Annotated in this window: 46 protein-coding genes and 1 pseudogene (1 of these 47 only partly in view); 39 read left to right on the top strand and 8 right to left on the bottom strand. The window is 42.3% G+C overall.

Annotated features, from left to right (window positions below):
• Positions 1-77: 77 nt before the first annotated feature.
• Positions 78-1175 (top strand): phosphotransferase, encoded by a 1098-nt coding sequence (locus tag ACWNM1_RS04370; RefSeq protein ID WP_449600048.1) that lies wholly within the window; start codon positions 78-80, stop codon positions 1173-1175.
• A 56-nt stretch (positions 1176-1231) separates the two neighbouring features.
• On the opposite strand, the gene ACWNM1_RS04365 is transcribed toward ACWNM1_RS04370, so the two are convergent.
• Positions 1232-2899, bottom strand: coding sequence for a ribonuclease J (locus ACWNM1_RS04365; RefSeq protein ID WP_449600047.1), 1668 nt, complete (start codon positions 2897-2899; stop codon positions 1232-1234).
• Positions 2900-3024: 125 nt separating this feature from the next.
• On the opposite strand from ACWNM1_RS04365, the gene ACWNM1_RS04360 reads away from it, so the two are divergent.
• The 10 genes from ACWNM1_RS04360 to ACWNM1_RS04315 all read left to right on the top strand — a co-directional run bounded on the left by ACWNM1_RS04360 (position 3025) and on the right by ACWNM1_RS04315 (position 12858).
• Entirely contained in the window at positions 3025-3501 is a 477-nt protein-coding gene (locus ACWNM1_RS04360) for a GNAT family N-acetyltransferase (RefSeq protein ID WP_449600046.1), read from the top strand.
• A gap of 90 nt (positions 3502-3591) precedes the next feature.
• Entirely contained in the window at positions 3592-4125 is a 534-nt protein-coding gene (locus tag ACWNM1_RS04355) for a TetR/AcrR family transcriptional regulator (RefSeq protein WP_449600045.1), read from the top strand.
• A 13-nt stretch (positions 4126-4138) separates the two neighbouring features.
• Positions 4139-4465, top strand: a complete 327-nt coding sequence (locus ACWNM1_RS04350; protein WP_449600044.1) for a DMT family transporter — start codon at positions 4139-4141, stop codon at positions 4463-4465.
• Between the two features lie 17 nt (positions 4466-4482).
• Positions 4483-4833 carry a DMT family transporter gene (locus tag ACWNM1_RS04345; protein ID WP_449600043.1) on the top strand — a complete coding sequence of 117 codons (351 nt, stop codon included), beginning with the start codon at positions 4483-4485 and terminating at the stop codon, positions 4831-4833.
• A gap of 275 nt (positions 4834-5108) precedes the next feature.
• Positions 5109-9020: a discoidin domain-containing protein gene (locus tag ACWNM1_RS04340; protein ID WP_449600042.1), complete on the top strand. Its 3912-nt coding sequence runs from the start codon at positions 5109-5111 to the stop codon at positions 9018-9020.
• A 235-nt stretch (positions 9021-9255) separates the two neighbouring features.
• The gene (locus tag ACWNM1_RS04335) at positions 9256-10065 is read left to right on the top strand and encodes an alpha/beta fold hydrolase (RefSeq protein ID WP_449600041.1); all 810 of its coding nucleotides are present in this window, start codon (positions 9256-9258) and stop codon (positions 10063-10065) included.
• Positions 10066-10084: 19 nt separating this feature from the next.
• Positions 10085-10519: a YciI family protein gene (locus ACWNM1_RS04330; protein WP_339271179.1), complete on the top strand. Its 435-nt coding sequence runs from the start codon at positions 10085-10087 to the stop codon at positions 10517-10519.
• Positions 10516-11778, top strand: a complete 1263-nt coding sequence (locus tag ACWNM1_RS04325) for an RNA polymerase sigma factor (protein WP_449600040.1) — start codon at positions 10516-10518, stop codon at positions 11776-11778. The genes ACWNM1_RS04330 and ACWNM1_RS04325 overlap by 4 nt, the downstream gene beginning before the upstream one ends.
• A 50-nt stretch (positions 11779-11828) precedes the next feature.
• Positions 11829-12170: a DUF1801 domain-containing protein gene (locus ACWNM1_RS04320; protein ID WP_076285765.1), complete on the top strand. Its 342-nt coding sequence runs from the start codon at positions 11829-11831 to the stop codon at positions 12168-12170.
• A gap of 151 nt (positions 12171-12321) precedes the next feature.
• A complete protein-coding gene (locus ACWNM1_RS04315) occupies positions 12322-12858 on the top strand; it encodes a hypothetical protein (RefSeq protein ID WP_339248051.1) in 537 nt (178 codons plus the stop codon).
• A 213-nt stretch (positions 12859-13071) separates the two neighbouring features.
• On the opposite strand, the gene ACWNM1_RS04310 is transcribed toward ACWNM1_RS04315, so the two are convergent.
• Together ACWNM1_RS04310 and ACWNM1_RS04305 are read right to left on the bottom strand one after the other, a co-directional pair.
• On the bottom strand, positions 13072-13743 hold the full coding sequence (locus tag ACWNM1_RS04310; protein WP_449600039.1) for a helix-turn-helix transcriptional regulator: 672 nt from the start codon (positions 13741-13743) through the stop codon (positions 13072-13074).
• Positions 13740-14156: a hypothetical protein gene (locus ACWNM1_RS04305; RefSeq protein ID WP_449600038.1), complete on the bottom strand. Its 417-nt coding sequence runs from the start codon at positions 14154-14156 to the stop codon at positions 13740-13742. Before ACWNM1_RS04305 ends, ACWNM1_RS04310 begins: the two co-directional genes overlap by 4 nt.
• Before the next feature lie 129 nt (positions 14157-14285).
• On the opposite strand from ACWNM1_RS04305, the gene ACWNM1_RS04300 reads away from it, so the two are divergent.
• The 5 genes from ACWNM1_RS04300 to ACWNM1_RS04280 all read left to right on the top strand — a co-directional run bounded on the left by ACWNM1_RS04300 (position 14286) and on the right by ACWNM1_RS04280 (position 20671).
• Positions 14286-15380 (top strand): saccharopine dehydrogenase family protein, encoded by a 1095-nt coding sequence (locus tag ACWNM1_RS04300; RefSeq protein ID WP_449600037.1) that lies wholly within the window; start codon positions 14286-14288, stop codon positions 15378-15380.
• A 176-nt stretch (positions 15381-15556) separates the two neighbouring features.
• Positions 15557-17941, top strand: coding sequence for a polyprenyl synthetase family protein (locus tag ACWNM1_RS04295; RefSeq protein WP_449600036.1), 2385 nt, complete (start codon positions 15557-15559; stop codon positions 17939-17941).
• Between the two features lie 147 nt (positions 17942-18088).
• Positions 18089-18904 carry a sugar phosphate isomerase/epimerase family protein gene (locus ACWNM1_RS04290; RefSeq protein ID WP_449600035.1) on the top strand — a complete coding sequence of 272 codons (816 nt, stop codon included), beginning with the start codon at positions 18089-18091 and terminating at the stop codon, positions 18902-18904.
• A 17-nt stretch (positions 18905-18921) separates the two neighbouring features.
• Entirely contained in the window at positions 18922-19995 is a 1074-nt protein-coding gene (locus tag ACWNM1_RS04285; RefSeq protein WP_449600034.1) for a Gfo/Idh/MocA family protein, read from the top strand.
• Positions 19996-20215: 220 nt separating this feature from the next.
• A complete protein-coding gene (locus ACWNM1_RS04280) occupies positions 20216-20671 on the top strand; it encodes an alpha/beta fold hydrolase (protein WP_449600033.1) in 456 nt (151 codons plus the stop codon).
• Between the two features lie 61 nt (positions 20672-20732).
• Here ACWNM1_RS04280 and ACWNM1_RS04275 read toward each other — a convergent pair whose 3' ends face one another.
• Entirely contained in the window at positions 20733-21488 is a 756-nt protein-coding gene (locus tag ACWNM1_RS04275; RefSeq protein WP_449600032.1) for a DeoR/GlpR family DNA-binding transcription regulator, read from the bottom strand.
• Between the two features lie 184 nt (positions 21489-21672).
• On the opposite strand from ACWNM1_RS04275, the gene ACWNM1_RS04270 reads away from it, so the two are divergent.
• The 8 genes and pseudogenes from ACWNM1_RS04270 to ACWNM1_RS04235 all read left to right on the top strand — a co-directional run bounded on the left by ACWNM1_RS04270 (position 21673) and on the right by ACWNM1_RS04235 (position 31676).
• Positions 21673-22167, top strand: a complete 495-nt coding sequence (locus ACWNM1_RS04270; RefSeq protein WP_449600081.1) for an RNA polymerase sigma factor — start codon at positions 21673-21675, stop codon at positions 22165-22167.
• 20 nt (positions 22168-22187) lie between these two features.
• Entirely contained in the window at positions 22188-23675 is a 1488-nt protein-coding gene (locus tag ACWNM1_RS04265; RefSeq protein WP_449600031.1) for a DUF4179 domain-containing protein, read from the top strand.
• A gap of 205 nt (positions 23676-23880) precedes the next feature.
• Positions 23881-24291, top strand: a pseudogene (locus ACWNM1_RS04260) (carbohydrate ABC transporter permease); the annotation flags it as partial.
• A gap of 119 nt (positions 24292-24410) precedes the next feature.
• On the top strand, positions 24411-25760 hold the full coding sequence (locus ACWNM1_RS04255; RefSeq protein ID WP_449600030.1) for an ABC transporter substrate-binding protein: 1350 nt from the start codon (positions 24411-24413) through the stop codon (positions 25758-25760).
• A 20-nt stretch (positions 25761-25780) separates the two neighbouring features.
• Positions 25781-28297: a hypothetical protein gene (locus ACWNM1_RS04250; RefSeq protein ID WP_449600029.1), complete on the top strand. Its 2517-nt coding sequence runs from the start codon at positions 25781-25783 to the stop codon at positions 28295-28297.
• Between the two features lie 232 nt (positions 28298-28529).
• Positions 28530-29903 carry a Na+/H+ antiporter NhaC gene (nhaC, locus tag ACWNM1_RS04245; RefSeq protein WP_449600028.1) on the top strand — a complete coding sequence of 458 codons (1374 nt, stop codon included), beginning with the start codon at positions 28530-28532 and terminating at the stop codon, positions 29901-29903.
• Positions 29904-30031: 128 nt separating this feature from the next.
• Complete coding sequence (locus tag ACWNM1_RS04240) at positions 30032-31252, top strand: GNAT family N-acetyltransferase (RefSeq protein WP_449600027.1); 1221 nt, start codon at positions 30032-30034, stop codon at positions 31250-31252.
• 100 nt (positions 31253-31352) lie between these two features.
• Positions 31353-31676, top strand: coding sequence for a hypothetical protein (locus ACWNM1_RS04235; RefSeq protein WP_449600026.1), 324 nt, complete (start codon positions 31353-31355; stop codon positions 31674-31676).
• A gap of 57 nt (positions 31677-31733) precedes the next feature.
• On the opposite strand, the gene ACWNM1_RS04230 is transcribed toward ACWNM1_RS04235, so the two are convergent.
• Both ACWNM1_RS04230 and ACWNM1_RS04225 read right to left on the bottom strand, forming a co-directional pair.
• Positions 31734-32612 (bottom strand): deoxyribonuclease IV, encoded by an 879-nt coding sequence (locus ACWNM1_RS04230; RefSeq protein WP_449600080.1) that lies wholly within the window; start codon positions 32610-32612, stop codon positions 31734-31736.
• Positions 32613-32776: 164 nt separating this feature from the next.
• Positions 32777-33694 (bottom strand): M23 family metallopeptidase, encoded by a 918-nt coding sequence (locus tag ACWNM1_RS04225; protein WP_449600025.1) that lies wholly within the window; start codon positions 33692-33694, stop codon positions 32777-32779.
• 308 nt (positions 33695-34002) lie between these two features.
• Between ACWNM1_RS04225 and ACWNM1_RS04220 the strand changes: the two genes are divergently transcribed.
• From ACWNM1_RS04220 to spoVB, 8 genes are all read left to right on the top strand, one after another.
• A complete protein-coding gene (locus ACWNM1_RS04220) occupies positions 34003-34758 on the top strand; it encodes a response regulator transcription factor (protein ID WP_449600024.1) in 756 nt (251 codons plus the stop codon).
• Positions 34755-36506: a sensor histidine kinase gene (locus tag ACWNM1_RS04215; protein ID WP_449600023.1), complete on the top strand. Its 1752-nt coding sequence runs from the start codon at positions 34755-34757 to the stop codon at positions 36504-36506. The genes ACWNM1_RS04220 and ACWNM1_RS04215 overlap by 4 nt, the downstream gene beginning before the upstream one ends.
• A 184-nt stretch (positions 36507-36690) precedes the next feature.
• Positions 36691-37557 carry an SDR family oxidoreductase gene (locus ACWNM1_RS04210; protein ID WP_449600022.1) on the top strand — a complete coding sequence of 289 codons (867 nt, stop codon included), beginning with the start codon at positions 36691-36693 and terminating at the stop codon, positions 37555-37557.
• A gap of 179 nt (positions 37558-37736) precedes the next feature.
• Positions 37737-38285 carry a CueP family metal-binding protein gene (locus tag ACWNM1_RS04205; RefSeq protein ID WP_449600021.1) on the top strand — a complete coding sequence of 183 codons (549 nt, stop codon included), beginning with the start codon at positions 37737-37739 and terminating at the stop codon, positions 38283-38285.
• 288 nt (positions 38286-38573) lie between these two features.
• On the top strand, positions 38574-39074 hold the full coding sequence (locus tag ACWNM1_RS04200; RefSeq protein ID WP_449600020.1) for a DinB family protein: 501 nt from the start codon (positions 38574-38576) through the stop codon (positions 39072-39074).
• Positions 39075-39391: 317 nt separating this feature from the next.
• Complete coding sequence (locus ACWNM1_RS04195) at positions 39392-40873, top strand: Lsa family ABC-F type ribosomal protection protein (RefSeq protein ID WP_449600019.1); 1482 nt, start codon at positions 39392-39394, stop codon at positions 40871-40873.
• Positions 40874-41061: 188 nt separating this feature from the next.
• Complete coding sequence (locus ACWNM1_RS04190) at positions 41062-43851, top strand: glycoside hydrolase family 3 C-terminal domain-containing protein (protein WP_449600018.1); 2790 nt, start codon at positions 41062-41064, stop codon at positions 43849-43851.
• 285 nt (positions 43852-44136) lie between these two features.
• Positions 44137-45693 (top strand): stage V sporulation protein B, encoded by a 1557-nt coding sequence (spoVB, locus tag ACWNM1_RS04185; RefSeq protein ID WP_449600017.1) that lies wholly within the window; start codon positions 44137-44139, stop codon positions 45691-45693.
• Positions 45694-46013: 320 nt separating this feature from the next.
• Here spoVB and shc read toward each other — a convergent pair whose 3' ends face one another.
• Positions 46014-47906, bottom strand: a complete 1893-nt coding sequence (gene shc, locus ACWNM1_RS04180) for a squalene--hopene cyclase (RefSeq protein ID WP_449600016.1) — start codon at positions 47904-47906, stop codon at positions 46014-46016.
• A gap of 129 nt (positions 47907-48035) precedes the next feature.
• Entirely contained in the window at positions 48036-48482 is a 447-nt protein-coding gene (locus ACWNM1_RS04175) for an OsmC family protein (protein ID WP_042188137.1), read from the bottom strand.
• A 231-nt stretch (positions 48483-48713) separates the two neighbouring features.
• On the opposite strand from ACWNM1_RS04175, the gene ACWNM1_RS04170 reads away from it, so the two are divergent.
• From ACWNM1_RS04170 to ACWNM1_RS04140, 7 genes are all read left to right on the top strand, one after another.
• Positions 48714-49358 (top strand): formylglycine-generating enzyme family protein, encoded by a 645-nt coding sequence (locus tag ACWNM1_RS04170; protein WP_449600079.1) that lies wholly within the window; start codon positions 48714-48716, stop codon positions 49356-49358.
• A 561-nt stretch (positions 49359-49919) separates the two neighbouring features.
• Entirely contained in the window at positions 49920-50303 is a 384-nt protein-coding gene (locus ACWNM1_RS04165) for a hypothetical protein (RefSeq protein ID WP_449600015.1), read from the top strand.
• Positions 50290-50775 carry a nitroreductase family protein gene (locus ACWNM1_RS04160; RefSeq protein ID WP_234535974.1) on the top strand — a complete coding sequence of 162 codons (486 nt, stop codon included), beginning with the start codon at positions 50290-50292 and terminating at the stop codon, positions 50773-50775. The genes ACWNM1_RS04165 and ACWNM1_RS04160 overlap by 14 nt, the downstream gene beginning before the upstream one ends.
• An 11-nt stretch (positions 50776-50786) precedes the next feature.
• The gene (locus ACWNM1_RS04155) at positions 50787-52526 is read left to right on the top strand and encodes an ABC transporter ATP-binding protein (RefSeq protein WP_449600014.1); all 1740 of its coding nucleotides are present in this window, start codon (positions 50787-50789) and stop codon (positions 52524-52526) included.
• Entirely contained in the window at positions 52513-54366 is a 1854-nt protein-coding gene (locus ACWNM1_RS04150) for an ABC transporter ATP-binding protein (RefSeq protein ID WP_449600013.1), read from the top strand. The genes ACWNM1_RS04155 and ACWNM1_RS04150 overlap by 14 nt, the downstream gene beginning before the upstream one ends.
• 143 nt (positions 54367-54509) lie before the next feature.
• The gene (locus tag ACWNM1_RS04145) at positions 54510-57041 is read left to right on the top strand and encodes a GH39 family glycosyl hydrolase (protein WP_449600012.1); all 2532 of its coding nucleotides are present in this window, start codon (positions 54510-54512) and stop codon (positions 57039-57041) included.
• 167 nt (positions 57042-57208) lie between these two features.
• Positions 57209-57671: the 5' end (the start) of an MFS transporter gene (locus ACWNM1_RS04140; RefSeq protein ID WP_449600011.1), read on the top strand. The gene runs 851 nt beyond the window's last position; the window shows 463 of its 1314 coding nt (coding positions 1-463); the start codon lies at positions 57209-57211; its stop codon lies beyond the right edge, outside the window.

The following is a 57671-nucleotide window of genomic DNA, read 5'->3' as shown; positions in this document are numbered from 1 at the left end:
TATTGAACAAGCCTATGAGGTGTTAACGAATCAGTTACGCTTTATAGGCTTTTTTATGGATAGTGGGGAGGGTCTATGTGTTAGAGAATAAAATGGATCAGCTTAACATCAGTGTTCAACGAATTTTTGGAGAACAAGAAATAGAAATAGTCCATTTCACATGCGAGGATTTAGATTATAAAACACCTAACTTTACAACAGCGGGTATCTTTCATCTTCAGGGCATCGCACTAATTAATAACGAGCAGCTTCCATGGTCAATCATATTAAAAATCATCAAGTCTGATAGTGCAGAAAAAGAGGATCCAGCACATCACAATTACTGGCGACGAGAAGCCCTAGTCTTTGAATCTAAGATTCTGGATGAGCTTCCGGGCTCAATCCAAGCTCCTAAGTGTTATCTTGTTGAGGAGCAAGAAGATGGTACTGTATGGTTATGGATGGAACGTATTAAGGGAGAATTTGCACATACGAAGGAGCAGTTTGATTTTATCGCCGAGCAGTTGGGAAGATTCAACGGGGCTTATCTTATAGGGAAGAACATTCCTGATGCTAAATGGATATGCAGAAGCTGGCTTAAATCATGGACTACCGCAAGTAAAATGTATGCACCTAACCCTGAGGAATATATTCATCAATTACATAGAGACATTGAAAAAAATCTTTGGACATGGTTCAAAGACTTTACTAATCAAATTGACAGTAACTTGAATGCTCTCCATCGTTTGCCGCGAGTATTAGCCCATCAGGACCTCAGTCAAATGAATATGCTGTTAACTCAAATCGGAGAGTTAGTCTTGATAGACTGGCAATTTATGAGCATATCAGGTTTAGGTGAGGATCTTGGTAAAATGTTGGGCGTAAATATGAGTCTTGGTGTGATTCCTATCGATCGTTACGAGGAATTCAAAGAGTCTTTATTCCATTCGTATATCAAAGGATTAAAGGCTAGCGGATGGCAGGGGGACGAATCCCTTGCAAGATATGGTTATTGTTTAAGCACTGCTTTACGTAGTGTCTGGGAAGTGCCACAATACTTTTCTCTGAATGCTCAGCTACAATCTGACCTGTTAAACGCTACTCTTCAGGAGCGGGTTAATCGGCTAGAGCAAATCATTATTATTCATCAAAAAATGACGCTAGAAGCAGAGACATTGAAATTATGGATAACATAGTTCTTAATTTTCATTAGATATGAAAAAGGAGCCCCTATTACAGGAGCTCCTTTTTGCTACACCTCAATGATGATTGGAAGAATCATCGGACGTCGTTTCGTTTTTTCGTACAGGAATCTACTCAGAGTCTCCTTGATGGTCTGCTTGATGATATTCCATTGGCCAAGATCAGGCTCACTCATCTTTTGAAGGGTGGAGGTTACAAGCTGGTTGATTTCCTCCATTAGAGTTTCTGAATTACGGACATAGATGAATCCTCTGGATATAGTATCCGGTTCATTTAATAGACGTCCATCTGTTTGGCTTAGTGTAATCACGGTAATAAGAATGCCGTCTGCCGACAGCTGGCGACGATCGCGAAGCACGACATTCCCAATATCCCCAATCCCAAGGCCATCCACTAGGATCTGTCCAGCAGTCACTTTGCCCGATTGGCGGACAACACCTGACGAAGACTCGACGATGTCCCCGTTTTTTAGAATAAAGATATTATTGGGATTAACACCAACCGCCTCCGCCAACAAGCTGTGATGATGAAGCATCCGGTATTCACCATGAATCGGTATGAAATATTCGGGTTTCATCAAGGTTAACATTAACTTGAGCTCTTCTTGGCTTGCATGCCCAGACACATGAAGCTCGCTGCGTGACCCATAGATGACTTTAGCACCAAGTACATATAAATTATCGACAATTCTAGATACATTACGTTCATTCCCGGGGATAGGGTTAGCTGCAATCAGGACGGTGTCTCCAGCCTGGATTTCCATCTGCCTATGACTTGCATTAGCCAGTCGCGATAGCGCAGCCATGGGCTCACCTTGACTGCCTGTACATAATACAGTTACTTGCTCTGGGGGCAGTTTGGCAGCTTCTGTAGGCTCGATCAGCATGTTATCTGGAATGCTCAAGTACCCGAGTTCCTGGGCTACTCGGACAACATTAACCATACTTCTGCCAAGTAAGGTTAATCTACGATCGGTTAAACGAGCAGCTTCAATGATCTGTTGTAGACGGTGTACATTTGAAGCAAAGGTAGAGATAAAAATTCTACGGTCAGCTTTCATGAATGCTTCTTCTATATGCGCGCCAACGAGCTTTTCAGAGGGGGTGAAGCCTGGGCGTTCTGCATTGGTACTCTCTGAGAGCAGGAACTTTACACCATTCTTCCCGATGTCAGCCATTTTATGTATATCGGGATACTGCTTATTAACAGGGGTCATGTCAAATTTGAAATCCCCTGTATGAACAACTGTCCCTTCTGGGGTATCGAATACAACACCAAGGCAATCCGGAATACTATGATTGGTATTAAAGAACGTTGTAGTAATCGCTCCTAGCTGTAAAGTTGTCTCAGAATCAATGACATGAAGCTTGGTCTGACGTAATATTCCGTGTTCCCTCAGTTTATTTTCAATTAGACCTAAGGTTAACCGAGTTGCGTAGATCGGAAGATTTAATTGTTTGAGTAGATACGGAATTCCTCCAATATGATCCTCATGTCCATGTGTAACTACTAATGCTCGAACCTTATCAAGATTGCTTAATAAATACGTAACATCAGGAATAATGAGGTCAATCCCCAGTAGACTTTCGTCCGGAAATTTAGAACCGCAATCAATGACAATAATATCATCAGCATATTGCAGGAAATACATATTCTTACCAATTTCATTCACACCGCCTAATGCTGCAATCCAGAGCTGCTTAGCTGCTACTTTCATTAAAGTCCCTCCTTTTATAAATTCACTTATATTATGTATGAAATCCCTTATAATTATCCTTTCATTGAGGTGGTACAATAGTATAACAATAGATTGATATTCAAAAGTTAGGGGACAGATTGATCATGAACATCAGAAGAATACATAAGAACGATAATCGTGGGATTGAACAGATTATTAGGAACTGCCTGATTGAGTTTGGCGGGAATAGGGCAGGGCTAGCGTGGGAAGATGACAGCCTGCATCATTTATATGAGTATTACAATCACAGCGATAATCAGGCTTATTGGGTTGTAGAAGAAGATGGAAATATATTGGGCGGGTGTGGCATTGCGCCTTTCGGCAATGAGGGCGACATATGCGAGTTGCAAAAAATGTACTTATCTCCGTCCGTTAGAGGTAATGGGGTAGCTTCTGAACTCCTAAATACGGCGCTGGATTTTGCCAAGCTATATTACAACAAATGTTATTTGGAGACATTACAGAACATGCATGCGGCTAACCGTTTTTATATGAAAAACGGCTTCGAACTTTTAGATGCCCCTTTAGCTGGCTCAGAGCATTTCGCATGTGATGCTTGGTATATTAAAGAGTTAATTTAATGATGGTTTAGTAAGCCTGGATTAGCAGGCTTATTTTTATTTGACAATAAAACCGTCCAGACGGTATAGTAAATAACAGAGGTGATTAATGTGAACAGTAATTCTAAACGTAAAACTATTTTATTGGCGGCTTCCACAGTTGTTAAAAATAATGGAGTAGAGAAGCTTACGCTTGAAGCTGTGGCTAAAGAAGCCGGGGTCAGTAAGGGCGGGCTACTGCACCATTTTCCAAATAAAGAAGCTTTGATCATAGGGATGGTCGAAGATCTAACGAACCATTTTTTTACCAATGTTCAAGATAGAGCAATGAACGAAATGGTTGAAAAAGGGAAGTGGAGTCGTGCTATTACTGAAGCCATGGATGATGATATTAAAGAGGGTAAAGAGATTGGTACCGCGCTTCTTGCTGCTCTTTTCACAAATCCAGACATTCTTAACAAATTTCAAAGTCAATATGCAACATGGCAACAAAACATAGAGAACGATGGCATTGATCCTGTACGCTCCACTATCATTAGGTTGGCAGCAGATGGGTTATGGTATTCCGAAATGTTCGGATTAGGTGTGTTAGATGATGAATTACGCACGAAAGTCATTCAAGAATTAATTAATATGACGAAGTAAGGAGAGGTTATCTTTGAATTCATATGTATTACTTGCAACAGCGATCATCTGTGAGGTATTTGGCAGTTCAATGCTAAAAGTGTCTAACGGGTTTAAAAGGGTATTCCCATCCATTGGCGTGATCCTTGGTATGGGCTTAGCATTTTATAGTCTTTCTTTAGCGCTAAAAACAATTCCATTAGGTACAGCTTATGCGATTTGGTCAGGGGTAGGTACAGCTTTGACAGCTATAATTGGTGTAGTTATTTATAAAGAGAACTTTAATCTCAAGAAATTACTAGGTCTACTACTTATAATTGGTGGTGTAATCATTATGAGGCTCTCAGGTGGGGCTCATTAGAATTTGGAGGCTACAGCATGAAAAGAAATGTAGGATATATTGCTCTAAGTATAGCGATTGCTAGCGAAGTCGTAGGTACTACTATGCTAAAAATGTCAGAAGGATTTACGCAATTACTCCCATCTATAGGGGTTATTATTGGTTTTATTATTGCTTTTTATAGTTTATCCATAAGCCTTAGAGAATTACCGTTAAGCTTAGCTTATGCGATTTGGTCGGGTGTAGGTACTGTTCTAACTGCGATTGTGGGTATTGTTGTGTGGGGAGATCCATTTGGTATTCTTACTTTTGCCGGAATAGTATTAATAGTAGGAGGAGTGGTATTTTTAAACTCTCCTGCCAAAGTTGAAAACAAAGATCGGGCCTGATAAATCAGGCTCATTTTTTATTTTTAAACGGATGTCATAGATTCCATAAATCGAATAGTTTCGCGATAATGGTATCACTTATCTTTTCCGTAGAAATACATCTTATAGTTTGAGCTGCTATTTATCTATAATGAGTGTGTCTGAAAGTGAAGGGAGGGTGTGGTTCTTTTTAATGTGCTCTGGATGATCTCTATTGAAAACGCTACCATTTGAGCACTTTGATAGGTTCGTGAATTTTTGAGAATCTAACATATTTAAGGAGGATTAAAATTAAAATGCGTAACAAGTATGTTGTATGGTCGCTGGTAGTATCCATGCTGATTTCAAGTTTATTCTTGGCTGCGGGCCCTCTTAATTTTGTTTCAGCCTCCGGAGGACCAAACCTGACACTCGGCAAAAATGTAACTGCGAGCGGTCAATCACAAACTTATAGTCCTGACAATGTTAAAGACAGTAATCAAAGCACGTATTGGGAAAGTACGAATAATGCATTCCCGCAATGGATTCAAGTCGATTTAGGTGCAAATACAAATATTGATCAAATCGTTCTTAAGCTCCCTTCTGGATGGGAGACGCGGACGCAAACATTGGCTGTTCAAAGTAGCACAAACGGTTCGACGTTTACGAACATTGTAGGGTCTGCGAATTATGAATTCAATCCATCAGTGGCAGGTAACAGTGTTACCATCGACTTTGCCGCAACCAGTACGCGTTATGTTCGTCTGAATGTAACGAGCAACACAGGTTGGCCGGCAGCTCAGCTCTCCGAATTCGAGATTTACGGCGCTAGTGGTCCTATTCCTACTCCAACTCCATCGCCTTCCGGCACTTATGAAGCTGAATCTGCTTCACTGTCTGGAGGAGCTAAAGTGAACACGGATCATGCCGGTTACTCCGGCGCGGGTTTCGTGGATGGATATTTGTCACAAGGTGCAACAACGACATTCACGGTTAACGTGGCAGCAACTGGTAGTCGTGAGGTGTCATTGAAATACGCTAATGCAAGTGGCAGCACAAAGACAATAAGTGTCTATGTCAATGGTGCTAAAGTTGGCCAGACCTCATTATCTAACTTACCAAATTGGGATTCATGGAGCACTAAAGTAGAAGTTCTTAATCTAAATGCGGGTAACAACACCATTGCATATAAATATGATGCTGGTGATTCTGGCAATGTTAACCTTGACCAAATCACTGTAGCGTCGACGACAACATCACCACCTGCAACACCTACTCCGACACCGACAGCCACACCAATACCGTCGGCAACAGCAACGCCAACGCCAACAGCCACACCAACTACGACGGTCATACCAACAGCAACGCCGACAACAACTCCGACGGTAACACCAACAGCAACGCCTGCTCCTGGGAGTAATATTGCTGTCGGCAAGACGATTACCGCTTCTTCCAGTACACAAACGTTCGTAGCAACAAATGCGAACGATAATGACACAAGCACGTACTGGGAAGGTGGCAGCAATCCAAGTTCGCTCACCCTCGACTTAGGGGCGAACCACAACATTACGTCAATCGTTTTAAAGCTGAATCCTGCCTCTGCATGGAGTACTCGCACACAAACGATTCAGGTGCTCGGTCACAATCAAGACACGACCACCTTCGGTAATTTGGTATCGGCTCAATCGTATACGTTTAATCCAGCTTCGGGCAACACAGTAACCATCCCGGTTACGGCAAATGTTAAACGTCTGCAGTTGAATATTACTTCGAACTCTGGTGCGCCTGCTGGGCAAATCGCGGAGTTCCAAGTATTCGGTACACCAGGGGCGAACCCTGATCTAATGATAACCGGTATGTCCTGGTCACCTACTACTCCTGTCGAGACAAGTGCAATTACATTAAATGCAGTAGTTAAGAACAACGGTAACGCTAGCTCCGCAACAACCACTGTCAACTTTTACTTAAACAATGAGCTCGTTGGATCTGCTCCAGTAGGTTTATTAACTGCAGGCGCATCAACAACAGCCTCAATGACATTAAACGCTGGAGCCAAAACCGCTGCGACCTATGCTCTCAGCGCTAAAGTAGATGAGAACAATGTGATTTTCGAGCAGAACGAAGGGAATAACAGCTATACGAACGGGGCGTCTCTTGTTATCGCTCCAGTCTCCAGCTCTGACTTAGTTGGTGTGACTACCTGGACACCAAGTAATCCAGTGGCTAATAGTACAGTAGCTTTTACCGTAAATCTCAAGAATCAAGGAACCATTGCTTCTGCAAGCGGTTCTCATGGTGTTACTGTAGCTCTTAAAAACTCAGCAGGTACCACGATTCAAGCATTTAATGGTTCCTATTCCGGGACCCTTGCTGCTGGAGCTTCCGTTAACGTCACGATTCCAGGGACATGGACAGCAGTCAACGGTAATTACACTGTGACCACTACTGTTGAAGTGGATGCTAATGAGGTCACAGCGAAGCAATCAAACAATATAAGCACAACTAATCTGGTGGTCTATGCTTTACGTGGTGCAAGCATGCCTTATAGTCGGTATGATACCGAAGATGCTACTCTCGGTGGTGGTGCTACGTTGAAATCAGCACCTACGTTTGATCAAGCACTAATTGCTTCAGAAGCATCTGGTCAGCGTTATGTAGCGCTTCCTTCAAACGGCTCGAACGTGGGATGGACAGTCAGACAAGGACAAGGCGGCGCGGGTGTAACTATGAGATTTACTATGCCTGACTCTTCGGATGGTATGGGACTGAATGGTTCACTTGACGTGTATGTGAATGGAGTAAAAGTCAAAACGTTATCGTTGACATCCTACTACAGCTGGCAGTATTTTTCGGGCGATATGCCTGGTGATACTCCTAGTGCTGGGCGTCCGCTCTTCCGATTTGACGAAGTCCACTGGAAATTGGATACTCCTCTCCAGCCTGGAGATATCATCCGTATTCAGAAGAACAATGGAGATAGCTTGGAATATGGTGTTGATTTCCTCGAAATCGAACCCGTTCCTACTGCAGTCGCTCGTCCGGCGAACTCCGTGTCAGTGACAGATTATGGTGCCGTAGCAAATGATGGTCAGGATGACCTTGCAGCTTTTAAAGCAACGGTGAATGCAGCTGTTGCAGGTGGTAAGAGCATGTATATTCCTGCCGGAACATTTAATCTTAGCAGCATGTGGGAAATTGGCTCTGCCAGCAATATGATTAACAACTTTACGGTGACGGGTGCTGGAATCTGGCATACGAACCTCCAGTTTACTAATCCTAATGCGGCGGGAGGCGGTATTTCACTCCGTATTAGCGGCAAGCTAGATTTTAGTAATGTTTACATGAATTCGAATTTGCGATCCCGTTATGGACAAAATGCAATTTATAAAGGATTTATGGATAACTTTGGTACTAATTCAATTATCCATGATGTCTGGGTAGAACATTTTGAATGTGGCATGTGGGTAGGCGACTATGCTCATACACCTGCTATTTATGCCAGTGGGCTTGTGGTTGAAAACAGCCGGATTCGGAACAATCTTGCCGATGGTATCAACTACTCCCAAGGCACTAGCAATTCGATTGTTCGAAACACCAACGTAAGAAATAACGGTGACGATGGTCTTGCAGTATGGACTAGTAACACCAATAGTGCTCCGGCGGGTGTAAATAACACATTCTCCTACAACACGATTGAGAATAACTGGCGTGCTGCAGCCATAGCATTCTTTGGAGGCGGCGGTCATAAGGCAGATCACAACTACATCATCGACACTGTAGGTGGTTCTGGTATTCGTATGAACACCGTTTTCCCTGGTTACCATTTCCAGAATAATGCGGGCATTGTTTTCTCAGATACTACGATTATCACAAGTGGTACCAGTAAAGATCTGTATGGTGGAGAACGTGGAGCCATCGATTTAGAGGCATCGAATGATGCCATCAAGAACGTCACCTTTTCCAACATCGATATCATCAATACACAACGCGATGCAATCCAGTTCGGTTATGGTGGTGGATTTGAGAATATCGTGTTTAACAACATCAATATTAATGGTACTGGGCTAGATGGTATTACTACTTCACGTTTCTCTGGGCCACATCAGGGTTCGGCAATCTATACCTACACAGGCAATGGTTCAGCAACGTTTAACAACCTGACGACTACGAATATCGCTAACCCCAACCTGAATTATATTCAGAGCGGTTTTAATCTGACGATTCATTAAGCGATAGTGTGAGGGAGGAGTTCTTCGGAACTTTTCCCTTTTTTCTTATATTGTGGATAGTAAAAATTTAAAACTTCAGAGAAGGATATTGACTTGATGAACAAGAAATAAATGGTAGGATATAGTATTTATCTCATAAGAAATAAATTTTTAGGAATGTGTCGATTTCATCATCTTCCGTTCGTCGTTTAAATAGAAGTCCGGATATCAGACGTTAAAGCGAAGGAGAGATGAAATGCATTTAGTAACTTCAATGGACGGAACTAAGATTGCCTATGACAAAATGGGTCAAGGGCCAGCACTTATATTAGTGACAGGTGCATTTAGTTACCGAAAATTCCCAAGTCAGGTACAGTTAGCTGATCTGTTGTCTGAGAATTTCACAGTCTTCAATTACGATCGACGAGGTCGTGGCGATAGTGGAGACATTCAGCCATACGCAATAGCTCGTGAGATCGAAGATCTGCAGGCTATAATTAATGCGGCCGGAGGAGCGGCATATGTCTGGGGATTGTCTTCTGGAGCAGTTCTTGCTCTACAGGCAGCAGCGGATGGAGCAAATATTACAAAATTAGCTCTGCATGAGCCTCCAGTTGTTGTCAATGCTTCGGATCCCAAGCCGCCTCTAGATTTCGTAATGAATGTTACTGAGCTTATTGCTACAAATCGCCGATCTGAGGCAATTAAGTATTTTATGACTAAAGGTATGGGAGCACCTGCGTTTGTTGTTAAATTGATGCGCTTAATGCCAAGTGTATGGTCTAACCTAATGGCTGTAGCGCACACTCTTCCCTATGATGCTGTTTTATTGGATGGGTATATGGACGGAAAGCCGCTTCCTGCCACCTTGTGGAGCACAGTTACCATTCCAACGCTGGTCCTCGAAGGTACGGAGAGTCCTGTTGGCTTACGGCATGGTGCTCAGGCAATAGCTAAAGTACTACCTAATGCGAAACTATTAAGTAAAAAGGGGCTAGGTCATACGAAGAAACTCAATACAAGGATCATTTCAACTGAGCTTACTGCATTCTTTATGGGTAATTAAAAATAGGAGGGATACACCTATGAGATTTATGATGATTGTTAAAGCTACCACAGATTCAGAGGCGGGAATTATGCCTAGTCAAGAACTGATTGATGCTATGCAGAAGTATAATGAGGAATTGGTGAAAGCAGGTGTGTTGCTGGCTGGTGATGGATTGCAACCGAGTTCCAGTGGTATTCGAATTTCATATCCGGAAGCTGGCGGCAAACCGAAAGTTATGGATGGTCCGTTTACAGAAGCTAAAGAAATGATCGCTGGATATACGCTGATTGAGGTCAAATCAAGAGAAGAAGCCATTGAATGGGCTTTACGTATGCCGGACCCTCATGGATTTGGCCAAGGAGAGATTGAGTTAAGGCAGGTATTCGAGCCGGGGGAATTAATGGACGATCCCGAAACATTGGCGAAAGAAGCAGCACTTCGTAAACAGGTTGAGGAGCAGAAGCAAACGTGAGTTTCTCCCATACGCATCGAACGATTGATACAATATGGCGAATGGAATCGGCAAAAATCATTGCGGGTTTAACGCGCATGGTACGGGACGTTGGTCTCGCAGAAGATCTTGCTCAGGACGCATTAGTAATTGCCCTTAATCGATGGCCAGAGACGGGGATTCCAGATCATCCAGGTGCTTGGCTGATGACCACCGCGAAACGGCGTGCGATTGATCTTATTCGCAGGACCAAGCTTCGAGATCAGAAATACGTAGAGGTTGCACATAGCATGGATTTATACACTGAGGTAGACATAGATGATGCGTTAGATGAGGAGATCAGTGACGATCTCCTTCGTCTGATCTTTATGACCTGTCATCCGGTGTTGTCACAAGATGCCAGAGTAGCCCTGACCCTTCGACTGTTATGTGGATTGACGACAGATGAAATCGCACGTTCTTTTCTAGTCGCCGAATCAACGATTGCTCAGCGAATTGTTCGGGCGAAGAGAACCCTAAGTGCTAACAAGGTTCCTTTTGAGGTACCCGTTCAAGAAGAGCTTAAAGACCGTTTGTCTACGGTGCTTGAAGTCCTTTACCTAATGTTTAATGAAGGATATTCTGCAACCTCTGGAGTGGATTGGATCCGTCCGCTGTTATGCCAGGAGGCGCTGAGATTAGGACGGGTACTAGCTGAGATTAACCCTTATGAACCTGAGGTTCATGGACTGGTCGCCCTTATGGAGATTCAATCCTCGCGTTTTAGGACAAGGGTTAATAGCAAAGGGGAACCTTTTCTACTAATGGATCAAAACCGGGCACAGTGGGATCAATTACTGATCCGTCGTGGCCTGGCTGCTTTAGAGCGTAGCCGAAAGCTTGGTCGTCCGCCGGGACCTTACTCGCTTCAGGCTGCGATTTCTGCTTGTCATGCACAGGCGACTACTGCAGCAGAGACAGACTGGATCCGTATTTCTGCACTGTACGAAGCGCTCTCGAGAGTCATGCCTTCGCCGATTGTCGAATTAAACCGAGCGGTCGCCATATCCATGGCGTTCGGCCCAACCTTTGGACTGCAAATTGTGGATGAGCTAAATACTGAACCATCTATAAGGGAATATCATCTGCTGCCCAGTGTTCGTGGTGATCTTCTGCTGAAGCTGGGTCGATATGATGAGGCGCGTACAGAGTTTGAACGTGCCGCATCCTTGACTGGGAATGAACGTGAAAGGATTCTTTTGCTGAATCGGGCGGCAGCGTGTAACTTAGGAACATCGTAGTTAATTCAATATTATTTTAAACCGGTACGTACATAAAGGAGAGATAAAATATGAATCAAGAAGTCATCGATTTTATTGAAGCATTAAAAGAACCATGGCAGGTGGAGTTATCTACTAATCTTCGTGAGGTTGTTCACCAAGCAATCCCAGATGTACAGGAACGAATTCAGTATAAGAAGCCTCATTTTTTGAAAAATGGTAAGTACGCAGCAGCTATTTCAACTTCGAAAGATGCAGTAAGCTTTGTTATTTTTAATACGAATGAGCTTGAGTTTCCAGAAGGGATATTCGAGGGCCCTCCGGAGAGAAAAACACTGAAACTACGAAAAGGGGATACAGTGGATACGGCTCAATTAGTGGCTTGGGTTAGCCAATCCTCAGCTTCCCTTTAATTGCAAGATTCATGATGTAGGACGGTATCTCAAAGTCATTTGACTTCATGGGATATCGTCTTTTTTGGACGAATTTGGCTCCAGCAATACATAATCATTCAATAAATTGTGAAAAATACATCAAGAGCTAGCAATGAAGGGAATGAAACCCATGAAGATATTAAAACAAACTTGTTTGCTACTGCTTACGGTCCTTGCACTTAGTGCATGCTCAAGACCAGTAGCAGATAAATCCCAGCTACCACCTCCAACGGTTGTGCCAAGTGGAGCTGAGGAAAGATTTAGCCTTGAGGAACTCGCCACTTTGATTGGAAAAGAGGATGCTCAAGTTGTCCAAGCTCTCGGCAAAGGCGCACCTAATCGTAATGAAGGTACGAATTCTACTCTTTTATCCCGCGAATATAACGAGAAGATTGTGAATCACGAAGCAAATCTTCAGGTCTCCTATGATCACACTGGAAAAGTGATTGGAGAGACGATTCATTTTGAAGAAGCTACCAAGGAAAAATTAACGCAAGAGATAACGCAACAGCTTGGAGAGCTTACGACTAAGAGTGAAGGTAACACGGCAGATATAGAAAAAGAAGGCGAAGGTACAAACTTTCGTAGGGTATGGCAGACGGATAATGCCAAAATTTCTTTAATTGAATCCAATGGAAAACTATCTATTTCCATAGATACGAAGTAACATTCGAATAATGTGAGAAAAAAAGGACAATACCCATTGTAATTAGACAATGGGTATCGTCCTTTTTTGATGAATAATTAAGGGTTAAGTGGAAGAATTATTGTTTGTTGCGGAGCTTAAACGATGAATCTGCTCTTCCAGAACCGCACTTGCTTTGCCAACAAATTGTGCTGAGAAGGACATACAACTTGTATATCCTTTATCTCGAATTACTCAAGCTTGAGCAATATTGTAGCGTGAATGCAAATACCAAATAAGCTCTCTTCGGCTGCTGACACCTGATTTGCTAAAAATAGATTTTAAATGATCTTGGACCGTGTATGCAGAAATATGCAGTGTAGAAGCCAATTCTTTAGTGGATAATCCTCGAATTACACCGTGTAATAGCTGTTGCTCACGTTCCGTCAAACCATACGCTTCAGCAATGATGGGGAGCATGTCAGCAGGACGCGCGGGTTCGAATGAAATGGCAACCTGTTTCTGACCGTTGCTAGTCTGAAGACGACTTGCTCGCACGACTAAATAGGGCCCCTCAGTCATACGAATGCATGCCTTAGCTATCCCCACTGATTCGGAAGGGCTGTTTAACGCTTGCGCGCTTACAGCACGGATTGGACGAGGTAGAACATGAGCATCAATCATTTCCAATGAGCGGAGTTTGCCTAACCAGCGATCCGCTGCGGGATTGGAGGAAAGAAGGGCTACGTCATCAGATAAAATTGCAATGCCGGAACCGTAATGATCTTCAAGCCAAGTCTCATCTCTCTCTGGAAGCTCAAGACTGAAAGCCCGCATTCTTGCTGCAATCAGAGGGATGAGCGAGGTGATCCAATCACATTCCTCTTGTGAGAATTCCGATTGATCTGCATTCCTGTACAGCGTCAAATACCCCCAGCAAGATTCTCCGAGAATAGGACTGCACGTAGTTCATCCCCAAAACCTGCGGGAGACAAAACCTTTCGATAGCGGGCACTCCGTTCGGGTTTCTGCTCGGTCACTTCATATATTGTAGCGACGAGGTGTTTGCTATGAACCATTTGCTCATAGGTGTTAACATCATCCTCACCGTATTCGATCTGGAACAAGTGGGGATGAATGGATTCTACATTGTCTTCAGTAACCGCACCTGTCGAAAGCAATGTCTGTGGATCAACATGAGTACAGCAGGCAGCATCAAAGGGAACTGCTTCACGTAAGAGAGACAGCAAGGAAGTACGGTAGTTGTGAGATGAATCAGTAACCATTCCTAGCTTAATGATTTTTTTCTTTATTAGAATGAATTGTTTATGGGTATTCATTGAGTAGCCCTCTAGTCCTTAATGGATTATATCGAACTCCCACATTTGTGGGATAGTGAACGGAAGCGAAATCCGTATAATTGAGAATGATTCTTAATCAACTCTATTATATAGGATGCGGTGATAAAAATGCAGGAAAAAGAAGATATTGTTGTCGTTGGTGGTTATGGACACGTAGGGCGTACCATATGTGAAATATTAGAGAAGAAGTATCCAGGTAAAGTAGTTGCTGCAGGGAGAAGTCTTGAAAAAGCAGAGCGGTTCAGTCAATCTACCCACGGCAGGATCAAACCGTTACAGTTAGATATTAATAAGACGATACCTCCACATTTACTAGATCAAGTGAAGCTAATCATTATGTGTTTGGATCAAACGAATACGGATTTTGTAAAAGCCTGCTTTCGTAGCGGTACGTATTATGTGGATGTATCAGCGAGCGGTCCGTTTTTATCTCAAATTGAGGCGTTATACGAAGAGGCTGCACGACATGGATCTAGTGCCGTTCTTAGTGTAGGTCTTGCACCCGGTATAACCAATCTAATGGCTCTTGAAGCGGAAAGACTGATAGAACAGACGGAGGACATCGAAATCGGCATTATGCTCGGACTTGGTGATTCTCATGGTAAGGCGGCGATCGAATGGACAGTAAATAGTTTAGGAGGAAAGTTTGAAGTTATGCAGAAGAATCGTCAGGTTGAGGTGGAGAGCTTCACCGATAGAAAGTCATATTACTTTGGTGACGATTTAGGGAGTCGCTATGCGTATCGGTTCCCATTCTCAGATCAACAGACGCTTGCCCAAACGCTCAAAGCATCGTCCATCTCCACACGATTTTGTCTGGACTCAGTTTTCGTTACTAAAATGCTGGCTATAGCCAAAAAAACAGGAGCCGTTCGTTTATTAAAGACAAGCTGGGTGAACAGGTGGATGGTTCGTGCTATGGAGCGGCTGCATATTGGTAGCGACCAGTTCGCTATCAAGGTTGAGGCTCGTGGAAGAAATCGAGAGGGGAAGCCAATGCATGTTGATTTAATATTGCAAGGAAAGAATCAATCCATCATCACTGCAAAAGTGACAGCAGCAGTATCAAAGCTCCTCTATGATTCTCCATTTCCAGGCGGCGTTTTCCATATCGAGCAGATAACAGATTTAGCATATATACAAAAGGAATTAGGATCGACGCTCTCGCTAAAGATCCAAGTAAAGAAGCATAATGCAGATTAATCTAAATAGAATAATTTGTGTATAGTTATTTTGAAAGAAGCTTGATTAGTCAAGCTTCTTTTTCGTAACCCAAAAGAGTTTTGACCGTATTAACTGATGAACATTTCATTCAGGAAGAAATTCTGTTCTTCCCTAATGGGTCATGTTAACAAAAAGAGAAGTTGAGGTCATCACCTATGAATGAAAAATTTACAGATTACGCCGATACAGGATATTCGATCGCTGAGCAGAAGGCAGCTCAGTATTTTGCATCTCTTCGTGAACAGTTCAAAGAAAAAACTTATGTGTCTACCTTGATTGAAGATTTTCAATTGTGGAAGAAGAACCATATTCATCGCCGTTCATGGTTGTCCTTTTTATCAAGAGGCAAGAGGAAACCTGATTCTCAGGATTATCATAGATATCTAGGATGGCTGAATCAGACCGGTAAATTGGATGATTATTTGGATCGAAGTGTTTCCTATCTTTATATGAGAGATCTGGGGCAAGCTTTAGATTCGCCGAATACACAGCTCCGGATTAAGCGTATGGTTGCCGACATTAGAAATCAGATGATTCTTCCAGGCTCCACAAGTTCGGAGGATCAGTCAGATTTCATGAATTTCACCGGGATTTACCGTTGGGCTCAGAAGGAAGGCGTTGAAACGGCCACGATTTGGGTGATAGACAAACTTAAGCGGGTATCAGCACATCTTCCGAAGGAAATGAATCCCGAGCAAGCGCAACGTAAATTAATCAAGATCATTATTGGGGTGATTCTCCATGTGATGGAAGAGATGGACGATGACGTACCACCTGTGGAGCGATCTAAGAGGATTGGTGAAGCCATTAGACTTGGTTATTCATATGGCCTAACTTATCCATTCATTGATGATCTCCTTGATTCCAGTGTCTTAACCGACCAAGAGAAAGAACAGTATTCTCATATGATACGCACTGCGATCCTTAATAGAGTTGTACCGGAATTGGGTGAATGGTCCGGAGAGAACATGCCGTTCATTCGATTTGTACATTCGGAGCTCAAGGAGGCTTTTGAGTATATTAGAGGATATCAGCGGGAAGAAATGCAGGATACATTTTTCGAGCAGTCTTTTGTATTTTTCCATTCTCAGGAATTGGATCGTATGAAGGATCTTTCTAACTCAGAATACAGCAATGAAGAGCTTTTCATACCCATCATTTTAAAATCCTCTTCTTCCCGTTTAATTGTCCGATCCGTAATTAGTGCTCCAGCAGATGACGGATTTGATCAACGCACCTTTTTCTATGGGTTATATAATCAGCTGGCTGATGATTTTGCGGATATGTTTGACGATATGAAAGCGGGAGCGGTAACCCCCTATACTTATTATTTAAAATACCGTAGTCAACGTACAGATCTGATCAATCCTTTTGAATTATACTGGACGGTCATTTCCCATTTAATACACACTGTGTATCGCTCTGATCCTAAAACCCGTGAAGTAATATTAGATCGCGCCATTAATGGTCTCAAGCGATGTAAAGAACGTGTAGGAATTGAAAAGTATAAAGAGATCATGGAAATTTTCGCTTCTGGTCAACCAGCGTTTAATCGGCTTGTCCAGCTGATGGTGCAGAAAGCGGACGATGTGGATTTTTTCGATAAATTGCTTCGGGATCAGTTGCTTTTGAATCTAAAAAACAGCAAGAAGGAAAAAGTGGAATTTCGAAATACGATCCAAAAGATTCGCGATCAGATCAATAAACAATTGCTGATAGCCAAGCCAGACGGGACGCCAGAAATGAAAGAGTTGCTTATTGATGCGGCTAATTATAGTCTAGCAGGCGACGGCAAGCGGATAAGACCTATATTGACTTGGGTCATGGGTGTTAACGAATATGGTCTAGATGCATCCGCAATTGTGCCGCTTCTGAGATCTTTGGAATATATGCATACCGCTTCTCTAATCTTCGATGATCTTCCGTCCCAGGATAATGCCTCAACTCGAAGAGGTCGTGCAACTCTACACGAAATGTATACTAGTTCAACGGCGGAATTAACCGGACTATTTCTGATTCAGAAGTCGATCGAGGAACAGGCGTCACTTCATTCTTTTGATGCAAAAGCAGTTCTAGCCTTGATGCAATATTCAGCCCAAAAAGCAGAAGATACATGTATGGGTCAGGCAATGGATCTGAATTCTAAGGGAAAAGCATTGACGCTAGAGCAATTAAATATGATTTGCTTTTATAAGACCGGAATTGCATTTGAAGCTTCACTAGTGATGCCAGCGATTCTGGCTCAGGTTAAGAAATCTGAAGTTCTGGTTTTGAAAAAATTTGCCTATCATGCGGGGATTGCCTTTCAGATTAAAGATGATTTGCTCGATTTGGAAGGGGATCATCATTTACTAGGTAAGCCGATAGGTCAGGATGTGGAGAATAACAATTCAACGTTTGTATCTATCCTTGGTGCTGACGGCGCAAGAAAAGAGATGTGGGAACACTACTGTCTAGCTATGGAAGCGTTAAAGGAGATCCCTCGTAATATTGCTTTTCTGAAGCATTTATTGAATTACATGATTAATCGAAATCGATAATTGACTCTAAAGTGTTGGCATTATTGCCAGCACTTTTTTATATTTTTTTGCAGAACAGTAGTTCTTTTTTGGTAATTGAAATTTATTGTTTATAATCGAAATTACGTTTATGATGAAAATTGAAAATAGATAAAGGAGGTGTAACTTGTGAAGCTAGGAATTTTCTCAAAAGTATACTTGAACTATGAACTGGGGATCGCCTTACACAAAATCAAAGCCCAAGGCATGAGTAGCGTTCAATTCAATTTTGCTAATGTAGGACTGGAAAGCTTGCCTAAAGTGACTAGTCAGGAGACCATCCATCAAATCAAAGAAGCAGTAATGAACAGTGGAGTTAGCATTGCTGTGATCTCAGGAACATTTAATACGCTAGAGCTAAATGAGGAGAAGAAAGTTGAAAATCAGCAGTGTTTTAAAAATGTAGTTGAGGCTGCAGCTGCATTAGCTGTTCCGTATGTTTCGATTTCTACGGGTAGTTTGAACCAAGAAGATTTCTGGAGTTCTCATCCTGACAATCATACAGTGAGGGCATGGTCACTATTGCATGAAAGTCTTGCGTGGATGCTGAAAATTGCAGAAGATAACCAAGTAACGCTAATATTTGAACCTGAACAAGCCAATGTGGTGAGTACGGCAGAAGATGCTTTGAGACTATTACAAGATCTAGACACACCTTTTCTTAAGGTTTTGTATGATGCAGCAAATCTAGTAACCCCTCAGGATCATAAGGACCTCTTAGGTAAGATTTCAAAAACGCTAACAGCGCTAAAGGAGCACATTGCCATTGCGCATTGCAAAGATGCTTTTGTATCCGAAGAGAAGATCACTTTTGCACCGGTGGGAAAAGGAAACTTGCCCTTAAAGGAATATATAAATGAATTAAGTAAGGTTTATGACGGTCCTGTTATTATGCATGGGTTAGCTGAGGACGATGTAGCACATGCTTTGAATTTCTTTAACTAGAATAGGAGGACATGAATATGGAAAAGGAAAACCAATTGTTGAACATTGGTGTTCTAGGCTGCGGTCAAATATCACAGGCGGCTCACTTTGATTCCATTAGAAGATCACGAAATGCTAACCTATATGCGATCTGTGATGTCGACGAATACTTACTTCAAAGAATGAATGCTATCTATGAACCCGATAAGGTTTATACGGATTATGATCAAATGCTGGCGGACCCGAGCGTAGATGCTGTAGTTATTGGGATTGCCGATCAATTTCATGTGGAGGCAGTTAAACAAGCCGTGCGTGCAGGTAAACATGTCTTGGTAGAAAAACCTCTAGGCGTATCCATCGAAGAAGTGGAAGAGTTAAAAGAGCTTGTGGATCGTACCGATCTTAAAGTGCAAGTGGGGAATATGAAGAGATTTGACCCCGGTATAGTAGCAGCTAAAGAGTTTGTGGATCATGAAATGGGTGAGATTATTGGCCTAAAAGCTTGGTATTGTGATTCCACCTATCGATATACCGTTACCGAGAATGTTCAGCCAGTGATTATATCCGGTAAAAATATAAAGAGACCTGCTGGAGATCCAAAAGCGAACAAGGAACGCTATTATATTTTAGGTCATGGAAGCCATTTGTTCGATACCGCAAGATATCTAGGTGGAAATATTGTAAGTTTGAAAGCATGGAATACGCAAAAGTTCGGTGCCTATTGTTGGTTTATTACTGCGGAGTTTGAAAGCGGCTTTGTAGCTCAATTAGATTTGACCATTGCGGTTCGGATGGATTGGCATGAAGGATTTCAAATTTATGGTGAATTCGGATCAGTAGTAGGAAAGACATACAACCCGTGGACATTAAAATCAAGCGATGTAGAAATTTTCAAAGCTAGTGATAACAGCTACCATAGACCGCTTGGAGCAGATGGTCATTTTTATAGATTGCAGATTGAAGGTTTTACAGATTCAATTCTGCATAATAAGCCAGGTGTAGGTGCAACGATTGAAGATGGGATTGCTACGATGAAAGCTATGCTCGCTGTTGAAGAATCGGTGAAGACCGGAAATACGATTTATCTAAGTGACGTTTCTGGTCCTTTGTAAAGGAGGAGAGGATATGCTTTGGGCGGTGACGTTAATCAAACTTTCGGTTTAATGAAGCAAGCAGATCACATACGAAGGATCTCACTAGATTTTAGAGTGGACATGCAGATGATTTTTCTTTTAAACAATTTGCCGAAGATGTGATGGCTTTAACGAAACACCTTCATATCCAATCATTTAATATTGGAGGGATTTGCACAGGTGCTGGGGAGTCCTACATTTGGCATTGAGATATCCGGCTAGCGTTAAGAAGCTTATTCTGTCACGTCCAGCTTGGGAAGATAAACCGCAAGAGAAGTTGGTTCGTGAAGCCTACGCCAAAGTTCATGATGTATTGCAGGATACAGATCCTCAGACCGCTCAAAATAGATACGAAAATTCAGAGGTCTATAAATCCATAAATTCAATATTAGCTTATGCGGGTGAATCCCTATTAGGGCAGTTTAAATATCCTTATGTAAAAGAAACCTCTATGAAGTTTGTGAAGCTACCAATGGATTGTCCTAATCAGGATCGTGAGGCTTGGAAGAACTTAAAGCTGCCCAAATTGATCCTTGCTAGTCAACTTGATCCTATTCATCCATACGCCTACGGACGATTACTCTCAGAATATATCCCAAACGCTCAATTTATTGAGATTACTTCGAAAACGATCAGGCTATTGAGAACTTTTTAAATGAAAGATGAGCACAAGCTTCAAAGGTGTTCATCTTTTTTTGTACAAATTTAGAAAGTATCTATACTGTAATTACGTTAACGCCGAGTTTGTTATATGTATCAACAATTTTATTGTCTACTGTACCTTCAGTGATCAAATAGTCTAACGCGGATACCTTGGCTACAAAAAAAGTGGATATTTTCTCCAGCTTTTCTTTCGTAGCTATGACGATAACCATGGAAGATTGTTCAAAAAGTTGATTCTTAATGATGGATTCCTCATAAGAGGGAACAGTTATGCCCACCTTTGAATCCAGCGTGGATACGCCAAGGATTGTTAGATCCAAATGGATTTGCTGTATCGCTCTAAGCGTTGCGGCTCCGAATAACACTTGGTTCTTTTTATCGAGATCGCCACCTAACAAGGTTATACTAGCTTTGGACAACCGGCATAGCGATAACGCAATTGATGGGGAATTCGTAATAATTCTTCCATCAAAATGCTCAGGGATGTTCTCAGCTACTTTTAAATTTGTGGACCCGCCATCAATAAAAATAACCTTTGCATTCTCAATAAGCGTGCAAGCTCGTTTAGCTAAGTCAGCTTTGGTCTGGCTATTAAATTCTACACGTGAATTGAAATCCTTCATGTCACTAATAAGGCTATGAGCTCCACCATGAATTCGTTTGAGAAGGCCCAGCTTCGACAGGCTTTGTAAGTCTTTTCGAATGGTATCTTCTGTTACATTTAATTCCTGTGTTAATTCTTGGACAACGACGCGGCCTTCGGTCTCTACTTTTTTTAAGATATACGCCTGTCTGTCAGCTTTTAGCACCGATCCACCTCTTTTCACAAAATGCTCTAAAGGTCGTACTTAACGTTACTATTTTACTACATATGAAATGAATTTGAAAAAAATCAATCGTTTTTACGTACAACTCCGTCTTACTTATAGAAATATGATGTGGATGCATTTTCCTGATATAAGAAAGAGGGGGTGGTGGAAGGTGGAAAACACAATGGATGAAGTCAGAATGGTAGATTTTGCGCAAATGGATGAAGAAGCTTTTTTTAGTCGTTTGTATGTGGAGCATCGAAAAATGTACGCCATTGCTTACAGTTATCTGCGAACAGAGGCAGACACGCTGGAAGTGATCCAAGAAGCGTCATGCAGGGCATGGATGAAACGCAAAAAATTAAAGGATGAACAGTCCTTCACACCTTGGCTGATCCGAATAACGATCAATTGCTGCATGGATGAGCTACGGCGCAAAAAGCGTGTGATTGTAGCGGAAAAGATGGTGGAGGAAGCGGCACAGGAAATGAAGAGTAATGACCGAATTGATCTGGAGCGTGCGATGAATCGGATAAAACCTAAATACCGGCATGTCGTAACGCTGAAATACTACCATGACATGACCACAATCGAAATTGCTAAAGTACTAAAAAGACCAGAAGGTACCATTAAGACTTGGCTTCGAGAGGGACTCAAACAGCTTCGGAGCTATTTATAGCAATATTGGAGGTGAACGGAATGACAGAAAAAGAAGAACGTATTCTACATAAGAACATCGATGAAGTGCAACAAAATGTCGAAGCAATACAGGAGATGAAAATTTACAACGCCATGAGAAAAGGAATTGCAAAAGGGAAAAAGCAAGAGAAACGCCGCATTTATACTACAGGAATGGGTGTGGTTGCAGCTGCAGCGGTTGCGTTACTGTTTACATACTCAACAATCGGATTACCGAATAAGGTGGCACAACCTTCAGTACAATCGGCAAGCACTAAAAACACGGATAATTTCAAAGCTTATCGCTCGTTCTCAAGGTTAGAGCCTGCACTGGCCAGTGCTCTTGAGCAGAATCTCGTTGTGCCGGTCGGTCAAAGTGCGGAAAACAAGGGTTACCGGATAGATGTGACAGGTGCCGTTACAGATGGACGGAAAGTTTATGTTTTATACAGTGTTCAGAACAATACGGACGAAGTAGTTATACACGCGGATTTTGAGCTTCAATTTGAAGGAATAAAGGAGTCGCCTCTTCACAAAGGCGCATCATTAAGTATGCTCGCTAGCGAGAGCCGAATTCAACCTGGGCAGTCTATGGATTTTATATACTCAAATAATCTTTCACCAACAGTTAAATATCCAAAGAAAGTTAACTATAATATTATTCTTACCGAAACTTCAGATAAGGCTCTCCTATCCAGTAGCAATAAGTATCGGACTAGCCTAGATGTTGCTTTCGAGCTTAATCCTGATATGCTCAAAGCACATGAACGTATACTGGATACAGACGGAACGCTGACCGTAGACGGACAAAAGATTAAAGTAGCTGGGGTCCAATATACTCCGCTTAGCACCTATGTAGATCTGGAGTATGATCAAAACAATGATAAACGGATTTTTCAATTGATCAACCCAGTTCTAATCAGTAAGCATGAAGGCACTGAAGAGAAGTCTTATTATCCCACACTTATCACTGTTGATAACTCTGAAGTCTACTCGGACGATTCCAAGACTACGCTGGTGTTTAGAAATAGTAAAAAGATTGTAGAGAGTAAGCCAGACAGCGTCTCGTTGAAAGCATTCGGAATTTCGGCAGTCGAAAAGGATCAAATGAAAATTGTCGTCGATCTTAATAAGTATCAGCTTATTGAAGCTCCCGGAAGTGGACTTGAGTTAGTCACGCCAACTCCAGAGAATGATGCTATGGAAGGAACGATTCTCTTAAGACATAAGTTTGAGAATTCTCAATATTTGAACTATTATACCCGTACGTCTGAAACCTTCACGGACGGAGAAGGGAAAGTGCATCAGTCTGGATATACTACAAATAGGAGCGCGGTATTAAATTTTGGCGGATTAATGAGGTCACAGGATGGGGCAGGCGTGGATGAGTTTATTTATATTTTTGGAGCAGAAGCGAAGAATTATCCTCAGCCATTAACTATAACGCTTGAGAAATATATAAATCCAATTATGGATACGCAGGCTGTTGAGTTGTACTCAAAGAATTAGGAAGCAATGAATCATTGAACTAAAAGATTAAATTTTATATTAATTCATTAGCCGTTGATAAATCTATCAACGGTTTTTTTGTGATCGCAGAGACTTCACACTTTGAAATTTAAGAAATACTTAATATATAGCGTACTTCTTTTTAAGAAGTTTTTCTTATTCTAAGTGCATGAACGAGGTTACTGATAGGATGATAAACCCAAGTATGAAGAAATGGCACCGAAAGGATATCTCAGCGGCAATGATGTTCCTGGCACCAAGCGGTATCGGATTTGCGATGTTTTACCTTATACCGTTTGTTATGGGAGTATTCTATACTTTTATGGACAGCACGATAGAGGGCCATTTTGTAGGGTTTGATAATTACCGAGAGCTGTTAAAGAACGATTCCTTCCGTAAAGCAGCATCCAATACATTTTATTTTAGCGCGATAAGTGTTCCGCTAATTCTTGTACTCTAGTTAGGATTAGCAATGTTATTGAATGAAAATACATATTTTCGGAATTGGCTGAGGACTGGATACGTGTTGCCGCTTGTCGTACCAGTCGTCTCTATCATTCTAATCTGGCAGATACTCTTTGATTGGAATGGCTCGCTTAACGCCTGGCTTCAATCGGATATCCTCTATGAGGAGGATTCAATTATTCTGGAAAGTAGTGAACCTCTTGAAGACGGGAACCGAGTTCGACTGCAATAAGAAATCATATAAACGAGAAAATAGGAGGAGAAAATCAAATGATCAAAATGAAGACAAACAAGCTGGGGATGTTGTCGATGGGGATGGCCGTGCTTGCGACGGCCGCCTGTAGCAATTCGGGAAGCGAGGCCGGGACGAACGACCGGGGAAAACCCGTCTCGGCGGAAGGAAAAACCGTCGTGAATTTTTCGGTACAGGAGTCGAGTTCCTTCTTTGAAGCGGCGGAAAAAAGATTCGAAGAGAAGCACCCGGACATCGACCTGCAAATTCAAGCCGTGAAAAAAGCGGAAGAAGACTGGAAGCCCGGAGATTACGAGAAGTATACGAAAACGACGAATACTGAGCTGTTATCGGGCAAGGGAGCGGACATTCTCGAAGTGGCAGAGCTGCCATTCGAAGCATATGCAAGCAAACAGCTTATCGTAAATATGAACGAGCTGTTGAAACAGGACACGTCGCTGAGCGGTGTCGACCTGCAAGCGAAGCTCGAAGTATTCAAGACGGACGGTGACTTATACGCCATGCCGCTCGGGTACTTCATGAGAGGGTTTATTGGCGACGGAAATCTACTGGCCGACGAGAGCATCGACGACAGCCGGTGGACGTGGGCCGAATTCGCCAAGGTCGCGAAGGGCTTGATGTGTAAAGAGAGCCAAGGCGGCATGGACCGACGCTACGCTTTGGCTAACGAACCGCCGGATAGGATGCTGTGGGAAATCGTGGTCGACGACTATGCCGATTTCGTGGACGTCTCGGGGAAAAAAGCGGCCTTCGACTCGCCCAAATTCGTCGCCGCCATGCAGCAGGTCAAAAAGATGTACGACGACGGCATCGCGACCGCCGAGCCGGCCGAAATCGGCCGCCAGTTGTTTTACTCTACCGTGTTGAGTTCGCCAGCCTATTTGATCGATGAAATTCACTATTTTTTCGCGAATCCGAAGCTGATCGGGAAGCCGCAAGCCGGAAATGTGGGTACGAGGCTCGCTCCTAGCGTTCAGCTTGCGATTCGGGCCAATTCCCCGGTGAAGGATGAGGCGTGGAAGTTCGTCTCGTTCCTGTTGTCTGAGGAAGTGCAATCGTTGAAGGAGAGGGAAGATTACGGATTCTCGCTGTTGGACTCGGTAAACGAGAAAGAACTGAGGGATGTCCAGAAGCAGGTGAACGCCGGTACCTATAAGCTTCCAAGCGGACAAAAGGCTCAAGTTTCCGCCGAGCAGTTCGCCCAGTACGAACAGTTCATGCGGTCTGCGGGGTATTACACGCGGATTGACGGAAAAGTCGTGCGAATGATCCGCGAGGAATCGCCCCCCTTCTTCAGCGGTCAGAAGTCGGCCGATGAGGTCGCCAAGCTGATTCAAAACCGGGCGACGACGTATTTGAACGAGTAACAGTTTAAGGGGGAACTCTCATGTACAAACGATTAAAGACATATGCTGTAGTTCTGCTCAGCGCAATGCTATTAAGCCAATCTCTTGCAAACGGCACATACGCAGCGTCGACTGGAGTTTCAGACGCAGCGGTATTCACTCTTGACAAACTTGGCTCTATAGCTTTGAAAAGTAATGTCAACGTGAAGCTAATAGATATGGATATTTTAGAGCAATCGAACGGTAATATACTTATATACACGCTTAGTTATAGCAATGGTAGCACCAATAGTGTAGCTCACGTAGATTATTTCTCAAGGGTTATTACAACTGGGGGATTAGTCATACAAGGCAAACCTGTCACGAGAGATGTTGCCCAAAAAAACATCCCTCCAAAGAGTACCCAAAATGTAACCTACTACGTGAACATTGGCGAGTCTACAAAATTAAGCGGCACTAAAGTGACCCTATTTAAGTGGGATTTCAGTAGCCGGGATTATCAGAAAAAGCTAGGTGAATTCGCCATTCCAGCAAGTTATTCAGTTGTCGTTCCTCAGGGCCAGAGCAAGAAGCTCATGATGGATAATCTACCAGTAAACATCAAAGCGGAAAGTCTACAAAGGCTTAATAGGAATGGAAAAGCCTATATGAGAGTTGGTGTTAGTTTCACAAATTTAGGTAAAAAAGCACTAAGCAATTCTACTTATATGGCGTATCTGAGATCAGCGGGTGGTTCGGTGTTCGAACTTAAGCATGAGGGTGCTAACACAAGTTTCAATGTACAGTCTCAAGAGAAGAAGACGGTTTTCTATTTAACGGAAGTTCCTTCCTATATGAAGACTGAACAAATGATCTTGCAATTCGCACAAGAAGATGAAGCTTTGAAAATAATGCTACCTGTTAAATCTTTTAAGCTTCCTTCCGTAACAGCTTCTGACTTGGCTGTAGCTAATTATGCTGTGAAAAAGATTTCTATCAAGAATAACACGGTTGAAACGCAATTGAAGAGTGCTTCCGTGTATTCGGAAAATGACTCAGCGAAATGGAATCTTCAATTCCGTTTAAAGAATCTAGGGAATAAACCTGTCACGCTACCTGCATATGAGCTTACGGTTAAAGCTGCTGAAGGATTAAGTATTCCGGTAGATTCAAAAGCACTTGCGAATGTGATATTGAAACCACTTGAAGAAAAGATCGTCAGTCTCAGTGCAGATGTGCCATTAACACTTAATCAAGGTACGTTAAAGCTGGAGTGGACGGAACCCGCTGTTGATGACAAGGTTGTTTTTCCAACTGCGTTGTATAACATTCCATATGCTCTAGAACATAATAATCTGATGGGACAAGAGTATATGGTCGAGAACAGGTACGGGAAGTTCATGGTGAAGCTTGGATCCTATCAGCGGTTGCCTTGGGATGATGGTGATCAAATCGTAACTAATATCAGCATCCGCAACACAGGCTTAACCTCAGTACAGCTACCTTCTTTAAAAGCTATAGTCAAAGCAGGAATGAGTGATCTGAGCAGTACAGCCCAGATCGTGACCACAAATTCGCAAACGTCACTAGCTCCTAATGAAACAGCAGAGATATTTGTGATAGCGAAAGTGCCATATTCTTATAGCTTCAATCAGCTGAAAATTGTACTACAAGATACCTCTGGAGATGAAGTCACGAAGTTTCTCTCCATGTATTCAAACTCGCTAAATAATGTGATCCATACGATTGCTGCAGGTGAATCTCATCATTTGAATTCGTTAGGCAAAAAAGCGGAAGTCCGTGAGCGTCGGACAACCACATATAATTCTAACAAATCTAATTTGATATATACGGAACTGGAAATGATTAGCGAAGAAGCACGCCAGTCGAAACAGGCACAGTTGGTAGCTTATTACAAAACACCTGACAACCAATTTTTCAACGCGATGGTTAGCCAATCGACAACGCTAACAAGCCCAAATGGTAAAAAAATGGTTACCATATGGAGTAAGCTTCCCCAAGGTGTGGATACCTCTCAGCTTGTGCTATATATTGGAGAAGGGGTTGCTGACGGTAAGCTTACGGATTTAGGGGGGACATCCACTGGATTTATCAATAGTGTTAAATTAGCACTTACCCCTACAGCAGTAATCTCACAGAATAATCTAATAAGTGTTGAACTATTCCCTTACAACCTTTCGGTTGAAAATGCTGTGGGTTACATTACTGAAGAGAGGGATACATTAGATATAGCTGTAAATTATAGCTTATCCGAACAAGAAGATTTAGAAGCAGGTGCCTATGAGCATAAGTTAGTCTTAGAGCTTATTGACCCTTACGGACAATCTATGGAGAAGACTTTGGTAATGGGGACTGATTTGCCAATGGGTAAAAATAAGTCATACACAACTTCATTTAATAGTAACCTTTACAATAAATTAAGGGGAGGAAGCTTCCGTATAAATTTATATGATGAATTCCAAGGTCATAGGGTGATGCTAGGGAGTCAATCCTACCCGATAACTTACAAAACATCTGAATCGAAAAAACCTAACGGTAGTGGAAGCACAGGCAATTAAAATAGGGTAAAGAATTTAGTCAAAAGTGTTGGCATAATTGCCAGCACTTTTTTATATACTTATGAACTTTTTATGGAAATTCCTTCAATGTATGTTCTTTACATTGACTGTTCTCAGTCTTTTCGTTAAGATTACCTCTGCGCTTCAATGCCAAAAAGCAAAAAAGCTTAAAAGTGCGGAAGCGTTCGATCATTATTTTATACCCAATACAATGTTAAGGAGCATTATTTTCATGGAACGACAGCTTAGTTTCTCAAAAAGCATGATCATCATCGTTTTTATTTTAGCACTTCTATTTGTATCCATCTTTCTATTGAAAGCGGAGCCGCATCTACCGCTTCTCGTAACTACAATAGGCACGGCCGTCTTACTAGGAATGTTTGGTTTCTCTTGGAAGAAGATCGAATCAGCCATTATTCAAGGGATACAAACGGCCATTATGCCAATTCTTATCCTCATGCTGATTGGAATTCTGATCGCTGTGTGGATGATGAGCGGTACAGTGCCGTCGCTTTTATACTTTGGTATGGATTATATTAATCCGAATTATTTTGCGGTGAGCGCATTATATGTCACGATTATCGTCTCGATGTTCACTGGGAGCTCATTCACAACAGTAAGCACCATCGGCGTTGCTTTAATGGGTATTGCAGTAACTACGGGGATTTCCCCAACTTTGGCTGCTGGAGCGATTATCAGTGGGGCTTGTTTTGGTGATAAAATGTCGCCACTTTCCGATACAACGAATTTTGCACCTGCAGTGGCTGGGATATCCTTGTTTACACACATTCGTAACATGGCATACACTACGGTGCCGGCGCTTGTTATCACCACTCTCTTTTTTCTGTTCGCTCCAAAGGGGAATTCGATCGACTTATCCTCGATTAAAGACATTAAGCTTGCGTTGCAAGATGGATTCCATATTCATTGGTTAACGCTGCTATCTCCGCTAGCTGTCATTGTTTGTTCGATCAAACGGATACCGATCCTGCCTACGTTAGTTGTTGGTATTGTCAGTGGTCTTCTTGTGACGGCTTTGATTCAACAGCAGATTGAAATCGATGTCTGGTTTAGTGTAATGCAGAGCGGATATAACAGTAATATCGCGAATGAAATGGTTGCTTCTATCGTTAACCGCGGAGGAATGCAATCGATGATGTGGTCTGTATCTCTAATCTTAATTGCCTTATCCTTAGGTGGTTTGATTCAGCATTGCGGTGTCATTGAAGCCTTTTTTCGTAAACTCATTCAACCGCTCAAACGTAAAAGCAGCATTGTACTGATGAGCGGAGCGTCATCCATTGCGGTAAATGGCATGACGGGTGAACAGTATCTTTCTATTCTTTTGCCAGGTCAAATGTTCAAAGATGAATATAATCGACGTGGCATTCCAGCGAAGACACTGTCCCGTACGCTAGAAGATTGCGGTACTCTCGTTAATCCATTGATTCCATGGGGTGTCAGTGGTGCTTTCTTCGCAGTGACTCTGGGTGTACCCGTGATAGAATATGCGCCTTATGCAACTTTCTTATGGTTAAGTCCATTCATCACGTTTGCTTACGCGTTGATCCCTAGATTACAAAGGAACTCATTGGGTAAAGATTAAGAAATCTCAAGATAATGGACACCTAATGCATTGATTCAACGTATATAAAGAATACTATGCGTTGAGTCAATGTGATCAAGCTAGTGATCTAAGCTTAAAAAGTGGTCAATTTATCGGAGGTAATAACAGTGAGTCGCAGTAAGTTACAGGATAGAATCAGATTAGCTAATGTCGAGACTAAGCACGCAGAACAATTTAATAATCTATTACGTTATGTATTTCAAGTGACCAATCGTGATCTGCAAATCTTTGGCTGGGAGAATCGTGAAATCACTCAGGCTAAGTTGCCAGTTCTTAAGTATGCTGATGTTGTAGGTTGGTTTGATGGAGACAAGCTCATCTCTCAGTTAGCTGTATACCCATTTCAGGTTAATATTTTTGGGCATATCTATGAGATGGGTGGACTAACGGGTGTTGGAACCTATCCCGAATATGCCAATTTAGGTTTAATGAATAAACTGATGCTTCATGCTTTAACTAAAATGCGGGATCGTAAACAATCGATATCTTATCTTTATCCGTATTCAATCCCTTATTATAGAAGAAAAGGCTGGGAAATCATCACTGATAAAATCTCATTTGAAGTGCCGGATACCCAGTTGCCAAAAATGAGAAATGTCCCAGGAAATGTGGAACGCGTATCTATTGAACATCCAGATATCAAAGTGATTTACGATCAGTTTGCCGTGCAGCATCATGGGGCAATGATTCGTAATGAGTTAGCTTGGGAAGAATATTTGCGCTGGGATTTAGATGATATGACGGTAGGTATTTATTACAATAACAACGATGAACCCATGGGGTACTTGTTGTATTGGGTCGCCGAAGAAATATTTTATATCAAAGAGATGGTATACATTGTTGAAGAGGCTCGAACGGGCTTGTGGAATTTTATTAGTGCGCACTTTTCAATGATTAAGCTGGTTAAAGGGGATATTTATAAAGGAGAACCGTTGTCATTCATATTAGATGATGGGGATATCAAGGAAACGATCGCTCCATACTTTATGGCACGGATTGTAGATGTCCGTTTATTTATCGAACAGTATCCTTTTAAACGACAGGATAAGGACTGTGAGCTTGTCTTTAATCTGAGCGATCCGATGCTGGAATGGAATCGAGGGACATTTTCATTAACTGTAGATAAAGAAGGGAAGGGGACCCTGCGAGAAGGGGGATTAAATCCTTCACTTACGATTGATATTCCTACCTTAACAACCATGTTAATGGGCTATAAGCGGCCAACCTACCTGGCTCGCATCGGGCGTATTCAGACGGATGAAGCCACGATTCATTTGCTGGAAGGACTGATTAGACCAGAGCATCCTTATTTCTCTGATTATTTTTAAAATATGTTAACCTTTGAAGCATACTCTAATGAGTGTGCTTTTTTGCTCTTTTTATAGTAGAATAGTCTCTCAGCAACACAATATGATATGAGGTGTAACAATGGCAATTAATTTTACTAAACCAATGATCACTAAATTACAACAAGAAATTACCGAGCTCGAAAACAAAATCAAGAGCACACAGAACAAAAAAGAAAAATCTAAATTTAAAATTAATCAATTAGAACAGGATATGAAATTTAGCAAGTCTCATACAGATTTGAGCAGTAAAATGTCGCGAATCAAAAAGCTGAATGATGAGATAAAAACCTTAAATCGTATGCAAGCTGATCTGTCAAAAGAATTAACCGCAAAGAAAAACTCGCTAAAGAAACTCCAAGTGAACGAAACCGCACCTGTTACGAATGATCCTTCAAAAGGATAAATTGAATATAGTTATCGCATAAACGCTTACCGTCCTTTATAAGGACGTCGAAGGCGTTTATGTTTGTTTTATCGGCTCATCCGTTTCCCCACGTAACAATGAAATCTCATGCTTATAAGGCGGGTTGACATATTTCTTTTCACCGATGGAGGGGGTCTCTAGGAGCTTGGGAATGGTTGTTAGCTGTGGATGGTGGACTACATATCGAAGCGCCTGAAGGCCGATATATCCATGTCCGATATTTTCGTGCCTGTCTTTTCGCGAGCCGATGATATTCTTTGAATCATTTACGTGAATGACTTTTAGGCGCTCTATTCCAATTATGCGATCAAATTGATCCAATATGCCATCAAAATCTTCCTTCACATTATAACCAGCATCGTGGATATGGCAAGTGTCCAGACAAATAGACAGGCGCTCGTTATGAGTAACTCCATCAATGATCGCTGCTAATTCCTCAAATGTAATTCCACATTCACTACCTTTTCCCGCCATGGTCTCTAATGAAACCTGAACATTTCGTTTATCGGACAGCACTTCGTTCAAGCCTTCTACAATTTGAGAAATTCCGGCCTGTGGACCCGCACCCACATGGGAACCGGGATGCAGGACAATTTGTGTAGAGCCTAAAGCTTCCGTTCTAATAATCTCTGATTGAAGAAACTCAATACTATGTTCAAAGACCTGAGCGGATAGCGTATTCCCTAAGTTAACAATAAATGGAGCATGTACAACGATATTTGAAATGCCGTTATCTCTCATGTGAGCTTGTCCAGCTTCAATATTCAAAGCTTCAATGGGCTTACGGCGAGTATTATGAGGAGCTCCGGTATATATTAGGAAGGTGGTCGCTCCATAAGATGCTGCCTCTTCACTAGCTCGAAGGAGCATCTTTGGTCCAGTCATGGATACATGTGACCCTAGGAGTAAAGACATCTGATTAAACACATCCATTCCTCATTGAAAGAGCTACATTTTTAGTCACTATAGGTCTAATAATATTTGTAAAAGGAACGGATTATATGTATACCAGCGTAGGTAAAGGTTGTCTCGTCCGACTATCTTCTAGGGAGATAACCTTTACCATCAAAAAATGATCGCTATTCAGCAGCGTTAATTGTCTCGCCTTGGATCGGCGTAAGTCCTTTCTCCCACCTAACAGGGATAGAACGAGAGTTGAATAAATCTACGCCATCTGAGATCTGAAAATGTAAATGGGGCTCACTAGTGTTGCCTGAGTTACCTGTCAGCCCAATAATATCGCCTTTTTTGACTTTATCGCCTGGCTTAACTGTAATTGAACCTTCTTTGAGATGAGCTAGATGACTGTATTCACCTCCGTGATCAATGACCACGTTATTGCCAGTTGCTTGGTTTGGATTCATGACACCGACGGGTTCATTATCTTTAATATCATTCACGACCGACACGATTGTGCCATTCGCAGGGGCGAGAATATTTTCCCCAAAGGCATAATAGCTTTTGTTTTTTAGCGGATCTCCTTTATAAGAATAGTTATCCTTGGCTTGGATGAAATCATAAGCGTAACGCTGAATTTCTACTTCATAGTGATAATTCACAAGCACATTCGCTCCGCCCCAAAATACAAACCAGTCGCCTTCGAAAGGCAACGCGTATTCCTGCTTGCTAAGTTTCGAGTCGGTTTCAGGGGAGGATGTCAGTTCTTGAATCTGGATTAATGAAATGGTTCCATCCGGATCAAACATTCCGATAAGCCCCTTATTACCTGCATCACTCACCCAAGTACGTCGATCAAATCCATTAAGCTGCATATCAGAAGCTTTATTCAGTGTCTGGATATCCTTAGTGAATTCCTTAGCGGTCTCAGCTAATTCAGTTTCACTAACCTCATCTTTCAAAGGCTGACTAAAGTGGGCGTACATTTCTTTATAGTTCCCTTTAAGCAGAAAATTTGGCAGATCATCTGGAAGGAACATTGTTTCGTTTGATTCTACAGCTGAACTGGATGTCTGCTCCACTTTCGCATTATTGTTCATATCCGTTTTTCCTCCTCCACAAGCTGTTAATAGCAAGGTAAGTGATCCTATTGCCAAAACTGTTTTTGCGGACATTCCCGGTATGCAGATAATTTTTTTAGAGCTTTTTTTCAAGAATATCGCCTCCCAATAGTCAAATTATAGCAAATGAGTCTTAGCTCTTCTGAAACACAGTATTAATACGATCTTAATTTTGGGGGTAGTAGACGAATACGAATTAAGCTTCTGTTAAGGTAAGGGCAATTGATAGCGTCAAGAATCATGCTATGATGATAAAAACAAGGGCTATTTGGAAAGGGAATTTTACAATGAATGAAGCATGGATTTTACTTGTAGATGATGAGCAATCGCTTTTGGAGATTATGGAGACTGTACTACGCAAGGAAGGTTATTTGAATATTGATACTGTGGTGACGGGTGAAGAAGCGATAAGCGCTTGCGAAGCCAAAAAATATGATTTGATTGTATTGGATGTGATGTTGCCAGGACGCAGTGGAATTGAAATCTGTCCTTTTATCCGGCAGACGACGGACGCACCTATCCTGTTTCTTACGGCACGAACCTCTGATTTTGATAAGCTGACCGGATTTGCTATAGGTGGAGATGATTATATTACTAAACCCTTTAATCCACTTGAAGTTGTCGCTCGAATAAGAGCACAATTGCGGCGATACTTAAGTTCACCTGCTCCATCAGGTACTGATAAGATCACAGCAACAGTTCACAGCAAATCTGCGAACGTTTACGATTACGGGAGATTTAAACTGGATGAGACGGCAGGGGAGCTGCTGGTTGAGGGTGAGTCGGTCTCTTGTCCGGCACTTGTATTCCAATTGCTGCTGTTCTTATGTAAACATCCCAATCAAATATTCAGCAAAAGTGAATTATATGAAAAGGTTTGGGGAGAAGAAGCCTTAAGTGATGATAATACGGTCATGGTGCATATTCACCGTATAAGAGAGCGTATAGAAGCAGACCCATCCGATCCGAAATTTATTGTTAATGTTAGAGGTCTTGGGTACAAACTGGTTAAAGTAGAACGTCAAGAGTTGTCAGGGCCATGAATATTAAGCGCCGGTTAACGTTAAAGTTTGTTCTACAGCTCGCAATTACGGGCATGGTAGTTCTCGCTATTTCTGCCATAACATTTACTTGGATTTTGCTGCGGTTTCTTGATATTAGTCTCTCGCGTGATTTTGCCAATGTGGGTCTTGAACAATTGGTAGAATCTTCTAAGATTGATGAGGATGGCATTCATTTTTCTCCGAGTTTACTGGAGCAAGTAAAGAAAAATAAAGGCTGGCTACAAAGTCTAAATGAAGATGGGCAAGTTGAGAGTGCCTATAATACACCTAAAGATGTACCCATTCAATATGGTCCTGGCGAAGTAGTTGCTTATTGGACGGGCACTCAGCCGTTTCCTTATAATCTGGCACTATGGATTCAAGAAAAGGATGGTAAACAGCTCGCACTGGTGTATGGTGCGCCTAATGTATTAGGTCCACTATTAAAGAAAGTGAGTGCGGGGACATTCGCTGTTGCGAAAGGGGAGCCAGTACTTCCTGATGAACTTGAAAAAGAAATTAAATCGGCCCAAGCTTTTGTTCAACTTATAGATTCATCAGGCAATGAAGTGGTTTCTTATAATAGACCTAATATGATACCTACTCAGTACTCCGTGCAAGAGCTTGCACTTCGCACCTTGTACAGTGAACGATATGGGTATCATGTTCTTTCTTCTTTTGATAAGGAGTCAGGTCGTACTTGGATCGTGGGAGAACCCAATATCAAAGGGACAGATCCAGGCAAAAAAATGTGGGTACCTGAAGAAGTTAAAGTCGTGATCATCGGTTCATTTGCCATGCTTATCGCTTTATTGATCGCGTTTGTGTTGCTCTCCTTATGGCAAGCACATCGTTTTGGTGCGCCAATGCTGCATATGCTCGTGTGGCTTGATTCCATCGGAAATGCCATTTATACAGAGCCAACGGATCGTAAAGGACTTCGTCGCAGTCGAACACCCGCCTTAAAATGGAGGAGAAGATACCGTGTTTTTGCTGATGTGATGGTTTCAATTGAGAAACTATCAGCAGCCTTGAAGAGAGATCAAGTACTGCGGGAAGAGACGGAGAGCTTACGCGAGGAATGGATCGCCGGTGTTACTCATGATTTGAAAACCCCATTATCTTCTATCACAGGATATGCTCATTTACTGGCCGAGCCAAAATACGATTGGTCTAAAGAGGAAGTCCGTAAATTTACAACGACTATGCTAGATAAATCGGCCCATATGGACATGCTGATCAGTGATCTTGCAATGACCTATCGTCTAAAGTCAGGAATTAAACCACCTGAGACGATGGAAGTTGAATTGAACACTTGGCTGCAACAAGCTCTGGAGCAAGCTGCTGCCAATCCTGCCTATGGGAAGCAGCGAATAGAATTTCTTCCTGCACAAACCGAAGTTAGAGCTAAATTGTATACGCCATGGCTAGAGAGGGTTGTCAACAATTTAACTGCGAATGCGCTGCTCCACAACCCACCAGATACGAAGTTGACCGTTTCACTTATTCATAAAGATAGGGAGACCGGATTTATAATTCAATTTGCTGATGACGGCGATGGAATGGATGAAGAAACAATGATTCGGCTATTTGAACGATATTATCGAGGAACGGATACAGCGTCTACCTCCAACGGTTCTGGGCTCGGTATGGCCATTTCTAAAGGGTTGATCGAATGTATGGGTGGCCAGATTACTGTCGAGAGTCACGTAGGTAAAGGAACGGTTATTAAGTTAATATGGAGCTGATATCTTCATTCAAGCCCTCACTGTATTCCAACCGGATACGGCGAGGGTTGTTTGTATTTATTAGGACGAGTCAAGGCTATAAAAAATAAAGGAGTTGACATCTTTTTTAGATGTAACTACAATAGTTACAGGTGGACGATTATTAAGAGGATGAAATTCATCCTAATTTGAGGAGGATTTTAAAATGAAAATTGCTATAACAGGAGCAACAGGTCAATTCGGATCATTGGTGATAGAGTCTCTACTGAAAACTGTACCCGCAGGGGACCTTGTAGTTAGTGTCCGGAATCCAGATAAAGCAAGTGATCTTAAAGCGCGTGGTGTGGAAGTCCGTCATGGTGACTTTGATAAGCCGGAAACATTGGATCTAGCGTTTGCCGGTGTGGATCGACTGCTAATTGTATCTTCAGATGGAGATAACGAGACTCGGATTCGCCAACATAAGGCAGCTATTGATGCAGCCGCTAAAGCTGGTGTTGGATTCATTGCCTATACAAGCGTAGGACATGCAGAGAAGAGTGAGCTGTTCCTTGCTGAAGTACACCGTGTAACCGAGGAAGCCATTCGAGCTACCGGAATTCCTTACAGTTTCCTTCGCAACAACTGGTACATGGAGAACGAGATTGGATCTATCCAAGGCGCCGTAGCAGGTGCCCCATGGGTAACTTCTGCTGGTAGTGGTAAAGTTGGCTGGGCAACACGAGGAGATTATGCAGAAGCTGCTGCTAATGTTCTAGCTGGGGAAGGACATGAGAATTCTGTCTATGAATTATCTGGTAAGCCTTTAACACAAGAAGAATTGACTGGAATTATAAGTGGCGTAATTGGTAAAGAAATTAAAGTGCTGCAAGTTGACGACGAAGCTTATGCGAAAATTATGGCTGAGGTTGGTGTACCAGAAGCTGCTCTGCCATTCGTAGTTGCGATTCAACGTGGTATTCGCGAAGGATGGCTGGATATTGAAAGTGGCGATCTAGAGAAAGTACTGAATCGTCCAGTCACTCCGTTAGCGGATGTTATCAGTGATCTTGTAAATAGTCTGCAAGCTTAAATAATATATCAAGATTCAAGGCTTCTTCTCGGTGAATAACCAGAAGGAGCCTTTTTTTGTGCATCTTTAACATCATTGATAAAGGTTTCGTGAAGTAATAATAATGATATAATAGGAAACATATGTGAACTATTGGTGTAATGAAAATGATTGAATTGAAGAGAAGGGGATGAATATCAATGAGGACAAAAATTTGGATGGCTTCTGGTGCAGTAGTTGTAGTTGCTTTAGGGGCAGTTTTATTTGTGGGGGGAAATGATAAAAAATCACCTGCAGCAACCGATACATCTAACGTTAAACAATTAGTGCAGGAATATAGTTCAAGCAGCATGAAAGACTTCTCTGCTTCCATCACTTCAGAGCAGCTTATTGTGACCGACAGCAACAATCAATCAACCAAATATGACTTACCCAAAGATGAGTTTTTTGTTTCCATCGCACCATATGTTAAGAATACACACCCGTGTGCAACACATAGCTTGACTGGATGCCAAGGGGAATTAACAGAACAAGCGTTTAATGTATATGTCGAGGACACTGCGGGCAACGTGATTGTGGATCAAACTATGAAGTCCCAATCTAACGGATTCATTGATCTTTGGTTACCTCGTGATAAGAAATATAATGTAACGATTGAACAGGATGGTGTAAAAGCGAAATCCGCACTTTCCACTTTTAAGAGTGATAATACATGTGTAACGACCATGCAATTAGCAGAGAGTATCTAAGCATCAAAGACAGCGAAGTCACTACTTCCTCTGAAAAAGGTAAAGATTAATTATAGTTATTTTCCATCTCCTGGAAGTGGTAAAATCTGATGGGTATCAAGAATCGAGCTTTTATAGGGAGTGTTGTTATGCTTAGTTTTAAGAATACAACATTGGAATTATCTAATAGTGGGATTGATACAGTTGTTCTATCAGTAATCCTTGAAGAAGGGTATCGTCGAAAAACTTAAGGCTGATTCTCTATGATAAACTTTAGTTGGTACTTCATTTTTGAGAGGAGATAGAGGAATGGATAAAGATCTGATCATCGGGGATGTTTTGCAGGAGTTAGCTGGTACGCGTCGTATGCTGGAGAAGCTGACGCTGGAGCATATGACATGGAAACCACACGAAAAGTCAATGAGTCTCGGTGGGCTATCCACACATCTCGTCAATCTGCTAAACTGGCAATCAGCCATTCTTCTTCACTCGGAGTTTGATTTGGCATCTGTGCCATATCGACGAGAAGCGCTGGAGAGCCCCGCCGCGGTTCTGCAAGAGTTCGATATGAGCGCTCGCAAGATTGAAGAATTAATTTCTGAAAGCAATGTGGAGACGCTTGGTGCGGAGTGGACACTGCGTAATGGCACAGCGGTTATACGCCGTCAGACACGGGCAATCGCGCTTCGTACCATCGGCTTGAATCACATGATTCATCACCGGGCACAGCTTGGGGTATATTTCCGACTTCTAAATATACCAGTGCCGGGCCTTTACGGACCCTCTGCAGATGAATTAGCGAACGCCTAATAAATGAATTTCTTAATGAGTTAAGGATCGGAAAGTTGAAAAAAACGAATCGGCATGATAACATGAATACAAATTAATGATCGGAGTTGAAAAGTATAGTGTAGTAATTACTCTTGCGACCTATGATGAATAAAACAACAAAAACGGTTTTTTTCGTTTGTTTTATTTTTTGTATGCAAGAAAGTTACTACTTCTTTTCACTCGAACAATATATCCTTATCTAACTCCACTTGGGGCTAGGTTTGCTGTATTTATTTGAGTCACAAGAAAGTAACTTTCTTGTGGCTTTTATTTTTTTAATACAGGAGGATATTTATATGTCATTAATAAATGTTACAAATCTAACCTTTGCCTACGAGGGCAGCTACGATAATATTTTTGAGAATGTTAACTTTCAAATCGATACGGATTGGAAATTAGGATTTACCGGAAGAAACGGTAGAGGAAAGACCACCTTTCTGAGTTTATTACTCGGAAAATATGAATACAGCGGAAATATTTCTGCCCATGTCACTTTTGAATATTTTCCTTTTCAGGTGGATAACAAGGAGCTTAATACCATTGATGTGATCAGCGAGATTTTTCCGGATTATATTCATTGGAAATTAATGCGTGAACTTTCATTATTAAAGGTTTCTGAAGATGTGTTATATCGGCCCTTTGACTCATTGTCTAACGGAGAGCAGACGAAAGTGCTGTTAGCCACTCTCTTCATTAAGGAAAATAGCTTCCTATTGATCGATGAACCTACCAATCATTTAGACATGACGGCAAGAAAGCTGGTCAGTGATTATCTCAATACGAAAAGTGGATATATTCTGGTCTCTCATGATAGATCTTTTCTTGATAATTGTGTAGACCATATTTTGTCTATAAATAAGACGAATATAGAAATTCAAAAAGGCAATTTTTCAAGCTGGTGGGAGAATAAAGTCAGACAAGATAACTTTGAGCTGGCAGAGGACGAGAAACTCAGAAGAGATATTAAACGCCTATCTGCTTCTTCTAAACGGACAGGCAACTGGTCACATGAAGTGGAAAAAACAAAAAACGGAACGAGAAATTCCGGCTCAAAGGTCGATAAAGGCTACATTGGACACAAGGCCGCTAAAATGATGAAACGCTCTAAAGCCATTGAGCAAAGACAAAATTCTGCGATCAACGAAAAGTCTAAGCTTCTTAAAAATATCGAAAATTCTGAGAATCTAGAGATTACACAGCTTGACTATCATAAACGTCAACTTGCTGAGCTAGACAATATTTCGATTTTTTACGGTGAAAAAAAGGTTTGTTCAGACGTAAGCTTCACAATCGAGCAGGGTGAGCGTATTGCTCTGTCGGGTAAAAACGGCTCAGGTAAATCAAGTATCATCAAATTGATGTGTGGTGAGGATATAGATTTCACAGGCACTCTCACAAAGGATAATCAGCTTATCATTTCCTACGTATCCCAAGACACTTCTAATCTTCAGGGGAATTTAACGGATTATGCCAGAGACAACGGAATTGATGAAAGTCTGTTTAAATCTATTCTACGAAAGCTTGATTTTTCTAGAATCCAATTTGATAAAGACATATCCACTTACAGTGGTGGTCAAAAGAAAAAAGTACTGATTGCCAAAAGTCTTAGTGAGAAAGCTCATTTGTACATTTGGGATGAACCGCTTAATTTTATTGATGTCATTTCACGTATGCAAATTGAAGAGCTGTTGCTTGAATACACGCCAACTCTTGTTTTTGTGGAGCATGATCGGGAATTTTGCAACAATGTTGCTACGAAGATCGTTGAACTCCACTAAGAACTCTTTCCAAAGATAGTTAATCTCAAAACCACTAGACCAATATTATTATATTAATAAAGTTAATTATTATATATATTCCAGTTTTCCAATGTACTATAATGATATAGATGCATTGTTAGCATGTTGTTAAAGGAATGAAGATTTCAAGAAACAACCTATAGAATTGAACAACAGGAGGAAATAAGTTGAGCACACAGAATGTGGGAATTCCATTAGAAGGTTTTGCAGAATTTAGCCGGACAGTAGCCGCTGAAGGTGCAGTGCTGGTGAAGAATGATAATCAGGTACTTCCGCTTGGCGAAGGCGATAATGTTGCGATTTTTGGCAGATCCCAAGTGAATTATTATCGTAGTGGTACAGGTTCCGGCGGTAGTGTCCATGTTACTTATACGACCAATTTATTGGATGGTCTTCGCACTAAGAAGAACTTTACAGTTAACGAAGAGCTGGCTGCTGTCTATGAAAAGTGGATTGAACAGAATCCATTTGATAATGGTGGAGGCGCATGGGCTGCAGAACCTTGGCATCAGAAGGAAATGTCTTTGAACGATGTATTGGTATCCGAGGCTAGAATCAAATCCAACAAGGCTGTCATTGTAATCGGACGTACAGCAGGAGAAGATCAGGATAATGCCGACGCTCCGGGTAGTTATCAACTAACGAATGATGAAAAGGCAATGCTGAAGCATGTAACTACATATTTTGAGCAAACAATCGTTGTCCTGAATGTCTCCAACATTATTGATATGAACTGGATGAACGATGAAAGCTATAAATATCCGATTTCAACTGTGATTTATTCATGGCAAGGTGGTATGGAAGGCGGAAATGCGATTGCAGATGTGCTGTCTGGAGAGGTAACTCCAAGTGGTAAACTGACGGATACAATCGCTTATTCCATCAATGATTACCCATCAACACAAAATTACGGCAATGAATTTACGAACTTGTATCAGGAAGATATCTATGTAGGATATCGTTATTTCGAGACATTTTGCCCAGATAAGGTTCAATTTGAATTTGGTTATGGTTTATCTTATACAACTTTTAGTATCGAGCCAGAAGAAGCCAAGTTGATTACCAAAGAAGGCGAGTCTTTCATTGAAATCGGCGTAACCGTTACCAATACAGGAACTTCCTTTGCTGGTAAAGAGGTTGTTCAGGTCTATTATGAAGCTCCACAAGGTAAGCTTGGTAAACCAGCTAAAGCTCTGGTGTCATTCGGTAAGACGAAAGTTCTTGAACCGGGTGAAGCGCAGCGCCTTACCGTAAGTTTCTCAGCTCATTCTATGGCTTCTTATGATGACGCAGGCGTAACAGGACATGCTTCTGCCTATGTTCTCGAAGAAGGTACGTACCGCTTATATGTGGGAACTAGTGTTAAACAAGTGGTGGCAGTCGGTGTTGAGGGTAAAGACGGCTATGTCGTTGAAGCTCTTCAAGTTGTGGAGCAATTGCAAGAAGCTCTCGCGCCTACAGAAAGCTTTACGAGAATGATGCCAGGCGCTCAGAAGGCGGACGGTTCGTACGAGATTGTTTATGTTGAAGTTCCTAAACGTAAGATTTCGTTGGCTGAGCGAATTGAAACTAATCTTCCAGAGACGATCTCACAAACAGGTAATAAAGGATATAAATTAAGAGACGTATATGAACAGAAGGTTAGTATGGAAGCTTTTATTGCCCAGCTCAGCGATGAGGATTTGGCTGCAATTGTACGGGGCGAAGGCATGAGCAGTCCATTAGTTACACCAGGCACAGCCTCTGCATTTGGAGGCGTAAGTGACAGTTTATTTAATCTCGGAATTCCGGTTGCAGCTACAGCTGATGGTCCTTCAGGGATTCGTATGGATAGCGGTGCTAAGGCGACTCAAGTTGCCATCGGAACACTTCTTGCAGCTACATGGAATGCGGATTTGGTAGAAGAGCTTTATGTTCTGGAAGGACAAGAATTGTTAAGAAATAACGTTGATTCCTTGCTTGGACCTGGCCTTAATATCCGACGCAGTCCGCTTAATGGGCGTAACTTTGAGTATTTTTCAGAAGATCCGTTGATCTCTGGGGTGTTTGCTGCTGCATGTACTCGCGGTATTCTGAAAGGCGGCTCTACCGCTACGATGAAGCATTTCGCTTGTAATAATCAGGAGAAGCACCGCAGTAAAGTAAACGCCGTGGTGTCTGAACGTGCGCTTCGCGAGATTTATTTAAAAGGTTTTGAAATCGCGGTGAAGCAGGGCGGTTCGAATTCTATCATGACTTCCTATAATCCAGTTAACGGACATTGGGCGGCTTCTAATTATGATTTGAACACCACGATCCTTCGCGGGGAGTGGGGCTTTAAAGGGATCGTAATGACAGACTGGTGGGCGATCATGAATGATGTCGTTAATGGCGGACCAGCAGATCGTAAATTTACAAATTGGATGGTTCGTGCACAAAACGACCTCTATATGGTTGTACCTAACTATGGTGCAGAAATTAACGGATGGAATGATAACACCATTGAGTCCTTGGAAAATGGTACGTTAACCCGTGGAGAGCTGCAACGTTCTGCTAAAAACATTTGTGAGTTTATCATGAATGCACCTGTATTCTCGAGAAAACAGGAAATTGTAGAAACAGTGGAGTCCTTCAAAGCTAATCCTTCACTTTCTGGAGAACAAGCTCAATCGTTATCTCAGAATCCACAGGTTAAACCTGTCGTAGAAGGATCGACTAGCTTTAAAGTAGAACAGGCTGGTCAATACCGTATCCTGGTGCATATCATGTCAACCGAACCTGAGCTGGCTCAAAGTGCGTGCAATGTATCAGTGAATGATCAATTGATGACAACCATTCAAACAAATGGTACTGAAGGTCAGTGGATCAGACAAAAGCTTGTGAAAGTTGAACTCGAAGCAGGTCTTTATGATATGAAATTGGAGTTCATCAAACCAGGTTTGCAGATCGATTGGATTGAATTCAATAAAATCGACTAGGTGTCATGCGTTAATGTTAGACAGATTGTTAATATTAATCATTCCTAAAAACCGCGATATTTTTCGCGGTTTTTTTGTTGTACTTATTGTTGCGGGCGATCATATATATCATCAACTCCTTTATCGGATACTAAAATATGAGAAAATTGCCCGGTATACCAACTATGGTGTGTCGGGCTTTTTGCAGATTATATACTTTACAAATACTTGTCTGCATGTACTTGTGTTTGTTCGAATAAGTTAGAAAGTAGGACCAGGACAAACCATAGGTGGAGATGCGTAGAAATGGGGATGCGTAAACAAAGCTTTATTCGTGGCACGTTCATTTTAACCGTGTCGTCATTTTTCACAAAAGGGCTCGGATTTTTGAATGGCGTTCTACTGGCACGTTTCTTAGGAGCCGAGGGGGTAGGGCTGCTTATGATTGCTCATCCACTGCTACCCTTGTTTATTACATTGACAGAGCTGGGGCTTCCTGTTGCGATTTCAAAGCTTGTGTCGGAAGCTGAGGTTAAGCAGGATGAAGCGCGAGTAAAGCGAATTCTCAAAGTATCTTTAAGTATTACGGGTACGTTGAGTATTATACTAACTTTAGTGGCTCTATTTGGCTCCAAATGGATCGCGTCGGTTTTTTTAGCCGATCAGCGGGCGTATTATGCTATGGTCGCTATTACGCCGATCATTCCAATTATTGCGATGTCAGCTGTACTGAAAGGTTATTTTCGTGGAAAACAGAACATGAACCCGCTGGCCTTTTCCGATATTATTGAGAACTTGGCGCAAATCATTGTCATTATCGGTGTTGTCAACGTTTTGCTGCCTTATGGGATTGCTTATGCAGCTGCGGGCGCTATGGCGGCTTCCGTGATCGGCGAAGGTTTTGGTTTACTCTATTTGTTTGCTGTCTTCAAATGGGCAAATCGAGGGAAGATCAAACCCGCCCCACCGCCTAATTCAAGTTTTTCACCCAAAGGAGACAGTACGTTGAGAGATCTGCTGCGCATCGGCTTACCGATGACAGGCAGCGGTTTTATTCATTCTATCTACCATGCGTTCCTCCCATTGCTGATTACGAAAAGTCTAGTCCTGTTTGGTGTGGGGGTTGAGATGGCGACTAAGCAATTCGGACTTTTAGCGGGATATGCTCTCCCTATGTTGTTTCTCCCCAGCTTCTTCACACAATCGTTGTCCACTGCATTAATTCCGGCGATCAGCGAAGCAAGTGTGAGCAATAACAGCAAGCTCATGCATAGTCGGATGGATATGGCTATGCGATCCGCGCTTATTGTTGGTCTTCCATGTACAATCATTCTGTACTTATGGGCTGTACCATTAACTACTTTGATCTATCATTCGCCAGAAGCGGGCGAGCTGCTAAGGTTGATTGCCCCCTTATTTTTCCTTTATTATTTTGGAGCACCACTGCAAGCGATTCTGCTTGGTTTGGGGAAAGCATCAACCGTCATGTGGAACCATATTCTTACGAATATCTTTGAAGTGGTTGCGATCTTTGTACTCGGTTCTAATATTGGCATTGAAGGGGTTGCTATAGGGTTCGGACTGGGGCTTTTGCTGCTGACACTGCTGAATTTTATGTCTGTGGCAGGAACGATTGGATTTTATTTTGACTTTCGTATTGTATTCAAGGTGGGCGCGGGAGGAATTATCATGACGATTTGCGGGATGACGGCTCACGGTATTCTGCAACGAATGGACCTGGGGCAGATCATTGAACTGTCCGGAACGCTAATCGTTTCATTGATCACCTATGCTGCAACATTGCAGGTAACCCATGCTTGGGAACGGTCACCGAAACCACCGACGATTACGCCTGTTTCTTGAAAGGAGATATTTCGGTATCATGCTCCAAAAAGTAAATCGAATAATGTTGTAACCCTCTGTGTAACAGTATGGAGGCGGATGAAGTGTTACGGACAAAAGTATTCAACCCCCGGTTCATAACATCAGAGCAACGATTCTCCAAGAACGGATGATCGCTGCACTGATGTTTTTTACGAATTTTGTTTGAACTGATGAATACATACCGGAGCGGGTTATTGGAAAGGGGAGCTAGATCCAAAAAACGACTACATAAGGTGCGATCTAGCTTTTAGGAGACACCTTGAGAAGTGAAGCAGGACTACGCTAGTTATTACCTAGTATTATCTTTGACCGTATTTTTTTCTAAAATGACTCAGTGTGAGTAACGGCCAGATATAGCGATAACTATGATAATTGGAATAGAAATTACCGGGGAGACCAGCGCCAGTTGGATAAGAAGTTTTCCAATCCTCTTCATGAATAGACATGATTAATCTTTCAATCCCTTTTTCCACCGCTGCTGTTGATTTCGGCTGAATGGTGATGAGTGCGTCAAGCGCCCATGCGGTTTGGGAAGGCGTACTTTCGCCTAATGGTACATACTTCAAAAGCCGATCACTATGACAAGATTCCCCCCAACCCCCATCCGAGTTCTGTATGCTTAGGAGCCAATTCGCTCCTTTTTGCAATGTTTCATGTTCCAGTGGCAGGCCAACGGCCTGCAATCCTGTTAAGGCAGCCCAAGTCCCATAGATGTAACAAACGCCCCATCTTCCGTACCATGAGCCATCTTTCTCCTGATGCTGAATCAGCCATTTCACACCTCGCCCGATGAATTCGTTTCGCGTATCAAGGTCGGCAAAGTTCCCGAGATACTCCAAGGTGCGCCCGGTTAGATCTGCCTCCGAGGGATCAATAGCAGCAGATTTAGCCCCATCGATTGCGAGCCAAGTGAGCATTTCTTTATTGGTGTTTTTTTCAAAAGCTGGCCAGCCACCGTCTTTATTCTGCATCGATAGGACCCAGTTCAGTCCACGATTCCATGACTCTAGATTGGATGGCTGAGTTATTGATAAACTTCGAATGGCTCGTAAAGCAGCGGTCGTATCATCCACATCCGGATTAATCGTATTAGATTCTGAGAAACCCCATCCCCCCGGAGTTGTAACCGGATTATGAATACTCCAATCAGCAGTTTTATGCTGCTGTCTGGTCAGCAGATACGAAGTAGCACGTTGAATCGCGAGATGATGATCGGGAATTTGTGCCTCCTGCAAAGTATAGGCGATTAGAGCCGTATCCCATATCGTAGACGGAGAGTTTTGAATTGTTGTTTTACTTTCAGAACGGCATTGCATCGAGGTAAGCCCATCTAAGGCATTCGTAATCAGAGGATGCTGCTGGTCATAGTCCAGAGCCAGAAGGGCATACACCATAAGAATTGTACTAGTTGCGTAACTGTATAGAGTCCCGTCGGATTCAATCCGCTGGAGAATAAACTGTTCTGCTTTAGTTCGGGCAACTTCGTGAATGTAGCGAGGACTTCCAAGAAGTCTGCTTAGGCCAGTTTGAATAACGTCCTGAAGCTCATGATATCCACGGGAAGCGGGTTCAGCATCTTCAATGCGTGTGTCTATGAGATCAGATAGATCAGGAGCATTCGCTGTTGAGATCGAGAAACGTCGATCAGCCATGATAAGCATAGGCGTGAGATGCACTCTTGAGTAGCCAGAGAACTCAAAATAGTTAATAGGAAAATAAGACGGAAACAACAGAACTTCTAGGGGAATCGAAGAGATCGATAAAGGCCATTTGCTCTGACCAGTAGCTGCGAGAATGACTCTGGTTAGGATGCTAGTTACTTTTCCAATTCCTCCTTTGGATTGAATATAATGCTTTGCGCGCAATATCGGCTCATCTGTCACCTTACTGTACCCAGAATAGAGAAGGGCGTAGTAGGCTTCAACCGAGGTGGATAAGTTACCTTCTTCTTCATCCCTATACAATTGCCAGAATCCAGCGGACTGCTGCTCAGCAAGAATACGATCATGTAGCTGCCTGATCAGGGCTTCATTCTGTACGTTCAAAATCCGAAAGAGAATGATGACATAGGCATCAATAACGATTCCATTCTCAAAACAAAAATGCCAAGATCCATCTTCCTGCTGTTGATCAATCAGGAATGCCGTTAAACGCTCGATCTCATTATCTACTGTGCTCAGTATAGAATTCATTCCTTAGGTACCTCCGAGGTCCTTCATTTTTAGTATTATATGATGGATGAGAGGTTGAAATGAAAAAGGACTGTAAAGTTGCTTTTTGCAACCTCACAGCCCTTGATACTATGTTAGCTAATCAATCAGTTAATTTTCAATCACGATACGGTTCAGCTTAAGATTTACCGGGGCAGCAATCGTGTCACCTACAGGGCATTTGCTTTCTAAAAATTGTACGAATGCTTCGACCTTCTCTGCAGGAGATGGGGTCTTTATGTAGAATGTATAGCGAATATCGGAATAGCCGGGACGGACTTCAGAACGGTTGAAAAATCCATCGAGGTCCAGATCACCTTCAACGTCTACTCTGAAATCTTCAAGCTCTACCTCAAATTTGGAAGCATAAACTCGAGCCACAATAGATTGGCAGGCCCCTAAAGAAGCAAGCAAAGCTTCAACAGGATTCATTCCTGTATCCGTACCCCCAAGATTTTGTGGTTCATCGATGACGAGCTCGAATTGTCTTGCTTTAGTAATGACTTTAACCCCATCTTGTAAATGGGCAGTTGCTTTGAAAGTTTGAACATTTGGCATTTGTCTACACTCCTTCTTCTGGACAACCCAATTATGATTAGATGTTTCGAATTTTGTGTAATTCACAGTATTTTTCTAGGAATTGTTTAGATTATAGTTCTATTCTTTGTACCTTGTCAATACTTGATTAGTATGATTTGGATTCTTACATCTTCATGAGTTGGATTTTGTTAAAAATTATGGGGAGGAGATAAAGTGTCAAATGAAATTGAGCGCTACTTGAACAGTCCTATGGTTAAAATTCTAGGGGGAGCAATAGTGTTAAGAGATGATCGAATAAAAACTAAATGGAAGACTGAAATAAAACCATTTCTTCTTGCACCGAATCCTGTAACGGTGGATCTATACAATATTGTTACTAAAAAAACAACGAAGTCATCCGTCGAAAATCTTAAACCTGTGGTGAATGTTTCTTGGAATGATGCTATTTCTTTCTGTAATCTGCTTTCTCAGAAGGCTGGATTGAAAGAAGCTTATATTAGAAGTGACGATGGAGATCATATTATTTGGGATAGGGAAGCTGGTGGCTATCGACTTCCAACAGAAGCAGAATGGCAATATGCATGTAAAGCAGAAACTACTGGCTATCAATATGGCGAATTAGATAAGATCGCTTGGTACAATGAAAATTCAGATGGTGAACTCCATGTTGTAGGGATGAAAGATCCGAATGCATGGGGGCTTTATGATATGTTAGGGAATGTTTGGGAGTGGTGCTGGGATTTATATGATGAACAAGTGTACGGCTCCTATCGGATTTTTCGAGGAGGCAGCTGGGCCGAAGAGGCCAGGGGCTGTGGAGCAACCTGTCGTCGTCGCAGCCATCCCACATTTTGTGTGGATGATCTTGGATTTCGTCTTGCTCGATCTTTATAGAATGAATTCGTCACCTTAATCAATTCACATAAATTAGACTTACTAAAGGAGGTACTTCTAGAATTAGAAAGTTTGTAGCTATCTCCGTTGTAATTATTACTCTGCTCGTTCTAGGAATGTACGCTGCACTTCAGTTTAAATATAATTCACTTGAGAAAAACTTAAGAGAATATTTGATCACTGTAGAAGGACACTCTGATTCTGATATACTGACAATTAAAGCTAAACTGAGCTCAATGCCGAAGTTCCCTGTATTTGTTAGATTTGCTAATGACCCAGACACTGTTTTTATTTTTACAGACAGAGAAGCATCAGATTGGAAGCAATTAGATCCTAAGGAACCGCAAATATTAAAGAAGGTTAACTATTAGTTGATATAAAGCAATTAAGCCTCGGTCTGAACATGACTAGTTTCTCTTCAAGCTGACCGCACTCTGTGCGGTTTTTTCTTTGTCAAACTGCCCTATGAAAATCATAACTTGACAGCCTCAATTCGTTCGTATACATTTGTATACAAGAGACAACGTATACATATGTATACGAAGTAAAGGAGGAATAACTATGCGAGATGGACATTTCGAAAAACGCGGTCATAGAGAACATGGGGAGCACAAAGACCGTGGAGAGCATAGAGATCGTGAGCACATGGGCAGACATGGGATGGATTCTTTGGATGGTCCCCCAAAGAGTGCTCAAACTTTTCGTCGCGGCAGAGCTCTAGCATTTTTGGAAAAGCTTAATGTGAATAGAGCCACTTTACAGCGGCAGCTGCAAACACCGGAGCTGGATTCGATCAAGCAAGTGATTAGCGGTGAATTGAAGGCAACGGAAGCGATCATTGAAGAGTTTATCCATATTTTTCAGATTCATGAAGTAACGCCGGAAGATAAGACTGTTGGCGAAATTAAAAAAGAGGAGAATGATCAAAAAAATGAAAACCATTGATCTTATAAAAACCCGTAGAAGTATTAAGCAATTTAAGGCGGATTCGATTCATGAGGATGATTTATTGAATTGGCTGGAAGCAGCTAGTTATGCTCCAAACCATCGTATGAACGAACCTTGGGAACTCCTATTTATCGGGCCTGATACTAGAGCTAAATTAAAGCATAAGACGAATTTTGGAAGCGCTCCTGTCGTTCTTGCTATCTTATCTAAACCTGGTGCAACAGCGTTTGAACGTGACGAGAATGTTATGGCTGCCGCTTGTTTTGCACAGAACTTCTTATTAGCTGCACATGAAGTGGGGGTTGGAGCATATTGGGCTTCTTTAGGTGCTTTACCTCATAATCGTGAAATTCTAGGTGTCCCGCAAGATTACGATGTGATTGGACTATTTGGTATTGGATATCCGGAGGAAGTTCCAAATGCTAAACCAAGAACACCGATGAAATCAAAAATCACATATTTATCTTAAAAGGTGATGGAATGTGGAAACTTAAGAGTTACTTAAGGCCATATTGGGTGTGGTCTGTGTTAGCACCACTTATGATGATGCTCGAAGTGTTTATGGATTTGCTTCAACCTACACTAATGGCGAGCATTGTGGATCATGGGATTATGACGAAAGATTTATCACATATTTATTCTACGGGATTGACCATGGTTGGAGTAGCATTTGTCGGTCTAATTGGTGGGGTGGGCTGCACCGTTTTTTCGAGCATCGCCTCACAAAATTTCGGGAATGATTTACGGATTAACCTGTTTGAACATATTCAGAAATTCTCAAACAAGAATCTGGACCAATTGAAGACGGGCTCGTTGATTACTCGTTTAACAAATGATGTGGTGCAGCTACAAACCTTTGTTCAGATGATTTTGCGAAATATTCGCTCTCCACTACTATTAATCGGTAGCTTGATAATGGCCATTCGTATTAGTCCTTCGCTGACCCTCATCCTTGTCGTTGCTGTGCCATTGCTGGTTGCAATATTATATGGGTTGATTCGACTTTCTTTCCCTTTGTTTGAGAAAATGCAGGTCAAATTAGACGGCGTCAACACAGTATTACAGGAAAATTTATCGGGTATCCGTGTAGTCAAAGCCTTCGTCCGTGCTAAGCATGAACAGAAACGATTTAATACAGCTAATAAGGATTACACAGAAACTGCGATAAAAGCGGTGCGATTAATGTCGTTAAATATGCCGCTCATGATGCTTGTGCTCAATGTCAGTATCGTAGCTGTTCTTTGGTTTGGTGGGCTTCAGAGCTGGAACGGCTCGCTGCCGGTCGGTCAGCTAATTGCCTTCATTAACTATATCACCCAATTGTTGATGTCTATGCTGATGTTGAGCAATATGCTCACATTCTTCTCGCGTGCAAAGGTCTCCGCAGATCGGGAGAATGAAGTGTTTTCTACGATCAGCGAGATTACAGACGTAACCGAAGCTAAAAAAGATACGATACTAAACGGTCGAATTGTATTTGACAACGTTTCCTTTGCCTATGATCCTGCGGATGAGAACCTCGTGTTAGATGGCATCCATTTCACTGCTGAGCCAGGTGAAACTGTAGCCATCCTTGGAGCTACAGGCGCCGGTAAATCAACCTTGGTGAGCCTCATTCCACGCCTTTACGATGTATCTTCTGGATCAATCACAATTGATGGTTCCGACACTCGGCAAATTTCTTTGGAACATTTACGTCGCAAGATCGGTTACGTTATGCAGCAAGCCATTCTGTTCAGCGGAACAATCCGTGATAATATCCGATATGGCAGACCAGAGGCTACGGATGAAGAAGTGGAACAATCAGCAAAAGCTGCTGAAGCGCACCATTTTATTTTAGAGCTACCACAGGGTTATGATACAGTGCTTGGCCAACGAGGCATCAACTTGTCCGGTGGGCAGAAGCAACGGCTTTCGATTGCAAGGGCATTGTTAATTCAGCCAACAATTCTCATCATGGATGACAGTACGAGCGCGCTCGATGCGGCGACAGAGTCGCGAATTCGGCAAATGTTAAAAAAACGGCTGAGTAGCAGCACTAATATAATGATTGCTCAGCGTGTCACATCAGTGATTGACGCGGACCGCATTTTAATTCTAGAAAACGGCCGAATTGCTGTACAAGGTACACATGATGGTCTAATGAGTAGCAGTGAAATTTATCGAGACATCTGGAAATCACAGATGAAAGGGGAGGAGGTTCCTTATGTCAAAGCATGATAACGGCATGAACACCCCTCCTATCACTAGACCAGGCGGATTCGGACCAGGAATAGGACCGGGATCTGGCCCCGGACGCGGCGGCGCTATGCCAATCGTGCGCGCCAAAAATCAAGCGAGCACGCTTAAACGCATCTGGACTTATTTGAATCGTCAACGGTTCGGGTTAATCATTGTATATGTATTTACTGTGTTGAATGCACTTCTTTCATTGATCGGACCATATCTCATCGGTAAAGCGATTGATACTGCGGTTATTCCACACGATTATCAGGGTCTTATTCGGTTTTGCATATTCCTTATTGGCATTTATGGGCTAGGCAGTGTAGTTGCCTGGGTGCAAGCATACGTCATGACATCTGTTTCGCAGAATACTGTTTTTGAGCTGCGCCGTGATCTGTTCAGCAAGTATCAGCAGCTGCCCATTAAATTTTTTGACACTCGGGCTAACGGAGAATTGATGAGCCGGGCAACTAACGATATAGAGAGCGTATCCAGCACACTCAATCAGAGTGTAACCCAATTGTTAAATAGTTTGATTACACTTAGCGGCTCCCTCGTTATTATGTTGATGCTGAACGTTCCGTTGACCGTAGTCTCATTAATCACGATCCCGCTCGTTTTATTGGCTAGTCGAAAAATCATTGGTTTAAGCCGCACTTATTTTAGAAATCAGCAGCGACATTTAGGTGAACTTGGCGGGTTCATCGAAGAAACCATCAGCGGACAAAAGGTGGTCAAACAATACAGTAGGGAAGAGTCAGAAGTTAAACGATTCCGAAAAATAAGCGGAGAACTGAATAAGGTCAGCATTAAGGCACAAATCGTATCAGGATTAGTGGGACCCGTGATGAACATGATTAATAACCTTGGATTTGCGATCATTGCCGGGGTTGGGGGCTGGATGGCTTTCCATAACATGGCTACGGTTGGTATAATCGTTAGCTTCCTTACCTATTCCAAACAGTTCGGTAGACCCATTTCTGACCTTGCTAACCAGTACAATTTAATTCAATCTGCAATCGCGGGTGCGGAGCGTGTGTTTGAAGTTTTGGAGATGCCGTCCGAATACGGGGATGAAGAAAGTGATGATCTACCAAGATTAACAGGGGAGGTTGTTTTTCAGGACGTTTCTTTTGCTTACAAAGCGGATTCCCCGATTCTGTCGGGCGTTACGTTTGAAGCAAAACCTGGGGAGAAAATTGCACTCGTTGGACCAACAGGAGCAGGTAAAACAACCATCGTTAACCTGCTGATCCGATTCTATGATTTGAATGGCGGTTCCATACGAATTGATGGTCGTGACATCCGAGAGCTGGATAAAAACGCACTTCGTAGTCAACTAGGGATGGTGCTGCAAGATGCGCATGTATTCTCGGGAACGATTCGTGAGAATATTCGGTTTGGCCGTCTCGATGCAACTGATCAAGAGATTGAGCAAGCGGCTCAGCTAGCCAATGCGGATGCTTTTATCAAAAGATTGCCGCATGGTTACGAGACCCTCCTCAATTCAGAAGGAAGTAATTTGAGTCATGGCCAGCGCCAGCTGTTAACGATTGCTCGCGCAATTTTAGCTGATCCTGCCATATTAATTCTTGACGAAGCAACCAGTAGCGTGGACACACGTACGGAAATGCACATTCAACAAGCAATGGAAAATTTGATGAAGGGTCGAACAAGCTTTGTAATCGCCCACAGGCTTAGTACGATCCAGGACGCCAATCGCATACTCGTGATCCAGGGTGGAGGAATTGCTGAGTATGGAAGTCATGAGGAGCTTCTTGCGATGCAGGGCGCCTACTACGAGTTATACAATACCCAGTTCAATCGAGCGATTTAAAGAAACATTTGTATGGCTTATGAAAAAACACTGACTTGGATCAGTGTTTTTTTGTTAGCGAGGTGAGCACAGACCATCGAATTGACCGCCGAAACGCTACATTGTATGCTACTACAAGATAATGTAAACAAGGAAGTGATTATTTGAGCCATTCCAGCTATGAACAGCTTGAGACCGAAGGCAAACTACCGTTTGATGTTTCTTTACATAGTGTCAGCTTTGTGCCGAATCACTGGCATATGAGTGTGGAGCTGATTTTTGTGCTGTCCGGCAATCTAGAGGTTTCGACCGGAAACCGTCAATATAGGCTTAAAGAAGGGGATATGCTACTCATTAACCAGTGTTACGTACATGAAGTTATTGGATTAGATCAGAATATCATCGCTACCTTTCAAATCCCAACAACCTATCTTAAGCAGCACATCCACAATGTGGAGAAGATCAGCTTTGAATGTTATTCTGCTGAAGTCGGTCCTGAGAAGCAAAATGGCTTAGATAACATGCGTCAGCTCATGGCTGAAATGGTACAGCTGAAGTACAAAGGTGGAGAAGCCTATGAACTGGGGATGGAAGCACGTATGCTTGGGTTATTCTCTGTTTTGGTCAAACAGTTTAAGCTGCCAAATTCCGGCGAAGCGATGAATATAAAATATATGGAACGAATGATGAGCATCATCACTTATATAGATGAACATTATAAAGACCCGGTGTCGCTGCAGACAATCGCGGAACGAGAGTATTTGTCGGTGCCGTATTTGTCCAAATTTTTTAGCGAGAACATTGGGGTCAACTTCCAGACTTACTTAACCAGCATTCGTTTAAAAAATACCGTAGAAGCTCTTTTAAGAGATCAAGAGCATTCGCTTGCTGAGCTGGCACTTGAGCAGGGCTTTCCAAACGCAAAATCTTTTTACGCTGCATTCAAAAGCCGATATCATATTACACCACATGAGTATCGCAAAAAATATCGGCCTCAAACTCATACAAAACAGGAAGATTCTGCATCCGGCTACTTAGCATTTAATCAATCCAACGCACTGGGCATTGTTCGGCAATTCCTCCGGCGTAGTCAGTCGCACCAGCTTGAACCCGTACATGTGGTTGTTCAGCTGTCTGCGAGTATTCCTTTAGACAGGATTCAGCGGCAAATCGAGCATAGCTGGAAAAATATCATTACGATTAGTAAAGCAAATGAAGGACTTCAAAGTGATGTACAAGCTCATTTGAAATATGTACAAGAGCGGTGTCCGTTTCGTTATTTGCGTTTTCATGGAATTTTTGATGATTCAATGATGGTGTACCGGGAGGATCACGAAGGGCAGGCACATTATAATTTTCGCTTTGTAGATCAGTTGTTTGATTTTTTGTTATCGATCGGCTTGAAGCCTTTTATAGAACTGGGGTTTATGCCTTCTGATCTCGCAGCAGACAGCAGTAAACATGTGTTTTATGAAAAGAGTTACGTGAGTCCGCCTAAATCCATGGACCGCTGGTGTGAATTGGTAGATCGGTTTATTCGCCATTGTCTCAATCGGTACGGTCTTGAAGAGGTGGAAAGCTGGAAGTTTGAATTCTGGAACGAACCGGAGTATGGATTGTTCTGGCCTGCGACGGAAGAAGCCTACAACGAATTGTATGCCCGAACGTTCGAGACCCTTAAATCCATCTCTCTGAACCTTCAGATTGGCGCTCCCGGTAGAATTATTACTCTCAACTCCAATGCGTTTTGTGAACAGTTTTTCGCTTTCTGCAAAGAACAGGGGTGTCTTCCAGACTTTATCCCGTTACATTTTTATCCGCATGAGAACATGGATGATCTGCTTAGTAAAAATTGGGAGCCTAAAGAACAATTAAGTGAAAAAGAAATATCTCCACTTACAGTAGAGGGGTTCAACAAAGTGTCCCCAAACCCCGATTATTTGAAGGAATCGCTGGAGCGTGAAATCGGACTGCTCGCTGAGTTGGGACTTAACGGACAAGAGGTATATTTAACCGAATGGAATTCAACGGCATTTCACCGTGAACTGACCAATGACACATTATATAAAGCTGCATATATCGTAAAAAATATCATCGAAAATCTCGACAGCATCAGTGGGTTCGGATATTGGGTACTGAGTGACAATATTGAAGAAACAGCGGCTTCATCCCGGATATTTCATGGTGGGCTTGGACTTATGGCTCAGTATGGAATTCCGAAAGCCGCTATGCATGCCTATGAAATGCTCGCTAAGCTGGGGAATCGGCTAATCGCACACGAAGAGGGTTATATCGTGACAGCTGGAAGAGGTGGTTATCAGATTTTGGCTTATAATTATTGTCATTTTGATGATTTGTACGCGCTTGGTGATACTTCATTCATTACATCTATTAGTCGTTATAGTGGCTTCAAAAACGAGAGGCTTCTTAAAATTGAACTCACATTAACAGGATTACCATCTGGCAGATATAAGCAAGTGAACCATGCGATCAGCAGGGCACATGGCAGCAGCTTTGACAAATGGGTAGAAATGGGGGCTCCACCCGTTCTGACTGAAGAGGACACTGCTTATCTAAAAGCTGCCTCTCTTCCAGGTAGACAGATTCAGCTTCTTGAAGTAGGTGAAGAGCTTTCTGTCGTCATTAGAATGGAACCTCATAGCGTAGAGCTCATTGAGCTGACTCCATTGTTTTGAGAAAATGAGTCAATTTTTAAGCTTCATCTTGATGAATAACATTGAAACGCTTTCATTTAGATTAAAAATGAACCTAAAAGTGTGTAATTGACCACCTCTCCTCCAAGAGGTGGTTTATTTTATAATCAAATTGTAAACGTTTTCTAAAAGGACGAGGAGGAATTACAATGACTGGAGCATCGACTAAAGGGCAGGTTCACACCCCTTTTCGTAGATTGACCTTTGGTATTCTGCTTGGTTACGGCATGATGATGCTGGCACTGATGACACCTGCCACCTTGCTGCTGACCTTTAAAATGATTGAAGTGGATCCGAATGGATATACCTCATCCTATGGACTGGTTGCAGGAATAGGCGCATTCTTTGCGCTTATCGGAAATCCGATTGGCGGTGCACTCAGTGACCGAACCCATCTTTCGTTCGGACGGCGGCGCACGTGGATTATCCTAGGTCCACTAGTTGGTTGTGCTGCACTGGTATGTACTGGTTTCGCCAACGAGCCTTGGCAGATCATGATTAGCTGGGCAGTCGCCCAATTTTTCTTCAATGTAGGGATGGCAGCCTATACAGCGCTCATTCCAGACCAAGTACCTCAGGAGAAACAAGGGACAATCTCGGGATTAATCGGTC

It is taken from the genome of Paenibacillus sp. Marseille-Q9583, assembly GCF_976954365.1.
The sequence above is the reverse complement of the archived record's forward strand: the minus strand, read 5'-3'. Positions and strand labels throughout refer to the sequence as shown.

Bases quoted from the DNA above. Each gene is read 5' to 3' on its own strand.
- ACWNM1_RS04340 (WP_449600042.1), top strand. From the start codon at position 5,109: ATGCGTAACAAGTATGTTGTATGGTCGCTGGTAGTATCCATGCTGATT.
- ACWNM1_RS04210 (WP_449600022.1), top strand. From the start codon at position 36,691: ATGAAAATTGCTATAACAGGAGCAACAGGTCAATTCGGATCATTGGTG.
- ACWNM1_RS04195 (WP_449600019.1), top strand. From the start codon at position 39,392: ATGTCATTAATAAATGTTACAAATCTAACCTTTGCCTACGAGGGCAGC.
- ACWNM1_RS04215 (WP_449600023.1), top strand. From the start codon at position 34,755: ATGAATATTAAGCGCCGGTTAACGTTAAAGTTTGTTCTACAGCTCGCA.
- ACWNM1_RS04160 (WP_234535974.1), top strand. From the start codon at position 50,290: ATGAAAACCATTGATCTTATAAAAACCCGTAGAAGTATTAAGCAATTT.
- nhaC (WP_449600028.1), top strand. From the start codon at position 28,530: ATGGAACGACAGCTTAGTTTCTCAAAAAGCATGATCATCATCGTTTTT.
- ACWNM1_RS04170 (WP_449600079.1), top strand. From the start codon at position 48,714: ATGGTTAAAATTCTAGGGGGAGCAATAGTGTTAAGAGATGATCGAATA.
- ACWNM1_RS04225 (WP_449600025.1), bottom strand. From the start codon at position 33,694: ATGAACAATAATGCGAAAGTGGAGCAGACATCCAGTTCAGCTGTAGAA.
- ACWNM1_RS04165 (WP_449600015.1), top strand. From the start codon at position 49,920: ATGCGAGATGGACATTTCGAAAAACGCGGTCATAGAGAACATGGGGAG.
- ACWNM1_RS04220 (WP_449600024.1), top strand. From the start codon at position 34,003: ATGAATGAAGCATGGATTTTACTTGTAGATGATGAGCAATCGCTTTTG.
- ACWNM1_RS04265 (WP_449600031.1), top strand. From the start codon at position 22,188: ATGACAGAAAAAGAAGAACGTATTCTACATAAGAACATCGATGAAGTG.
- ACWNM1_RS04305 (WP_449600038.1), bottom strand. From the start codon at position 14,156: ATGAATACCCATAAACAATTCATTCTAATAAAGAAAAAAATCATTAAG.
- spoVB (WP_449600017.1), top strand. From the start codon at position 44,137: ATGGGGATGCGTAAACAAAGCTTTATTCGTGGCACGTTCATTTTAACC.
- ACWNM1_RS04315 (WP_339248051.1), top strand. From the start codon at position 12,322: ATGAAGATATTAAAACAAACTTGTTTGCTACTGCTTACGGTCCTTGCA.
- ACWNM1_RS04235 (WP_449600026.1), top strand. From the start codon at position 31,353: ATGGCAATTAATTTTACTAAACCAATGATCACTAAATTACAACAAGAA.
- ACWNM1_RS04335 (WP_449600041.1), top strand. From the start codon at position 9,256: ATGCATTTAGTAACTTCAATGGACGGAACTAAGATTGCCTATGACAAA.
- ACWNM1_RS04270 (WP_449600081.1), top strand. From the start codon at position 21,673: ATGGATGAAGTCAGAATGGTAGATTTTGCGCAAATGGATGAAGAAGCT.
- ACWNM1_RS04285 (WP_449600034.1), top strand. From the start codon at position 18,922: ATGGAAAAGGAAAACCAATTGTTGAACATTGGTGTTCTAGGCTGCGGT.
- ACWNM1_RS04320 (WP_076285765.1), top strand. From the start codon at position 11,829: ATGAATCAAGAAGTCATCGATTTTATTGAAGCATTAAAAGAACCATGG.
- shc (WP_449600016.1), bottom strand. From the start codon at position 47,906: ATGAATTCTATACTGAGCACAGTAGATAATGAGATCGAGCGTTTAACG.
- ACWNM1_RS04150 (WP_449600013.1), top strand. From the start codon at position 52,513: ATGTCAAAGCATGATAACGGCATGAACACCCCTCCTATCACTAGACCA.
- ACWNM1_RS04255 (WP_449600030.1), top strand. From the start codon at position 24,411: ATGATCAAAATGAAGACAAACAAGCTGGGGATGTTGTCGATGGGGATG.
- ACWNM1_RS04360 (WP_449600046.1), top strand. From the start codon at position 3,025: ATGAACATCAGAAGAATACATAAGAACGATAATCGTGGGATTGAACAG.
- ACWNM1_RS04175 (WP_042188137.1), bottom strand. From the start codon at position 48,482: ATGCCAAATGTTCAAACTTTCAAAGCAACTGCCCATTTACAAGATGGG.
- ACWNM1_RS04345 (WP_449600043.1), top strand. From the start codon at position 4,483: ATGAAAAGAAATGTAGGATATATTGCTCTAAGTATAGCGATTGCTAGC.
- ACWNM1_RS04230 (WP_449600080.1), bottom strand. From the start codon at position 32,612: ATGTCTTTACTCCTAGGGTCACATGTATCCATGACTGGACCAAAGATG.
- ACWNM1_RS04330 (WP_339271179.1), top strand. From the start codon at position 10,085: ATGAGATTTATGATGATTGTTAAAGCTACCACAGATTCAGAGGCGGGA.
- ACWNM1_RS04300 (WP_449600037.1), top strand. From the start codon at position 14,286: ATGCAGGAAAAAGAAGATATTGTTGTCGTTGGTGGTTATGGACACGTA.
- ACWNM1_RS04295 (WP_449600036.1), top strand. From the start codon at position 15,557: ATGAATGAAAAATTTACAGATTACGCCGATACAGGATATTCGATCGCT.
- ACWNM1_RS04250 (WP_449600029.1), top strand. From the start codon at position 25,781: ATGTACAAACGATTAAAGACATATGCTGTAGTTCTGCTCAGCGCAATG.
- ACWNM1_RS04205 (WP_449600021.1), top strand. From the start codon at position 37,737: ATGAGGACAAAAATTTGGATGGCTTCTGGTGCAGTAGTTGTAGTTGCT.
- ACWNM1_RS04365 (WP_449600047.1), bottom strand. From the start codon at position 2,899: ATGAAAGTAGCAGCTAAGCAGCTCTGGATTGCAGCATTAGGCGGTGTG.
- ACWNM1_RS04200 (WP_449600020.1), top strand. From the start codon at position 38,574: ATGGATAAAGATCTGATCATCGGGGATGTTTTGCAGGAGTTAGCTGGT.
- ACWNM1_RS04155 (WP_449600014.1), top strand. From the start codon at position 50,787: ATGTGGAAACTTAAGAGTTACTTAAGGCCATATTGGGTGTGGTCTGTG.